Source organism: Massilia sp. GER05, from assembly GCF_052056005.1.
In the GTDB taxonomy this organism is placed as follows: domain Bacteria; phylum Pseudomonadota; class Gammaproteobacteria; order Burkholderiales; family Burkholderiaceae_D; genus Telluria; species Telluria orientalis.
Map to the genome: position 1 here is coordinate 3662512 of NZ_CP178858.1, position 57671 is coordinate 3720182.

Below are 57671 nucleotides of genomic sequence, written 5' to 3' on the forward strand. Positions count from 1 at the left end.
CAACTACGAGCTCAAGATCAAGGTCGAGGAGACGGGGAAGGCGAACGACGACCTGAACAACCTGATCGCGTCGACCGACATCGCCACGATCTTCGTCGACAGTGCCATGCGCATCAAGCGCTCCACGCCGCGCGCGGCGGACATCTTTTCCATCATCCCGTCGGACATGGGACGCTCCCTGCTCGACCTCACGCACCGCCTCGACTACAAGGAACTGGCGGACGACGTGGCGCTCACGTTCAATACGCTGCGCATGGTCGAGCGCGAGGTGCGCAGCCACGACGGCCGCTACTACATCGTGCGGCTGCTGCCGTACCGCACGACGGAAGACCGCATCGAAGGCGCCGTGATGACCTTCTTCGACATCACGGGGCGGCGCGAGGCCGAGGAAAAGCTGCGCGCGGGCGAAGCGCGCATGCGCCTGGTGGCGGAGAGCACGAAGGATTACGCGATCATCACGATGGACCGCGACGGCCGCGTGACGAGCTGGAACCGCGGCGCCGAGCGCATGTTCGGCTACCGCGAGGACGAGGTCGCGGGCCGCAACCTCGATTTCCTGTTCCTCCCCGAGGACCGCGAGCGCGGCGCCCCGGCCGACGAGATGGAACGCGCGCGCCGCAACGGCCGCGCCCTGAACGAACGCTGGCACGTGCGCAAGGACGGCAGCCAGCTGTTCTGCAGCGGCGAGATCACGCAGATCGAGAACGGCGAGTATTCCGGCTACGCGATGATCGCGCGCGACGAGACCGTGCGCGTGCGCCACGAGCGCGAGCGCGAGCAGACGCTGAGCTCCGAACAGCGCGGCCGCAGCGACGCCGAGAACGCGGTCGCCCTGAAGGACGAATTCCTGGCCATCATGGCCCACGAGCTGCGCCACCCGCTGAACCTCATCCACATCAACGTCGAGCTGCTGGCGCGCCTGCCCGAACTGCGCCAGGTGCCGGCCGTGGCCCGCTCGACGGGCGTGATCCGCAATGCCGTCATGAGCCAGGCGAAGCTGATCGACGACCTGCTCGACATGTCGCGCGTACGCACCGGCAAGCTGACCCTGTCGATGGCGCCGCTCGACCTCGAACCGCTCGTGCAGGAAGCGGTCGACGCGGTGCGCGCGGGTCCGGGCAGCGGCGAACTGGCCATCGGCATCGAGACGGACGGCACGCCGCTGCACGTGATGGCGGACAGCGTGCGCGTCGGACAGGCCGTCATGAATTTGCTGAGCAATGCGCTCAAGTTCACGCCGCCGGGCGGCTCGATCGCCGTACGGCTCGTCCGCGACGGCGACGCGGCGCGCATCGACGTGGCGGACACCGGTCAGGGCATCGCGCCTGACCAGTTGCCGCGCGTGTTCGACATGTTCGCGCAGTCGGCGTCCGTGACGACGCGGGTCAAGAGCGGCCTCGGTATCGGCCTGGCGCTCGTGCGCGAGATCGTCGCCCTGCACGGCGGCCGCGTCGAAGCGTTTTCGGAAGGCGTCGGCAAGGGCGCGCGGTTCACCGTCTGGCTGCCGCTGGCGGAAACGGGCGCGATCCGCGCGGACGACGGGGAGGGCGGCCCGCGCCAGGATATCGCCGGCGTGCGCATCCTGCTCGTGGACGACGTCGAGGAGGTCGTGACGACGTGCCGGACGCTGCTCGAGATGCACGGCGCGCTCGTCACCGGCGCGACGAGCGCGCTGCAAGCCCTCGCCATCCTCGCCGACCGCGACGTCGACCTGCTGATCTCGGACATCTCGATGCCGGACATGGACGGCTACGCGCTGCTGAAGGCGGCACGGGCGCTGCCGCGCCATGCGCACTTGCCGGCCATCGCCGTCAGCGGCCTGGCGCGCGAGAAGGACATCGCCCAGGCCCGCGCCACCGGCTTCGATGCCCACCTGGGCAAGCCGCTGTCGGTCGAGCGGCTCACGGAGATCATCCGCGACCTGTTGCCCGGGTAGATACTGTTATCCCGGTCAAGCGGCGTGCAGGTCTGGATTGAACTTTTGTCCGGACTTCAGCACGCCGAAGGCGACATGAAGCAGCTTTCTCATCATGGCGACGATAATGACCATGGGCTTTTTTCCAGCGCTGGACAGACGAGCGAGGAAGCGCTTTCCCCAGTTCGTTCGATACAACGTGACCATAGCCGGCATGTACAAGCCTTTCCGGATCAGATTGTGACCGACCCTGGAGATGCGTGTCTTTCCTTGAACGCTGCTGCCTGACTCATGATGCCGCGGATCGAGCCCGGCATAGGCAGTCACCTGTCGGGCGTTCGCGAACCGGCCTGGAGCGAGCGAAAAAGCCAGCAGCAATGCGATCGTACGTTCACCGACGCCAGGAATGCTGTCCAGCAGCGCTTTCCGGTCCTTCAAATCGGGATCGCTGTCGATGTGATCGCGAATTTTCTTGCTGAGATGCGCGATTTCCTCGTCAAGCCAGACGATATGGGATGTAATGCCGTCCTTGACGGCTTCACGCGCCACTTCGAGACGATTACTTTCCTGAGTCCGGATCTCCTGAAGAGCGTCCAGGCGCAGCACCATGGCCCGTAACTCTTGTTCTTGCAAAGACGGGGCCTTCCACGGTTCCGGCCGACTCTCCTTGCAGAAATCAGCGATCAACTTCGCGTCGACCTTGTCAGTCTTGGTCCTGACAAGACGCGACGCACCAAACGCTTTGATCTGCACCGGATTGACGATACTGACCACGTACTGATGGTTCGCCAGATACTCGGCGACGGCTTCCCAGTACACCCCGGTAGCCTCCATGCAGACGTGAAGCTGGGGCACGTCAAAGCTGCAAATCCATTGTTGTAACTCTTTAAATCCGTTGGGCGTATTGTCGAAAACCTTATGCTTGTGCTTGCCGTCCGGTTGGCGCAGCGCGCAGTCGAGCTTTTTCTTGGCAACGTCAATTCCCAGGTACCACTCTTGCATCGATATCCTCTTCTGATCCACCTTGCGAAATACGGGCTCACGGCTAGCCGGGCCAAAGATACTGTCCGATCTTCGAACGAGGGAGAGCAGCTGGTGCGAAATCTACGAAACTGGCTCGTGCCAAAGGGTGGGCTCGGCATCCAGCTGCTCAGAACCTGAGGTGCCCCTCAGGTAAGCAAATTGCTCAGAAGGATAATACAAGGGTGGGCGCTGGTGCCCGGCGCCGCTTCCAGGTGCGGGCGAGCGGGCCGCAGCGCCGGCGGCAACTGGTTGTGGATGCGCACGGCCGCGCGCGCCGCCTGGCCGGCCGCCACGGCGATCTGGTTCAGGCCCACGACGACGTCGCCGATCGCGTACAGGCCGGGCACGGTCGTTTGCTGGTGGTCGTCGACGACGATCTCGTCGCACTGCGCCGTGCGCGCGCCCAGCTTCGCGGCGAGGCCCGATCTGGCATTCTCGCCCAGCATCGGGTAGAACACGTCGGCCTCGTGGTCCTGTCCATCCTCCGTGTGCAGCACGGGTTTCATCGATGCGTCCAGCGTGACGGACAGCAGCGGCGAATCGACGATGCGCACGCCGGCCGCGTCGAGGCGGCGCCGGTCGTCAGCGCCCAGCATCGACGGCGAGCCCCGTTCGAACAGGGTGACGTCCGCACTGAACGTGCGCATGAACAGCGCGTGGCCGACCGGGTTCACGTCGGACGTCGCGACGGCGATGCGCTTGTCGATCACGTCGAAGCCGTCGCACACGGGGCATAGGCGCACGGACCCGAACGCGACGGCCTCGCGCCAGTTCTCGATCGGGAGGCCCGCGTCCGCGACGCCCGTCGCCAGCAGCACCGTGTGGGCGCGGATCCGCACGATGTCATCGATGCCGTCGGGCTGGTAGTCGCCGACGAACAGGCCGTCCTCGATGCGCAGGTCGACGATCTCGCCCGGCATCACGCTGCCGCCGTAGCGCTGCAGCTGCGATGCGAGGTTGCCCAGCAGGATGTGGCCGGGCACGCCTTCGGGGAAGCCGGGATAGTTGTGCGAGACGGGGATCAGGCGCAGGCGGCTGTTGCCCTTGTCGACGAGGGCGACGTTGCGCGTGAAGCGGCGCAGGTAGATGGCGGCAGTCAGGCCGCCCGGGCCGCCGCCCACGATCAGCGTGTCGTAGACGTGCGCGGTGGCGAGTTCGGTGGAGGTAGGCATGTGCCGATTATCCGCAGGGTGGCTGCGGCTGGGCTATCGGCGCGTGACCCGAGGCCGGGTCGGAACCCGCTTACAGGGTGTCGGAGCAGTCGCGCAGTTCGGGCTGCAGTGTGACGTGGTCGATGCCATGCTTGTCGAGCAGCATGATCTTGACCGCGCGCAGCACGTCGGGCCAGGCGTTCAGGTCGTCGATTTCCAGGTGGCCGATCAGCGCGGGTTCTCCTGGCGACATGTCCCACACGTGCAGGTCGTGCACGGAGCGCACGCCCGGAATGCCCGCCAGGTCGGCGCCGATTTTCAGGTAGTCGATCTGGTGCGGCACGCCTTCCATCAGGAAGTGATAGGACTCGCGCAGCACGCTCACGGTCGACTTGAGGATCAGCAGCGACACGAAGATCGACAGGATCGGGTCGATGCGCACCCAGCCGGTGAAATGGATGACGGCGCCCGCGGCGATGGCGGCGATGGAGCCGAGCAGGTCGCCCAGCACGTTGACGAGGGCCGCGCGCGTGTTGATGCTCTGCTCGTCGCGCGACAGCACCCATGCGACGGCGATGTTGATGCAGGCGCCGATCGCCGCGACGATCAGCACGGTCTTGCCGCCCACGTGCTCCGGATGCGCGAGGCGCTGGACGGCTTCGTAGACGATCCAGCCGACGAGCAGCAGCATCGCGAGGCTGTTCACGAAGGCGGCGAGCGCCTCCGCGCGCACGAAGCCGAACGAATGGCGCGCGGACGGCGGCCGCCGCGCGATCAGCTGGGCCAGCAGGGCGAGGCCAAGGGCGGCGGCGTCGGTGACCATGTGGCCGGCGTCCGAGATTAGTGCGAGCGAATTCGACAGGAAGCCGCTGACGACCTCCACCAGCGCATACAGCAGGGTCAGCCCGAGCGCGATGGCCATCGCCCATTGGCTGCGGCCTTCGATCGTGTGGGCGTGGCGGGCGTCGCCGTCGAGGTGGGCGTGGAGGTGGGCGGAGGAGCCGGCTTGGTCGGACATGAAAGTGAGGGAATCGGAAAACAGGCGGCAGTATACCCGGCGTCCTTGCAGAATTGTGTCCGATCCCCTTATAATAGCGGCATACGGGCGGTTAGTTCAGCTGGTTAGAATACTTGGTCGACATCCAAGGGGTCGCAGATTCGAATTCTGCACCGCCCACCAGAACACCAAAGACAAGCGCGGGGAACTTCGGTTTTCCGCTCTTGTCGTCAGTAAGAGCGAGAAAGGCATAATCGGTTATGACACCGCGAACTACAACGACGTTGTGGGGGAATCGCTAGACGCGGTAGGGTGTCATATTGTCTTTCGCAGCAACTCGACGACACTGAAAGAAACGCGCCTGGTGCGCGTTTTTTTTCGTCCAAAATTTCTTGGTTTCAAACTGCTAATCAACGGGCGCATGGCGCCGATGGAGCTCACAATGTTGAATGTTCGCCTCCCGGACGGCTCGAGCCGTCAATTCGAAGGTCCGGTGACGGTCGCCCAGGTGGCGTCCAGCATCGCCCCGAGCCTGGCCAAGGCCGCGCTGGCCGGCAAGGTCGACGGCAAGGTCGTCGACACGTCGTTCCTGATCGAGAAGGACGCCGACCTGGCCATCGTCACGGACAAGGATCCGGAAGGCCTGGACGTCATCCGCCACTCGACCGCCCACCTGCTGGCCTATGCCGTCAAGGAATTGTTCCCGGAAGCGCAGGTCACCATCGGCCCCGTGATCGACAACGGTTTCTACTACGACTTCGCGTACAAGCGCCCGTTCACCCCGGACGACCTGCAAGCCATCGAGAAGAAGATGGCCGAGCTCGCCAAGAAGGATGAGCCGGTCACCCGCAAGGTGCTGCCGCGCGACGAAGCCGTCGCGTACTTCAAGTCGATCGGCGAAGACTACAAGGCCGAGATCATCGCGTCGATCCCGGCGAACGAGGACGTGTCGCTGTACACCGAGGGCAAGTTCACCGACCTGTGCCGCGGTCCGCACGTGCCGTCGACCGGCAAGCTGAAAGTCTTCAAGCTGATGAAGCTCGCGGGCGCGTACTGGCGCGGCGACTCGAAGAACGAGATGCTGCAGCGTGTCTACGGCACCGCCTGGGCGAAGAAGGAAGACCAGGAGCAATACCTGCACATGCTGGAAGAGGCCGAGAAGCGCGATCACCGCAAGCTGGGCAAGCAGCTGGACTTCTTCCACTTCCAGGACGAGGCGCCGGGCCTGATCTTCTGGCACCCGAAGGGCTGGACCATCTGGCAGCAGATCGAGCAATACATGCGCAAGACCTACCAGGTCACCGGCTACAACGAGGTGAAGGCGCCGCAGATCATCGACGTCACCCTGTGGCAGAAGACCGGTCACTGGGACAATTATCGTGAAAACATGTTCACGACCGAGTCGGAAAACCGCACCTATGCGCTGAAGCCGATGAACTGCCCGGGCCACGTGCAGATCTACAACGCGGGCCTGCGTTCGTACCGCGACCTGCCGCTGCGCTACGGCGAGTTCGGCCAGTGCCACCGCAACGAATCGTCGGGCGCGCTGCACGGTCTGATGCGCGTGCGCGGCTTCACCCAGGACGACGGCCACGTGTTCTGCACGGAAGAGCAGATCGCGCCGGAAGTCGTGGCCTTCCACGCCCAGGCGATGAAGGTGTACGAAGACTTCGGCTTCGCGAACATCGACGTCAAGATCGCGCTGCGTCCGGACAACCGCATCGGTTCCGACGAAGTGTGGGACCAGGCCGAAGAAGCGCTGCGTTCCGCGCTGCGCGGCTGCGGCGTGACCTGGACGGAACTGCCGGGCGAGGGCGCGTTCTACGGTCCGAAGATCGAATACCACCTGAAGGATAGCCTCGGCCGCCCGTGGCAGGTCGGCACGATGCAGGTCGACTTCTCGATGCCGGGCCGTCTCGGCGCGGAATACGTCGCGGAAGATAACTCGCGTAAAGTGCCCGTGATGCTGCACCGCGCGATCGTCGGCTCGATGGAGCGCTTCATCGGCATCCTGATCGAGAACTACGCGGGCGCGCTGCCGCTGTGGCTTGCGCCGGTCCAGGTTGCCATCCTGAACATCTCGGATGCGCAGGCCGATTACGTGAAGCAGGTCGAGGCAAAGCTGAAGGCGGCTGGCCTGCGTGTTCACGCTGATTTGCGGAACGAGAAGATTACCTATAAAATTCGGGAGCATTCCGTCCAAAAACTGCCGTACATCCTAGTTGTCGGCGATAAAGAGCGGGATGCCAACACTGTGGCCGTTCGCGCCCGTGGCAACGTCGACCTTGGCGTCATGTCGGTCGATGCGCTGCTGGAACGCCTCCAAGGCGAGGTAGCATCCAAGGCGAAGTAATCAAGCACGCGCCTTGAGACGGCACTATCCATCTTACTTTCAAAGGAAACAACATAGCTACTGACAAGTCGTCACATCGCATCAATGGCGAAATCAACTACCCGGAAATGCGTCTGAACGGGATAGACAACGAGCCGCTGGGCATTGTGAGCCTGGCCGAGGCGTTTCGTCTGGCTGAAGAAGCGAACGTGGACCTGGTGGAAATCGCGCCGACCGCGGTTCCCCCGGTCTGCCGCCTGATGGACTATGGCAAGTTCAAGTATTCGGAGCAGAAGAAGGCGCACGAAGCGAAGCTGAAGCAGAAGATCATCCAGGTCAAGGAAGTCAAGTTCCGTCCGGGTACCGATGAAGGTGACTACAGCATCAAGCTGCGTAACCTGATCAAGTTCCTGGAAGAGGGCGACAAGACCAAGATCACGCTGCGCTTCCGTGGCCGCGAGATGGCCCACCAGGACATCGGCCAGCGCATGCTGGAGCGTCTGCGCGGCGACCTCGAGCCGTATGGCCAGGTCGAGCAGTTTCCGAAGCTGGAAGGTCGCCAGATGATCATGGTGGTCGCGCCGAAGAAGAAGAAGTAATTCTTCGTGCAGTCAAGCCGGGCCAGGCCCGGGCCCGGGGTCGTCCCGTGGCTCGGGCTTGGCCTATTCCGTTTTCGATAACGCGAATGTTTGATGGGCGGGAGAGTCCACCCCTACGGCAAATCCAGCGTAGGGTGAGCACCCCGTGCCCACGTGGCCAAAACTGTGCTAGAATCTGCGGTTCCCATGTTTGCAAGAACGGGGATGCAAGACTGTAGTGGACCCGCTTCCGCTGCAGAGACAAGTGAAAGCAGGCATCCAAGAGCAGCGTTGCTGCCACCTGCAATCCTGTCACATATGAGGCTGCCTGTAAGAGGGCAGAAGACTATGCCGAAAATGAAAACCAAAAGCTCCGCGAAGAAGCGTTTTCGCGTGCGCCCGGGTGGTACCGTCAAATCGGGTATGGCGTTCAAGCGTCACATCCTGACCAAGAAGACCACCAAGAACAAGCGTCAGCTGCGTGGCACCCGTAACATCAATGCGTCCGACGTCCAAAGCGTCTACCGCATGATGCCGTCGGCCGTTTAATCTCACATCAAACTAAGGAGCTACTATGCCTCGAGTAAAACGTGGGGTTACTGCACGTGCCCGTCACAAGAAGGTTCTTGCGCTTGCCAAAGGTTATCGTGGCCGCCGCAGCAAAGTATTCCGTATTGCCAAGCAAGCAGTCATGCGCGCTGGCCAGTACGCATACCGCGACCGCCGCAACAAGAAGCGCGTTTTCCGCGCACTGTGGATCACCCGTATCAACGCGGCTTCGCGTTCGCACGGCATGACCTACAGCGCATTCATGAACGGCCTGAAGAAAGCCGCGATTGAACTGGACCGTAAAGTCCTGGCCGACATGGCTGTCAACGACAAGCCGGCTTTTGCCGCTATCGTGAACACCGTCAAGGCAAAGCTGGCTGCTTAATCAGCGACAGCAAGAAGTACAGCATCGCGCCGCTCCAGGCGGCCGGTGCGCAAAGGACGGGGCAAAGGTTGAAGGACCGATGCCCTGTTTTTGTTTCTGGCGTCTCCCGCCATCAATAGGAAAAGAACACGCATGAACTCGCTGGAAGAACTCGTCGTCTCGGCCCAGTCTGACTTTGGCGCCGCACAAGACGCTGCCGCGCTGGAAAACGCAAAAGCGAAATACCTGGGCAAGACCGGCCAGGTGACCGAACTGATGAAGGGCCTCGGCAAGCTCGATCCCGAACAGCGCAAGGCGCAGGGCGCCCTGATCAACGCCGCCAAAGAAAAAATCGAACAGGCGTTGACGGCTCGCCGCGAGGATCTCGCCAACGCGCAACTGATGGCGCGCCTGAACGCCGAAGCGATCGACGTCACCCTGCCGGGCCGCGGCCGCGCCAAGGGCGGCATCCACCCTGTCATGCGGACCTGGGAACGGGTCGAACAGATTTTCCGCTCGATCGGTTTCGACGTGGCCGACGGCCCCGAGATCGAGACCGACTGGACCAATTTCACCGCGCTGAACAGCCCGGAAAACCACCCGGCACGCTCGATGCAGGATACGTTCTACATCGAAGGCAACGACAGCACGGGCAAGCCGCTGCTGCTGCGCACCCACACGAGCCCGATGCAGGTGCGCTATGCCCGCACGCACACGCCGCCGATCAAGGTGATCGCGCCGGGCCGCACGTACCGCGTCGACAGCGACGCCACGCACTCGCCGATGTTCCACCAGGTCGAAGGCCTGTGGATCGGCGAAGACATCAGCTTTGCCGACCTGAAGGGCGTCTACCTGAACTTCGTGAAGGCGTTCTTCGAGACGGACGACCTGCAAGTCCGCTTCCGCCCGTCGTACTTCCCGTTCACGGAGCCGTCGGCCGAGATCGACATCGCGTTCGGCTCCGGTCCGCTGAAGGGCCGCTGGCTGGAGGTGTCGGGCGCCGGCCAGGTGCATCCGACGGTCGTCCGCAATTTCGGACTGGATCCGGAAAAATTCATCGGTTTCGCGTTCGGTTCGGGCCTGGAGCGCCTGACCATGCTGCGCTACGGGATCAACGACCTGCGCCTGTTCTACGAAGGCGATTTGCGTTTCCTGAAGCAGTTCAACTAAGAACACGTCCGATAAATACCAAGGCAAACGAATATGCAATTCTCTGAAAACTGGCTCCGTTCCATGGTCGATCCGAAGTTGAATTCGGACGAACTCGCGCACCTGCTCACGATGTCCGGCCTCGAAGTGGAAGAGGTCGAGCCGGTCGCGCCGCCGTTCTCGAATGTCGTCGTGGCGGAAGTCAAGGAAGTGGCCAAGCACCCGAACGCGGACCGCCTGAACGTGTGCCAGGTCGACGTCGGCACCGGCACCCTGCTGAACATCGTCTGCGGCGCGCCGAACGTGCGCGCGGGCATGAAGGCGATCTGCGCCATGGCCGGCGCCGTGCTGCCGCCGGGTCCGGACGGCAAGCCGTTCGAAATCAAGGTCGGCAAGCTGCGCGGGGTGGAATCGCAGGGCATGATGTGCTCGGCAAAAGAACTGAAGATCTCGGAAGAGAGCAGCGGCCTGATGGAGCTGCCGGAAGACGCGCCCATCGGCCAGAACATCCGCGACTACCTCGGCCTGAACGACCTGAAATTCACGATCAAGCTCACGCCGAACAAGGCGGATTGCCTGTCCGTGCTGGGCGTGGCGCGCGAAGTGTCGGCGCTGACCGGCGTGCCGCTGTCGCTGCCGGCCTTCCGCCCGGCGACCGTGAACACGGACGAAGTGCTGCCGGTTAAAATTTCCGCGACCGACCTGTGCGGCCGTTTCGCCGGCCGCGTCATCCGCGGCCTGAACGCGAAGGCGGCGACGCCGGAATGGATGAAGCGCCGCCTCGAGCGCAGCGGCCAGCGTTCCGTGTCGGCCCTCGTCGACATCTCGAACTACGTCATGCTGGAAGTGGGCCGTCCGTCGCACGTGTTTGACCTGGACAAGATCCACGGCGGCATGGACGTGCGCTGGGGCCGCAAGGGCGAAACGCTGAAGCTCCTGAACGGCAACACGGTCGACATCGACGAGTGGGTCGGCGTGATCGCCGACGAGAAAGAGCTCGAATCGCTGGCCGGCATCATGGGCGGCGATGCCACGGCCGTCTCGCTAGCCACCACCGACATCTACCTGGAAGCCGCATTCTGGTGGCCGAACGCCATCCAGGGCCGTGCCCGTCGCTACAATTTCTCGACGGATGCTGCGCACCGCTTCGAGCGCGGCGTCGACTACGCGACCATCCCCGAGCACCTCGAACGCATCACGTCGCTGATCGTCGAGATCTGCGGCACGGCCGACACGAAGGTCGGCCCGATCGACGACCAGGCCCCGAACCTGCCGCAGCGCAAGCCGGTCACCTTGCGTACCGCGCGCGCCGCGAAGGTCATCGGCGTGCCCGTCACGGACGACATGGTTGCCGACATCTTCACGCGCCTGCACCTGCCGTTCGAACGTGAAGCGGGCCTGTTCCACGTGACCGCGCCGTCGTACCGTTTCGACATCGAGATCGAGGAAGACCTGATCGAGGAAGTGGCGCGCGTGTATGGCTTCGAAAACATTCCCACGCTGCCGCCGGTGGCCCCGTCGGCGATGCTGATCGAGCCGGAGAATACCCGCTCGCTGTTTGCGATCCGCCACGAACTGGCCGACCTGGGCTACCAGGAAGTCGTGAACATGAGCTTCGTCGAGCAGCAGTGGGAAACGGATTTCGCGAACAATACTGACCCGATCCGCCTGCAGAACCCGATCGCCAGCCAGCTGAGCGTGATGCGTTCGTCGCTGATCGGCAGCCTCGTCGCCAACGTCCGCTACAACCTGAACCGCAAGGCCGGGCGCGTGCGCGTGTTCGAAGTGGGCGGCGTGTTCCTGCGCAATGCGGAAGCGCAGGACGGGCCGCTGGCCGTCGCCGGCTTCGACCAGCCCAAGCGCGTTGCCGCCATCGCCTACGGCCCGGCCGCGGACGAGCAGTGGGGCCAGCCGACCCGTGCCGTCGATTACTTCGACGTCAAGGGCGACCTGGAAGCGCTGTTCGCACCGCGCGCCGTACGTTTCAGCAAGACCGAACACCCGGCACTGCACCCGGGCCGCTCGGCCACGGTGGAAGTGGACGGCAAGGTCGTCGGCGTGATCGGCGAGCTGCATCCGCGCTGGCTGCAACAGTACGACCTGCCGCAGGCCCCGGTGCTGTTCGAGGTGGATGCCGACGCGCTGCGCGCGCGCGACGTGCCGCGCTACGCCGAGATTTCCAAGTTCCCGGGCGCCACGCGCGACCTCGCACTGGTGGTGAAACAGGACGTGCCGGCCCAGGCGCTGCTCGACGCTTTCCAGTCGGAACTGGAGTCGAACGCGCTTGGCAAACTCGTGCAAGCCGTTGTTTTGTTTGATGAATACCGCGGCAAAGGTTTGGAACAAGATGAAAAAAGTCTTGCTTTCCGCTTTGGCTTGCAAGATACTCAATCGACGCTGCAGGACGATGCGGTCGAGGCCATCATGGCCGCGCTGGCATCCGCGGCGCAACAAAAACACGGCGCAAAACTGCGCGGTTGATAACGAAGGCCACGTGCCTCGAAGGGGTATCGAGCAACCGTCGCGCAGCAGGTTGATCGAGCCCCCACCAAATCCAGAACTTGAAGGTAGGGCTTAAAATTAACAACAACGACGTTGATTCCGCCGTGCTCCAGGAAGCGCTGGCCGCCGACCTGCATCGTGCGATGCTGGTGGCCCGGGTACGGAAGGAAGCGGAAAAGGAGTTGCCGACCCTGACCAAGGCGGAGCTGGCCGAACTGCTGTTCGAGCAGGTCGGTCTGAACAAACGCGAGGCCAAGGACATGGTCGAGACGTTCTTCGACGAGATCCGCAATGCGCTCGAGCGCGGCGAGGCGGTAAAGCTGTCCGGCTTCGGCAACTTCCAGTTGCGCGACAAGCCGCAGCGGCCCGGCCGCAATCCGAAAACCGGGGAAGAAATCCCCATCACGGCGCGCCGCGTCGTGACGTTTCACGCCAGCCAGAAGCTGAAGGCGATGGTCGAAGAGGCCAATCCGGGCAGCCCGCGCAATCCGGACAGCCCCGACGGACCCGATCATCCTTCCCTGGCGCGTGCAGCCTGATAAAGCCGACACGGCTTGTGAGCGATGAACGACCGACCGAACAAGATGGAACCGACCGTGCTGCCGCCGATCCCGGCGAAGCGCTATTTCACGATTGGCGAAGTCAGCGACTTGTGCGGGGTCAAGCCGCATGTGCTCCGCTACTGGGAGCAGGAATTCACCCAGCTTAAACCGGTCAAACGCCGTGGAAATCGCCGTTATTACCAGCACCACGAAGTGCTGTTGATCCGCCGTATCCGCGAACTGCTGTACGAGCAGGGTTTCACCATCAGCGGGGCACGCAACCGCCTCGATGGGCGCGGCCAGCACGAGGCCGACGCGTTGCCGGAAACGCCACCACCACCGGCCACGCCGACCATCGAGCCGGAAGCATTGCGTGCCGAGCTGCACGCGATTCTCGCACTGCTCAAGCACGGTTCGCCGGCAGTCTGAAGCCCCGCCGAGGGCGCAACGGCCGACGCAGCCAGCTCAGGCGTGCGCGCCTGTTGTTCTGCACCCCGGAGGTGCTAAAATGTCACTTGCAGTTTGCTGACTCAAACGCATGACCTGACCGGAGGCGTGAGGGGCCAGCCTCGGCTCTTTCCTGTATCGGGAAAACTTAAGGGAAGACAATGATACGCGTTGCCATTTGTGACGATCACCAGATAGTTCGAGCAGGTTTCAAACAGATTTTTTCGTCGTCGGGCGAGTTCGAAGTCGTGGCCGAAGGCGCGACGGGACGCGAGGCCCTCGACATCGCACGCCGCGAGATCTGCGACGTGCTGTTGCTGGATATCGCCATGCCGGACCAGAGCGGCATCGATATCCTGCGCACCATTCGACAGGGCCAGCCCAATCTGCCGGTCCTGATCCTGTCCGGCTATCCGGCCCAGCAGTATGCGCTGAACCTGTTCAAGATGGGTGCCAACGGCTACCTGAACAAGGAATGCGACGCGGACGAACTCAAGACGGCCGTCCGCACCGTGTACCAGGGGCGCCGCTACGTCAGCTCGCAGGTCGGCGAATTGCTGGCCCAGAGTTTCGATCGCGATCCGAACACCGCGCTGCATACGGAATTGTCGGACCGCGAATTCCAGGTGTTCCTTCGCCTGGCCAAGGGCGCGACCGTGTCCGACATCGGCAATGCCCTGTCGCTGTCGATCAAGACGGTCTCGACTTACCGTACTCGCATCATGGAAAAGATGGGTCTGCAGTCGAACAGCGACCTGACGTACTACGCCATGAAGAACAACCTGCTCGACTGAGCAGGGTAGGCCGAAAGCCGCGGGGATTCCGCGTCTTTCGGCCTGCAACTGTTTTAGCAATTTGTCATTTGCTATGCAGAATTGTTAATTGCGCGTCGTCATCGCGCCACATTTCCTCGTCCGCAAGCCTAATCGAGCTCCATGGCAACTTTTCCCGGTCTATAATGACTCGGACAGGCCAAGCTGCGAAAGGAACGACCGAGGATGTTTTTCACCACCGACCCCAAGTTCAGGCCGGTTCGCAGCCTTCCGTTGTACCAGACCCTGCTGTGTGTCGTGTGCGTCCTGATCCTGGTCCTCAACGGCGTAAGCCTGGTCCGCAACCTGGACGGGCTCAAGACTGCCAACGCGCGCCAGGCGCAGGCCGATCGTGTGACGGCCAAACTGCAATACCTGAACCTGCTCGTGACCGATGCGGAAAGCGGTCTGCGCGGCTATTACCTGTCCGGTTCCGATACCTACCTGGGCCCACTGCGCACGGCGGAGCGTGAACTGGACGGCCAGTTCAACAGCCTCAAGACGCTGCTGGCCGACAATCCCTCCCAGCTGAAGAATCTCGCCCAGCTGCAGAATCTCGTCGTCCGCCGCATCAATCTGATGAACCAGGGCCTGGAAGTCTATCGCCACGGCGGCCTCGCGGACATCGTCTCCATCGCGCAGACACAGGAAGACAAGACCCACATGGACGAGATCCGCCTGCAGGTGGTGATCATGACGGGCGAACAGAACGAGACGCTGGCCGCGCGCAGCGCCGTCTTCTACGACCGCTACCGCCTGGCCGCGCTGCGCGGCCTCGGCATCAACGTGGCGGCACTCGTCACCCTCGTCCTGTTCTACAACCTGATCCGCCGCAGCTTCCGCGCGCGCCTGAATGCCGAGCGGGCCTTGCAGCAAACCAATGACCACCTGGAATCGCTCGTCGCGGAACGCACGGAGCAGTTGTCCGTGCTGTCGCGCCATTTGATCCGCGTGTCGGAAGAAGAAAAGGCGAAGCTGGCGCGCGAACTGCACGACGAGATGGGCGCCAACCTGACGGCCATCGGCATGCACCTCGCGTCGGTCACGGACCGGATCAAGACCACGCACCCGGACCATGCGGAGACGCTGGGCCGCGCCCGTGGCGTGCTCGTCGAGACGGTCGAACTGAAGCGGCGCATCGTGGAAGACCTGCGTCCGAGCCTGCTCGACAACCTCGGCCTGTCCGCTGCCCTGGAGAGTTATTGCGAAGATTTCGCCCGCACGACGGGCGTGGATTGCGAGGCGCTCATCGAGGGCGACATCGACAGTGCCGGTTCCGCGCAGTCGATCGCGCTGTTCCGCATCGCACAGGAGTCGCTGAACAACGTCGCCAAATACGCCCAGGCGCGCCACGTCATCGTGCACCTGGCGCGCGAAGGCGAGGCGTACACGCTCGAGGTCAGCGACGACGGTGTCGGGATTCCGCCCGACGCGATGCGCCGTCCGAAATCGCACGGGCTCCTGGGGATGCGTGAACGGGCGTTGCTGCTGGGAGGGACATTGCGGGTGGATCGCGGCGTGAACGGGATCGGGACCTCGGTTCACGCCATCGTTCCGGTGACGGCGCCAGGGGAGACCGACGCCGGCGGGACCGCGTCAGGCGGTGCCCTGGATATCTCGGCGCTGGCCGTGGCGCCTTCGGCAGATCCGACTGGCGCAGTGCCAGCGGAGGCGGCCGACCTGGCCGAACATCAATTACACAATCATCTACGTGCTGCCCAGGCTCAGTCGCCGCTGGCGACGGCGGGCCGGGACGCGGTGCCGCTCATGCGCGCGACACGTCCATCAGCAGACGGTCATACTCGCTTTTAGCGACCTTGTAGCACTCGCCGGCGTAGTCTTCCAGGCCCTGGCGGTTCAGCACCGTGATGTTGCCGCGACGGTACTGGATCAGGCCTTCGTCCTGCAGCTTGCCGGCGGCAGCGGTGATGCTTTCGCGGCGCACGCCCAACATGATCGAGATGAGTTCCTGGGTGACCTTCAGTTCATTGCTCGGCGAACGGTCGAGGCGGTCCAGCAGCCAGCGGCACAGTTTCTGTTCGATCGAGCTGTGGCGGCCGCCAACGGCGTTCTGGGCCATCTGGGCGAACAGCGCGTTCGTGTAGCGCATCAGCAGCTGGGGCAGGGCGCCGCCCTTGTTGAAGGCGTCGCGCAGGAATTGGGTTTTCAGGCGGTAGCCGTAGCCGGCGCTCTGGACGACGGCGCTGCAGGTGGCGCGCTCGCCCATGAACAGCGACACGCCGACGGCACCTTCATGGCCGACCACGGCGATTTCCGTCGTGGCGCCGTCTTCCATCACGTACAGGAGGGAGACGATGGCGGTGGTGGGGAAGTACACGTATTCCAGCTTGCTGCCGTATTCGAACAGTTCCTTGCCGAAGGGCAGCGGAACCAGTTCCAGGTGCTCGAACAGGGCTTCCAGGTCTTGGCGCGGCAGGGCCGCGAGCAACTCGTTTTGTTGGGTGCCGCTGTAGCTGACAACCGGGCGGGCGGCCAGTTTGATTTCTTCGCTGGTCGAGGGAATCTGATTCACCGATTGCGCCTTTTTCTGGGCGGCATTACCGAGTTGGGCGTTATTCATTTTGTCCTCGTTATCTCTGACATACTTCACTGGGGCGATTGCTTGGATGGGTTTCCTCATCGCGATGTGTGTACATTAATGCCATAGTCTCTTGCCGAACATAAGACTAGCTGTCGCCCCCATGTAGGCTCTATGCATGATGTTATGTAAGCCCAGTCCTACTAGAGAGAAACTTTCAGTAGAGGGCTTTTTTTGTAACTTCGACAATGGTTTGGCGGCATTAAAACGTTTCGACGGCCAGCCTTTTTGCCATTCCGGCCACATCCACACGCCCGTCGGGGCCGCCAAGATTGCTGGCCATCACATGCCGCGCCCGACTGTTCCTACATGGGGCGCGTGCCGCGCGCCGGGAATTGGTTCACACAAGGTACGCTGGACCCGGTAAAATCGAGAGTTTTGCAAGCGCCCCAGGGCGAGACCATGTCCAACGAAATCGACGCAACCACCACCGACATCCAGGAAGCCGCGCTAACCGGCAAGCCCGCCGCCACGATCGCGCGCGAAGTCGCGCGCCGCCGCACCTTCGGCATCATTTCCCACCCCGACGCCGGTAAAACGACGCTCACCGAAAAGCTGCTGCTGTTCTCGGGCGCGATCCAGCTCGCAGGCACCGTCAAGGGCCGCAAGAGCGGCCGCCATGCGACGTCGGACTGGATGGACATCGAAAAGCAGCGCGGCATCTCGGTCGCGTCGTCGGTGATGCAGTTCGAGTTCCGCGACCACGTCATCAACCTCCTCGACACCCCGGGCCACCAGGACTTTTCGGAAGACACGTACCGCGTGCTGACGGCCGTCGACTCGGCGCTGATGGTGATCGACGCCGCGAAGGGCGTGGAAGAACAGACGATCAAGCTGCTGGACGTGTGCCGCATGCGCGACACGCCGATCGTCACCTTCATGAACAAGCTCGACCGCGAAACCCGCGACCCGCTCGAGCTGCTCGACGAAGTGGAATCGGTGCTGAAGATCGAATGCGCACCGGTGACCTGGCCGATCGGCATGGGCAAGAACTTCCGCGGCGTGTACCACCTGCTGAACGACGAAGTCATGCTGTTCAAGGCGGGCGAAGAGAAGGCCGACGGCGCCTACGAGATCATCAAGGGCATCGACAACCCGCGCCTCACCGAGATGTTCCCGCTCGAGATGGAACAGCTCAAGATGGAAGTGGAGCTGGTGCACGGCGCCTCGCATCCGTTCGACCTGGAGCGCTTCCTGTCCGGCGTGCAGACCCCCGTGTTCTTTGGCTCCGCCATCAACAACTTCGGCGTGCGCGAGATCCTGTCGGCCCTCGTCGAATGGGCGCCGGGCCCGCGCGAGCGCGATGCGACCGTGCGCGCCGTGCGCCCGGACGAGCAGCCGTTCTCGGGCTTCGTCTTCAAGATCCAGGCCAACATGGACCCGGCACACCGCGACCGCATCGCGTTCCTGCGTGTGTGTTCCGGCCGTTTCGAGAAGGGCATGAAGGTCAAGCACCTGCGCCTGGGCCGTGAAGTGAAACTGTCGTCCGTCGTGACGTTCATGGCGTCGAGCCGCGAACAGGTCGAAGAGGCTTACGCGGGCGACATCATCGGCCTGCCGAACCACGGCAACATGCAGATCGGCGACAGCTTCTCGGAAGGCGAGCTGCTGACGTTCACCGGCATCCCGTACTTCGCGCCGGAGCTGTTCCGCACGGTGCGTATCCGCAATCCGCTCAAGACCAAGCAGCTCCACAAGGGCCTGCAGCAGCTGGGCGAAGAGGGCGCCGTGCAGGTGTTCAAGCCGGTGATGGGCAGCGACCTGATTCTCGGCGCCGTCGGCGTGCTGCAGTTCGAGGTCGTCGCGAGCCGCCTGCTGAACGAATACGGCGTCGACGCCGTGTTCGAGGGCGCGAGCATCAGCAGCGCGCGCTGGGTGTCGAGCGACGACAAGAAGGCCCTGTCCGACTTCGAGACGCAGCTGGCGCACAACGTCGCCTACGACGCCGCCGGCAACCTCGCCTATCTCGCCACGTCCGGCGTCAACCTGCGCCTCACGCAGGAGCGCTGGCCGAAGCTGCAGTTCCACGCGACGCGCGAGCACGCCGCCAAGCTGGATTAACGTAACGATATGCCTCGTGGGCACGGGGTGCCCACCCTGCGAACGCCTCCATTGCCGATTGGTGGGCTCCCCGAGCCCACCAAACGCCCGCGTTCACGCCTCCGGCCTGGCGATCAACGCTTCCACGATACTCCCCACGTAGCACACGGCGAACACGATCCCGGCCAGCGTCACGCTGAACGGCGTGGGCGCATTCGCCAGCTGCGCCTCGATCGCCGCCGGATCCATCGCCATCTTCCCGCTCAACAGCTGGTCGGCGACCGTGTTCGCCTGGTCCAGCGCAAAACTGAAATACAGGATCGCGGCGATGGCGGCCGGCGCCAGGAACAGCAGGGCACGCGTGCGTCGCCCCAGGTAGTACTGGCCCACGCCGGGAAACACCAGGGCCGACAGCAATGCGCCCACACTCTTACGTCTCATCCTGTTCCTCTCACGTTGGCGGGCTTGAGCCAACACAATGGCCAACCCCGGGGGCGGCGTACATTCATTTAATGCACGCCGGAAATACTGCCAGCCAGGAGGAGACCATGACCCATTCATTCCCCCTCGAACTCGTCAATCGGACGACGTCCTGACATGCTGGCCCGTCTGCGCATCGGTCCCAAGCTGCTGCTGGCGCCCGGCGTCGTGCTGCTGCTGCTCGTGCTGCTGTCCTGCGGCAGCTACTACGCGATGGTACGCCAGAATGCGTCGCTCGACAGCATCGTGCAGCGCCGGGCGGCGAACATGCGCGCGGCGGCGGAGCTGTCCGCGGCGGCGCGCAGCGCGCATGCCCAGGCGTACCAGGTCCTGACCTGGATCAGCGGCAGCTTTCCGCACTTCCGCGTCGACCCGCTCGCACTCGACCTGCGGGCCCGGCACGGCGGGGTCGAGCGCGACCTCGCCCAGCTGGCGCGCCTGACGGCCGACAGCCCGGAAGAACAGCGCTACGTCGAACAGGCCCGTGCCGCCTGGGCGCAATACGTGCCGGCCGTGCGCGACGTGATCGAGATCGCGCGCATCGACCAGTCGATCAGCGCCAATGCGATGGTCAAGGCTGAGCGTGCGTTCGCCGTCGTCGCCCAGCGCCTGGCGGAGCTGTCGCGGCGCGAGCAGGCGCTGTCCGAGCAGGCGTCGCGCGATGCGGCCGACGATTTTCGCCTGATCGCGGTGCTGATGCCGGTGGTGATCGTCCTGTCGATCGCCGCCTCGCTGGCGATCACGATGGCGGTGCGGCGCGCGCTGCTGGCCGATATCGGTGCGATCGGCGCGGCCGCCCACGGCCTCGCCAGCGGCGACCTGACGATCCGCGCGCGGACCTATGCGGACGACGAAATCGGCCAGACGGCAAGGCTGCTCGACGCCGGCATCCGCGGCCTGAACCGCCAGTTGCGCACCGTGCTCGAGTCGGCCCGCGCGATCGGCGAGGCGTCGCGCGAGATCACGCTGGGCCGTGCCGGCATGCCGCCGCGCGCGCACGTGCGCGACGCGCTGGACCGCACGACGGCGTCGATGCAGGCGCTGGCGGCGGCGCTCGACGACAGCGCCGCCGGCGCGCACGCCGCGGGCGACCTGGCGGCGCGTGCAGGTGTCGCGGCGGACGAGGGCGGCGCGCTCGCGCACCGCCTGGTGACGACGATGGAACAGGTGCGGCGCGCGGCCGTGCGCATGGACCGCATCGGCGCGGCCATCGAGACCACGCTGGCACGCACGGGCGACGCCGACGGCGGTGCCCGCGAAGCACGCGCCCTGGCCCGGCGCGCCCAGCGCGCGGCACGCGAGGCGCGCACGCTCGCGCGCGAGACCGTGGCCGCGCTCGACGATGGCGGCACCTGCGCGGTCGAAGCCGGCGCGACGATGGCGAGCCTGGCGGGCGCCGTGGAAGACATGGCCGGCATCGTCGACACGATCGGCAGCACGGGCACGGAACGGGCGCGCGAGCTGGCCGGCGCGGCCCAGGCGATCGTGCGCATGGACGAACTCACGCAACAGGGTTCGCGCATGGTGGAAGAAGCGGCGCTGGCCGCGCGCGCGCTGCAGCAGCAGGCGCTGGCACTGGCGCGCACGGTGGCCGTGTTCCGGCTCGACGAGGCCGTGCAGGGCTCCAATGAAACGGCCCCGCCGGGGACGCATCTGCTGCGTCCCGGCAGGGCCGGGCGTTCTTACCTCCGGCTGGCGAGCAGCCGGGGGAAGAACCGCTGATTACTCGGGCGTCGCACGTGGGCACGGGGTGCCCACTCTACGGCTGTAGTGCGGGCGGCCCGCCGCCCACGCGTACCGTCTCACTCGTAGTCTTCGATGGGGGCGCAGCCGCAGAACAGGTTACGGTCACCATACGCGTTATCCGCGCGGCCGACCGGCGGCCAGTACTTCTTCTTGCGCAGCGACGGCACCGGGAAGGCGGCCACTTCGCGCGAATAGGTGTGCTGCCAGTCGTCCGACGTGACGACTTCCGCGGTGTGCGGCGCGCCCTTCAGCGGGTTGTCCATGCGGTCGTACTCGCCGCGCTCCACTTTCACGATCTCCGCGTGGATGCAGATCATCGCTTCGATGAAGCGGTCCAGCTCCGCCTTCGATTCCGACTCGGTCGGCTCGATCATCAGCGTGCCCGGCACCGGGAAGCTCATGGTCGGCGCGTGGAAGCCGAAGTCCATCAGGCGCTTGGCCACGTCTTCGTTGCTGATGCCGGTGGCATCCTGCAGCGGACGCAGGTCGATGATGCACTCGTGCGCGACGAGGCCGTCGTGGCCCGTGTACAGCACCGGGTAGTGCGGCGCCAGGCGGCGCGCGATGTAGTTGGCGTTCAGGATCGCCGTCTCCGTCGCCGCCGTCAGGCCTTCCGCGCCCATCATCGCGATGTACATCCACGAGATCGGCAGGATCGATGCGGAGCCGTAGGCGGCCGAGCTGACGGCGCCGATGCCGGCTTCGTTCCGCTGGTAACCCGTCGAGGCCTGGTTCGGCAGGAACGGCACGAGGTGTTCGGCCACGGCCACCGGACCGACGCCGGGACCGCCGCCGCCGTGCGGGATGCAGAAGGTCTTGTGCAGGTTCAGGTGGCTGACGTCGCCGCCGAACAGGCCCGGACCGGCGACGCCCACCAGCGCGTTCATGTTGGCGCCGTCGACATACACCTGGCCGCCGTGCGCGTGCACGATCTCGCACAGTTCCTTGATGCCTTCCTCGAACACGCCGTGCGTGGACGGGTAGGTGACCATCACGCACGCCAGGTTGGCGCTGTGTTCCTCGGCCTTCTTCTTCAGGTCGGCGAGGTCCACGTTGCCGTTGGCGTCGCACGCGGTCACGACGACCTTCATGCCCACCATGTTGGCCGACGCCGGGTTGGTGCCGTGCGCCGACGACGGGATCAGGCAGATGTTGCGGTGGCCTTCGCCGCGCGACTGGTGGTACTTCTGGATGATCAGCAGGCCCGCGTACTCGCCCTGCGAGCCGGCGTTCGGCTGCAGCGACACGCCGGCGTAGCCCGTGACGGCGCACAGCATCGCTTCCAGCTGGCCGATCATCTCGCGGTAGCCGACGGTCTGCTCATCCGGCGCGAACGGGTGGATGTTCGAGAATTCCGGCCACGTCACCGGGATCATCTCGGACGTCGCGTTCAGCTTCATCGTGCACGAACCCAGCGGGATCATCGTGCGGTCGAGCGCCAGGTCCTTGTCGGCCAGTGCGCGCAGGTAGCGCAGCATCTCGTGCTCGGCGTGGTAGCGGTTGAACGTCGGGTGCGTCAGGTAGGCGCTCGTGCGGGCCAGCGCGGCCGGGTAGGCGTCCTGCGCGTCCTTGTCCAGCGTGTCGAAATCGACGTCGGCGCCGCCGAAGATTTTTACCAGCAGGGCGATGTCGTCGCGGCCTATCGTCTCGTCCAGCGAGATGCCCACGTGGCGCGCATCGATGCGGCGCAGGTTGACGCCGTGGTCGTTCGCCACGCGGTGGATCTCGTCGGCGTTGTCGGCGATGACGGTGATCGTGTCGAAATACGATTCATTGGCCAGCTGGAAGCCGAGGCCCTTCAGCGCGGTGGCGAGGATGCCCGTGTAGCGGTGCACGCGGCGGGCGATCTGTTCCAGGCCTTGCGGGCCGTGGTAGACGGCGTACATCGAGGCCATCACGGCCAGCAGGACCTGCGCCGTGCAGATGTTCGACGTCGCTTTTTCGCGGCGGATGTGCTGTTCGCGCGTTTGCAGCGCGAGGCGGAACGCGGGGTTGCCCTGGGCGTCGATGGTGACGCCGGCCAAGCGGCCCGCCATGCTGCGCTTGTACTCGTCGCGCGTGGCCAGGTAGCCCGCGTGCGGGCCGCCGAAGCCGAGCGGCACGCCGAAGCGCTGGCTGTTGCCAACGACGACGTCGGCGCCCCATTCGCCCGGTGGCGCGAGGACGGTCAGCGCCAGCAGGTCGGCCGCGACGACGACCATCGCGCCGGCCGCATGCAGCTTCTCGACGGCGGCGCGGTAGTCGCGCACGTCGCCGTTCACGCCCGGGTATTGCAGCAGGACGCCGAAGCAGGATTCGGCGAGGTTCTCGATATCGCCGGCGGCGACGGTGCGCACTTCGACGCCGATCGGCAGCGCGCGGGTCTGCACGACTTCCAGCGTCTGCGGCAGCACGTCGTCGGCGACGTAGAACACTTTCGATGGCGACTTGCCGACGCGCTGGATCAGCGTCATCGCCTCGGCCGCGGCCGTGCCTTCGTCCAGCATCGACGCGTTGGCGATGCCCATGCCGGTCAGGTCGGTGATGACCTGCTGGAAGTTCAGGATGGCTTCCAGGCGGCCCTGCGAGATCTCCGGCTGGTACGGCGTGTACGCGGTGTACCAGGCCGGGTTTTCGAAGATGTTGCGCAGGATGACGGGCGGCGTGTGGGTGCCGTAGTAGCCCTGGCCGATCAGCGACTTCATGACCTTGTTCTGCACCGCGATGCCTTTCAGCTTCGCGAGTGCGGCCTGCTCGGGCAGCGGCTCGAAGAACTGGCCCAGGTCCAGCTTGTCCTTGCGGCGGATGTTGGCGGGAACGACGGCGTCGATCAGCTCGGCACGCGAGGCGTAGCCGAGGACGGACAGCATGGCCGCCTGTTCGGATGCGGACGGGCCGATGTGGCGCGGGATGAAGCCATCGCGTGCTTCGAGTTGGGTCAGGCTGGTGCGGGTCATGATGGGGGACGAAAAAAAGTCGGCGCGTGAGGTACCACTCCGTCGCCCCCGCGCAGGCGGGGGCCCAAGTTCAGCGTGCGCGGCAGCTCGAACTTGGATTCCCGCCTCCGCGGGAATGACGGTCAATCAAATCAGCCTTCGGTGGCCTTGCCGTAAGCAGCCGCATCCAGCAGGCCATTGACGGCGGCCGGATCCGACGGCTGCAGCTTGAACAGCCACGCATCGTAGGCGTTCGCGTTGATCGAGTCCGGCGCGTCGGCCGTGGCCTGGTTCACCGCGGTGACGGTGCCCGAGACCGGGGCGTAGATGTCGCTGGCGGCCTTGACGGACTCGACGACGGCGGCGTCATCGCCGGCGGTGAAGGCCTTGCCGACCTGCGGCAGTTCGACGAACACGATGTCGCCCAGGGCGTCCTGCGCGTATTCGGTGATGCCCACGGTCAGGGTGCCGTCGGCCTCCTGGCGGACCCACTCGTGGGACTCGGTGTACTTCAGGTCGGCTGGGATGTTCATGTGCGTAACTCCGTAGTGATGGATGGTGCGGTAAGTATAGTGTTGTTTGTTCAGGACGCGAGGATCTTGCCGTTACGCACGAACGGCAGTTTGACGACGGATGCCGCCAGTTTTTTGTCGCGGATTTCCACGTGGACTGTGTCGCCGATGGCGACGTCGACCGGCACGCGCGCGAGCGCGATCGCCTGCTGCATCGACGGGCTGAACGTGCCGCTCGTGATTTCGCCGGCATTGCCGGATGCGGCCACGACTTTCTGGTGGGCGCGCAGGATGCCGCCTTTTTCGCGCAGGATCAGGCCGACGAATTGCTGCGTCTGGCCGTTTTTCCGCAGGGCGGATTTGCCGATGAAGTCGCGCTCGGCGTTGAGGTCGACGGTCCAGGCGAGGCCGGCGTCCAGCGGCGAGACGTTGTCGTCCATGTCCTGGCCGTACAGATTCATGCCCGCTTCCAGGCGCAGCGTGTCGCGTGCGCCGAGGCCGGCCGGCTTGACGCCGGCGGCGGCGAGGGCGTTCCACAGCGCCTCGACCTGGCTGGCCGGCACGCCGATCTCGAACCCGTCTTCGCCCGTATAGCCGGTGCGCGCGACCATCAGTTCGCCGAACGGGGTGTCGTGCACGATCACGGCGTTGAACGGCTTCAGGCCTTCCGACGGGGCCTGCGTCTGCGGCACGACCTGCCACGTTTTCGCGCGGGCGTTCGGGCCCTGCACGGCGACGAGGGCGATGCCGTCGGCGCTCAGGTCGGCGCGGCGCGGGGTGATCGTCAGGCCGCTATTGGTGGCGTCGTTCTGCTGGCTGATCCAGGCGATGTCCTTCTCGGCCGTGCCGGCGTTGACGACGAGGCGGAACCAGTCTTCGGCGAAGTAGTAGACGATCAGGTCGTCGATGACGCCGCCCTGCGGGTTCAGCATGCACGAGTACAGGGCCTTGCCCGGTGCCTGCAGCTTGTCGACGTTGTTGGCCAGCAGGCCGCGCAGGAAGGCGCGCACGTTCGCGCCTTTCAGGTCGACCACGCACATGTGCGACACGTCGAACATGCCGGCATCGCCGCGCACGGCATTGTGTTCTTCGATCTGGGAGCCGTAGTTGACGGGCATGTCCCAGCCGCCGAAGTCGACCATCTTGGCGCCGGCGGCACGGTGTACGGAATTGAGCGGGGTCGCTTTGAGCGTCATGGATGGTTCCTCGGCAGAAAATGGGTTCGCGCATGCGGATGCCCGCATGCTCTCGCACCCCTCTGTCCTCGGTACCTGAGAGATAGCGACAAGGTGTTGTCGCCTGCCCCTTCGGTGGGCCGGTGAAGGCCGCTCTCCAGAGTTGGTCCACTGCGCGTTGCGCAGCAGCCCCTGACCGGTCCGGTTGCCTGAGAGTTTTTGGGTAATGCCCCTTCGGCGGCAGCCTGCGCTGCGCTCTCCCGGTCAAGACTGCGAAGTCTATGTCAGTGGTGACGGGAAGTCAATCGGCCGGGGGAGGCCTCACACGATTGCCATGGGGCACCACGGACATGCGGACGTGTTTTGTTACACTTGCTCTACGACCTTTCTGACGGAAGAGACCCACTATGAGCGAAGATCCTGGAAAACAGAAAGTAGGGTGGTTCACCCTGTCCGGCGACGTGAACAGCGACATGGTGCATCGTGTCTTCGAGGCAGTGGCCGGCATGAACGACGACGGCATCGAGACGGCGCACATCCTCCTGCAGTCGAACGGGGGCTATGTCAGCGACGGCCTGTGCCTGTACAACTTCCTGGCCAATGCCCCCGTCAATTGCGTCATGTACAACGGCGGCGCCGTCGCGTCGATCGCGGTGATCCTGTTCCTGGCGGGCCAGCAGCGCTATGCGAGCGAGACGGCGCGCTTCATGATCCACAAGTCGCATGCGACAGCTTCGCCCGGCTCGCGTCCGGATGCGCTGAACATCATCGTCGAGGGCCTGCGCGCCGACGATGCGCGCACGGAATCCATCCTGCGCAAGCACATCGAGCTGACGCCCGAACAGTGGGGCATCCACCAGTACGGCGACCTGCACCTGAACGCGCGCGACGCCAAGGCGGCGGGCATGATCGACGAGGTGCGCGATTTCGCGCCGCCCAAGGGCTCGTACCTGCGCAACATCTGATAAACAAAGAGCCTGTCGCGGTCGTCCCGCGCCAGGCTCTTTCGACCTTCCGGAAAGCGCTGCAATCAGCGCTTGTTGTCGTTCTTGTGGCTTTGACGGCCAGCCTCGGCATGCTGCTCCGGGGTGCCGCCGCGGGTGCCGCCCGAGCCGCCCGAACGCGAGCCCGAACCGGAGCCCGACTGCTTGTTGCCGTCGTTCTTGTGGCTTTGCTGGCCAGCCTTGACGTGTTGTTCGTGGGAGCCGCCCTGGTTACCCGAGCGCGAAGAATTCTTGTTCGAAGCCATGATCATTCCTTTCGAGAGTGGAGATGTCCTGCTTACCGAAGCGATTTCGGTATTGCAATGATGCGAGCGCGACAATTGAACGGGTATCGGATCACCTCTTGACCACTTGTAGGACTACAGGCATTACGCTAGCAATAATTTTCTTCGCTAACACGTATTTTGCATATTCTTATTCGCCGGCAATCGTATCTTGCGACGCGGCATAGCGTTTTTTGTCGATCTATGGTCTCTTCAATAGCATAAGCATTTTCCTGGACGTGGCGCTGGCCGATCGATTTTAATTGCCACTTGGAAATTATGTGCCACAATAGAACAACCATGTCTTCCAGCCCCGTCCAGACCCCGGCCGCCCGCAAGGCCGCGTCGTCGCAGCAGGCGACGCTGGATGCGCTCGCCGGTATCGCAGACACCTGGGTCAAGGAGCAACTGACCGCGATGACGGCCCGCATGGCCGCGGCACTGGGCGACCTGACCCGTCACAACGGCGACCCGCAGGACGTCCAGCGGCGCGTGAAGGCGGCCCGCCTGCTGAAGGACAATGCGTACGCCTTCTTCCACCTGGCATCCGGCGCGACCGCCCTGGCGGTGCGGCGCGAGCTCGACCGCCTGGCGCCGCGGGCCGCGCCGATGCGCATGACGGCGGCGTCGTTGGACCTCGTGCCGCTGGAAGAGGTCGACAGCCGCCTCGCACTGGGCGCGCTGGCCCGACCCTTCGACATCCGGTACGCCGACCCGCTCGCCACGCTGGCCGTCCGCCTCGGCATGCTGCTCGGACGCGGCGTGCTGCGCGCGGACAGCAATCCCTTCCGTCCCGAGATCTTCCTCGGCGCGCTCGACGAGGCGTGGCGTGAATTCGAACCGGAAACGGATGTCCATGGCCTCATCCAGCCCCTGCTGCGGCCGGACATCGTGTTCGACCTCGCCCCGCTGTACGACTCCCTCGTCGCCGCGCTGCGCAAGGAGGGCCAGCCGGGTTCCGTGGGGGCTTACCGCATCCAGAAGACGGATGGCGGCGCCGCCGCGAAGGCGGCCCGCGCCGCCCAGCGCGCCGCCCTTGCGGAGCAGTTGCGCAAGCTGTTCGGCGACGATGGCGGCGAGGATGGCGTCCCGCTGATTCCCGACCTGCCCGCCTTGCCGTCCAGCGGCGGCGGCTGGCGGCCGAGCGGAGCGGGGACGTTCGCGGCGACGCCGGTCAAGGACCGGGCTGCACAACCGGCGGCTGGCTTCATCGCCCCGTCCGGTGCGGCAGCCCAACCCGGCGCCGGCTTCGCAGCGGGAACGGGGCAGGCCGAGTCCGGCTGGTCGGCCGCCCTGCAAGGCATGCTGGCGCAATCCGGCGGCACGGCGCCGCTGATGGACCTGCTGGCGCGCATCGAGCCGGCGCCGGCGCAAGGAACGCAAGCGGCCGCCACGCCGCATAACGTGTTCTACCTGCCGCGCCTGAAGCAGAGCCTGCCCCAGGGCAGCCTGCCGCGCCGCGACGAACGTACGCTGGACCTGCTGTCGCGTGTGTTCGAGACCGTGTTGCTGGACGACAGTATCCCGCCGCGCACGCGCGAACTGCTGCAACTCCTGCAGGTGCCCGTGCTGAAGGCCGCTCTGCTCGACAACAATTTCTTCTTCGAGCAAGACCATCCGGCGCGCCGCCTTGTCGACCTGATGTCGCGCGTCGGCTGGGAGCAGAGAGACGATGCGGACGACCCGCTGTTCCAGGCGATGCGGCGCAGCGTCGCACGCGTGGGCGAGGCGCGGCCGGAGGCGTTCGCGAATGCCGTCGCCGAGCTGGAAGCGGGCATCGCCGCCGACGAGTCGGCCCAGGTAGCCGCGCTCGCCGCACCGGTCGCCAGCGCGCTGAAACGGGAAAAGCACGAGGTCGCGGCGCGCCAGGCCCGCGACGCCATCGCCCTGCGGGTGCAGGCCGGCGACGTCGACGAGGTCGTCAGCGGCTTCCTCGAGCAGCGCTGGACGACCGTGCTGACGTTCGCGTGGACGATCGAGGATGCGCGCCCGGGCGCCGTCGACAACGCCACCCGGGCCATGGACGACCTGATCTGGAGCGTCAAGCCGAAGGCCACGCCGGAGCAGCGCAAGGCCCTGATCGCCCGGCTGCCGCGTCTGCTGCAGACGCTGAACAAGTGGCTCGATGCGATCAAGTGGCAGGACGCCGAGCGCCTGCAATTCTTCGCCCGCCTGGCCGAATACCATGCTGCCATCGTGCGCGCGCCCATCGAGCTGTCGCCGGAGCGCCAGCTGGAACTGGCCACGCAGGCGGCCCAGCAGGATGCGCTGCGCAAAATCGAGATGGAAAACGCGGCCGCGGAACAGGCGGCGGCGCGGGTGGCCAAGGTGTCCGCCGTCGACGGCCTGGAGCGCGGCATGTGGCTGGAATTCCGCACGGGCGAAGGCGCGCGCAAGGTCAAGCTGGCGTGGGTGAGCCCGCTGCGCACGCTGTTCATCTTCTCCGGCGCCGGGCGGCGCGAAGCGTTCTCGCTGCCGGCCGACAAGCTGGCCGCGGTCCTGAACGACGGCAGCGCGCGCGTGCTCGCCATCGACGGCGTCGTCGGGCAGGTGCTCTCCGACGCAATGGCCCAAGGGGCCGTCAACGATTCGAATATCTCGGCCGTTGCCGTGACGTAGGGCGGGCTCCCCGAGCCCGCGCGAACGCCGGGACGCCGCATGCGTCACGCGTGGGCACGGCGTGCCCATCCAACGTGTTGGTATCGGTCGCGTGACCGGGTTATAGTCGAGCGTCGTCATCCATCACCGAATCCAACATGCTCTGGTGGTCCCATCTCTCGGCGCTGGGCGGCCTCAACGTCACGGCGCTGCTCGCCGTCGGCGTGGCGGCCTGGCTCGTCGGCGCGCGCTGCTGGCGGCTGGCGCTCGTCTGGTGCGCCGTGTTCGGTGGTGCCATGTTCGTGGCGGCCGCGAGCCAGGTGGCGTTCATCGGCTGGGGCGTCGGGATCCGGTCGTTGTCGTTCACGGGCTGTTCCGGCCATGCGGCCCGGGCCGCGACCGTGTTTCCCGTCGCCTTGTTCCTGCTGGTGGAGCGCGGTTCGCCGCGCCTGCGCCGGGGCGCCGTGGCCGTGGGCGGCCTGCTCGCCGTCGCGGTGGCGCTGGCCCGGGTGCAGGTCGGCGCCCATTCCGCCAGCGAAGCCCTGTCCGGTTGCGTACTCGGCCTGGCGGCGGCCGCGCTGTTCCTCGCGCACGCGCGCGCCGCGCAGGACTGCTCGCCGCAGCCGCTGCTGGCGGGCCTGCTCGCGGCGACGATCCTGTTGCCGCGCGCCGATCCCGCCTACTCCCACCAATGGCTGACGGCCGTCGCGCTGAAGCTGTCCGGGCGCGACCGGGTCTACCTGCGCAACGACTGGCAGCCGGCGCAGGGGCCGTACGTCCCGCCATGCGCCCCGGACCGGCTCCGTTTTGCCGTCCTCTGCACCTGAACCCGCGCGCACGACGGCTAAAACTTGGCCGAAAAGCAAGGCGCAGATGGTATGATGCAGCCTTTATCGACTTCTCCCCCTACCGTAAGCGAACGTGCGTCTATCCTCCATCAAATTGTCGGGATTTAAGTCTTTCGTCGATCCCACCAATTTCCAGGTGCCGGGGCAACTGGTCGGCGTGGTCGGCCCGAACGGATGCGGCAAATCGAACATCATCGATGCCGTACGGTGGGTGCTGGGCGAATCGAAAGCGTCCGAGCTGCGCGGCGAATCGATGCAGGACGTGATCTTCAACGGTTCCACCAACCGCAAGCCGGCCGGGCGCGCGTCTGTCGAACTCGTGTTCGACAACAGTGCCGGCAAGGCGGCCGGGCAGTGGAGCCAGTACGCCGAGATCGCCGTCAAGCGCACGCTCACGCGCGACGGCACGTCGACCTATTACATCAACGGCCAGCCCGTGCGCCGGCGCGACATCCAGGACATCTTCCTCGGCACGGGCTTGGGGCCCCGCGCCTACGCCATCATCGGCCAGGGCATGATCTCGCGCATCATCGAATCGCGCCCGGAAGAGCTGCGCGTGTTCCTGGAGGAAGCGGCCGGCGTCTCGAAATACAAGGAGCGCCGGCGCGAGACGGAAAACCGGCTGTCCGACACGCGCGAGAACCTGCTGCGCGTCGAGGACATCCTGCGCGAGCTGAACGCGAATCTCGAAAAGCTGGAGGCGCAGGCCGCCGTCGCCAACCGTTTCCACCAGCTGCAGGCCGACCAGGAAGAGAAGCAGAAACTGCTCTGGCTCCTGCGCCGCAACGAGGCCAGGGCCGAGCAGCTGCGCTGGTTCCAGGAGATGGAGCAGGCGCAGACCGGACTCGAATCCCAGAACGCGCAGCTGCGCAACCTGGAGCTCGAGCTGGAACGCATGCGCCAGGCGCACTACGAGACGGGCGACCGCCTGCACGTGGCGCAGGGCGCGCTGTACCAGACCAATTCCGAGATCGGCAGCCTGGAAGCGCAGATCAAGTTCGTCGTCGAGTCGCGCACGCGCCTGCAGAACCAGATCGGGACGCTCACGGCCCAGCGCGAGCAGTGGCTGAACCAGGCGGGCGAGACGCAGGAGCAGATCGAGGAAGCCGAGTTCCGCCTGGAAGAACTGGCGGCGCGCGTGGAAGGCGCGCAGATCGCGGCGGAGGCGCAGAACGAACGCCTGCCCGACCTGGAAGCGGCGTGGCGCGACGCGCAGAACAGGTCGACCGAGTCGCGCGCCCGCATCATGCAGATCCAGCAGCGCATCGAGCTGTCGTCCGCGCACCAGCGCAATGCGTCGAACATCCTCGCGAGCCTGGCCACGCGGCGCGAGCGCCTGCAGCAGGAGCGCGGCGGACTCAATCTGCCGGACGCCGGCCACCTCGACAACCTGCGCATGCAGCTGGAAGAAAAGCAGCTGCAGCTGGAAGAACAGAACCTGATGCTGGAAGAGGCGGCGAGCCGCCAGGAAGCCGTCGAGCAGGAGCGGCGCGACGCGCATGCGCAGGTCCAGCAGGAGGCCGCCTCCAACGCCAGGCTGGAAGCGCGCTTGACCGCGCTGCGCCAGCTGCAGGAACGCGTGCAGACGCAAGGTAAAGTCCAGCCGTGGCTGCAGAAGCACGAACTGGATAAACTGCCGCGCCTGTGGCAGAAGCTCGACATCGAGACGGGCTGGGAGACGGCGCTGGAATCCGTGCTGCGCGAGCGCACGGGCGCGCTGGAAGTGTCGAACCTCGACTGGGCGCGCGGCTTCTTCGGCGATGCGCCGCCGGCCCGCATGGCGCTGTATTCGCCGGCACCGGGCAGCGCGGGCGCGCAGGATCATCACGGCCTGAAACCGTTCGCGAGTCTCCTCAAGCTGAACGACCCGGGCCTGCGCGGCCTGCTGGACGACTGGCTGACAGGCGTCTACGTGGCCGACGATCCGGGCACGGCGCTCGCGCAGCGTGGGAGGCTCCCACAGGGCGGCTGCTTCGTCACGCCGCAAGGCCACATGGTCACCGCGTCGAGCGTGCGCTTCTACGCGGCGGACGCCGAGCAGGACGGCGTGCTCGCGCGCCAGCACGAGATCGACAACATCGGCAAACAGTTGCGCGCGCAGGCGCTGCTGCTGGACGAGGCCCGCACGCGCGCCGCGCGCGCCGACGCGGCGGTGTCCGACCTGCAGCGCCGCCTGCAGGACGGCCGCCAGAAAGTCGCGACCTTGCAGCGCGACGTGCATGCGCTGCAGATCGACGTGGTGAAACAGGCCGAGGTCGAGGCGCGCTTCAACCAGAGGAGCGGCCAGATCGCGGCGGACCTCGACGAGATCGCCGCGCAGGAAGCGGAGCAGAGACAGGCGAAGGCCGAGGCGGAAGCGCAGTTCGAAGAGCTGGACATGGAACTCGCCGAACTGCAGGGCGCGCACGAAGACGGCCAGGTCGAGTTCGAGGAACAGGAGCGGATCCTTGCCGAAGCGCGCAACCGACTGCGCGACCTCGAACGCGCGGCGCAGGAAGCCGTGTTCGCGGAAAAGACGCAGCGCACGCGCATCGAGGAACTCCGCCGCACGATCGCCACCGCCCAGCAGCAGGCGCAGCAAGTCCTGGAAAGCATCGCAGCCGGCAAGCTGGAGCTGGAAGCGCTGGAATCCGGCGCGGCGGCGGAAGGCCTGCAAGGCCTGCTGGCAAGGCGCACGGAGCAGGAACGGCTGCTTTCCGATGCGCGCCACGAACTGGACCAGCTCACGCAGCAGCTGCGTGCGGCGGAAGAAGCCCGCATGGCGGCGGAGCGCGGCCTGCAGCCGCAGCGCGAGCGCATCACCGAGATGCAGCTGAAGGAACAGGCCGCGCGCCTGAACCAGGAACAGTTCGCGGAAGCGTTGTCGGCCACGGGCGCCGACGAGGCCGCGCTGTCCGAAAAGCTCGACCCCGAGCTGAAACCGTCGTACCTGCAGGGCGAGGTCACGCGCCTGACGAATGCCATCGTGTCGCTCGGTGCCGTCAACCTCGCGGCAGTGGAAGAGCTGGCGCAGGCGACGGAGAGAAAGCGCTTCCTCGACGCGCAGAACAACGACCTGCTGGAGGCGATCGGCACGCTGGAAGGCGCGATCTCCCGCATCGACCGCGAATCGCGCGACCTGCTGCAGGACACGTTCGACCGCGTCAACCTGCATTTCTCGGAACTGTTTCCGATCCTGTTCGGCGGCGGCCAGGCCAAGCTCGTGATGACGGGGGACGAAATCCTCGACTCGGGCGTGCAGGTGATGGCCCAGCCGCCCGGCAAGAAGAACGCGACGATCCATCTGCTGTCCGGCGGCGAGAAGGCGCTGACGGCGACGGCGCTCGTGTTCTCGATGTTCCGCCTGAACCCGGCGCCGTTCTGCCTCCTCGACGAGGTCGACGCGCCGCTGGACGACGCCAATACCGAGCGCTTCTGCCGCATGGTGAAGCGCATGTCGGACCATACCCAATTCCTCTTCATCTCGCACAACAAGATCGCGATGGAGATGGCCAACCAACTGATCGGTGTGACGATGCAGGAGCAGGGCGTGTCGCGCATCGTGGCGGTGGACATGGAGTCCGCCGCGAATTTCGCTACTGAGGCACAAGCAGCATGACAGACTTTCAAATGAGCCTGATCGCGGCCGGCGGCGTCTTCGTCGTCGGCGTCATTAGTTACAACAAGTGGCAGGAGTACAAGGCCCGCAAGAGCGTCGAGCGCGCGTTTTCGCACGACCACGACGACGTGCTGATGAAGGGCGGCTCGAGCGAGCGCGCGGAACCGCACGTCCAGCGGCACGAGCCCGTGCTGGACGGCGGCCCCGTGCCGGATCACGACGTGCTGATCGAGCCGGGCATCGTCGCCGAGCCGTTCCAGCACGCCGCGCCGGGCCCCACACCTGCGGCCGCGCCGGTGCCCGCGGCCGCGGCCGCGCTCGACCCGGCCGCCGAGCTGCCGGCCGTGAAGCCGGATACACCGCCCGCGCAACTGGCCGAGAACCTCGTCGACCCGCTGATCGACTGCCTGATCCCGCTGAATTCGGAAGGCCCGCTGCGCGGCGACCGCATCCTGCCCGCGCTGCTGAAACTGCGCCGCGTCGGCAACAAGCCCGTGCACTTCGTCGGCCTCGCGGTGAACGGCGACTGGGAACCGATCGTGCACGGCGGCGTGTACACGAAGCTGCAGGCCGGCGTCCAGTTGGCCACGCGCACGACGGCGCTGAACGAGCTGGAGTACTCGGAGATGGTCACGCGCCTGCGCGCCGTCGCCGACGAGATTGGCGCCGAGCCGGAAGTGCCGGACATGATCGAAGTGATGAGCGAAGCGAAGACGCTGCACCGCTTCGTCGCCGGCCACGATGCGCAACTGGGCGTGAACCTCGCGTCCAAAGGCGCGCCGTGGGCAATGGCCACGTTGATCGGCGCGCTGGAAAACGCAGCCTTCGACGTGCGCCCGGACGGCAAGTTCGTCATGCTGGATAAAGAGGAGGGCGGCGGCACCCTGTTCACGCTGTCCACGAACGTCACGCTGGGCGCCGATACGACGTCGCGCCTGACCCTGCTGCTGGACGTGCCGTGCGTGCCCCCGGCCCGCGACGGTTTCGGCAAGATGGTCGCCTGCGCGAAGGACCTCGAGCAGCGCCTGGATGCTGCCATCGTCGACGACTTCGACCAGCCGCTGACGGATGCGGCGCTGGAAGAGATCGCGGGCCAGGTGCGCGAGTTCTACCAGGAGATGGACACGGCCGACGTCGCCGCCGGTTCCACCCGCGCGCTGCGCCTGTTCAGCTGAGGTGAGCATGGCCGACCTGGAACGGATGGCGTGGCTCGTCAAGGAACTGAACCACCACATCTACAACTACCACGTGCTCGACGCGCCGACGATTCCCGACGCCGAGTACGACAAGCTGTTCCGCGAACTGCAGGCGCTGGAGGCGCAGCATCCCGAAGCCGTGTCGGTGGATTCGCCGACGTCGCGCGTGGGCGCCGCGCCGATCCCGGAATTCAGGCAGGTCACGCATGCGGTGCCCATGCTGTCGCTGAACAACGGCTTTTCCGATGAAGACATCGACAACTTCGACCGCCGCGTGCGCGATGGCCTCGGCCACGCGCAGGTGCAGTATGCGGCCGAGCTGAAATTCGACGGCCTCGCGATGAGCCTGCGCTACGAGAACGGCGTGTTCGTGCAGGCCGCCACGCGCGGCGACGGCTACACGGGCGAGGACGTCACCGCCAATATCCGCACGGTGAAGGTGATCCCGCTGCGCCTGCGCGGCGACGATATTCCGGCCGTGCTGGAAGTGCGCGGCGAAGTCCTGATGTTCAAGGAAGACTTCGAACGCCTGAACCAGCGCCAGCGCGACGCGGGCCAGAAGGAATTCGCGAACCCGCGCAACGCGGCCGCGGGCAGCCTGCGCCAGCTCGACGCGCGCATCACGGCGCAGCGCCGCCTGCGCTTCTTCGCGTACGGCATCGGCCTGCTCGAAGGCGCGCCGCTGCCGGAATCGCATTCGAAGGCACTGGACTGGCTCGACCAGCTTGGTCTCCCCGTGTCGAAGGAACGCGCGGTGGTCACCGGATGCGAAGGCCTGCTGGGCTACTTCCACGACATCGGCGCGCGCCGCAAGTCGCTGCCGTACGAGATCGACGGCGTCGTGTACAAGGTCGACCGCTTGTCGGACCAGCGCGAGCTGGGTTTCGTCTCGCGCGCGCCCCGTTTCGCGCTTGCGCATAAATTCCCCGCCGAGGAGGCGCTGACGACGGTGTCCGCCATCGACGTGCAGGTGGGCCGCACCGGCGCGATCACGCCGGTGGCGCGCCTCGTGCCCGTCTCGGTCGGCGGCGTGACCGTCACGAATGCGACCTTGCACAACGAGGACGAGGTGCGCCGCAAGGACGTGCGCGTGGGCGACACGGTCGTCGTGCGCCGCGCGGGCGACGTCATTCCCGAGGTACTGTCCGTCGTGCTGGAACGCCGCCCGACGCCGGTACCGCCCGTGTACGAACTGCCGAAGACGTGCCCCGTGTGCGGCTCGCACGTCGTGCGCGAAGAGGGCGAGGCCGTTGCGCGCTGCTCCGGCGGGCTGACGTGCGCCGCGCAGCGCAAGGAAGCGATCCGCCATTTCGCGGGCCGCCGCATGATGGACATCGAAGGGCTGGGCGACCGCTATATCGACAGCCTCGTGGAAGCGAATTTGATCCGCGGCGTGGCCGACCTGTATCGCCTCACCCTGGACGACCTGCTGAAGATGAAGCGCCTCGCGGACGAGCGCGACGGCACGACGCCGGAGACGGTCAAGCAGGGCAAGGTCGCGACGAAGTGGGCGGACAACCTGCTGGCCGCCATCGCCGCCAGCAAGCATCCGCCGCTGGAGCGGCTGCTGTTCGCGCTGGGCATCCGCCACGTGGGCGAGTCGACGGCCAAGACGCTGGCCGACTGGCTCGGCAGCCTGGCGCTCGTGCGCCGTGCGTCGGCCGCGCTGCTGCGCGTACTGCCCGACATCGGCGGCACGGTCGCGGAAGCGATCGCCGACTTCTTCGCGGAAGAGAAGAACCAGCAGGCGCTGAACGATTTGCTGGCCGCCGGCGTCGCGCCGCAGGGCGAGCATCCGCCGCGCGCGCAGCTGCGCGAAAAACTCGATGACGTGGGCCTGCTGGCCGCGCTCGGGATCCCGAAACTGACGGAGCCGCGCGCGCGCCAGCTGCTGGCCGACGGCCGCACGCTGGACGACCTCGCGCACCTGAAGATATTCAGCGTGTTCGGCCTGCCGGAAGGCGTCGTCACGGCGCTGGAGCAGTGGATGGCGGTGCCGGGCAACCGCGCGATGCTGGCCGCGCTGGCGGCGCTGCGCACCGAGCTGCTGGCGCTGCTGCCGCAGGATGCCGTCGACGCGGCCGGTCCGCTGGCCGGCAAGACGTTCGTGCTGACCGGGACGTTGCCGACGATGTCGCGCGATGCCGCGGGCGCCCTGATCGAACAGGCGGGCGGCAAGGTGTCCGGGTCGGTGTCGAAGAAGACGTCGTACGTCGTCGCGGGCGCGGAAGCGGGCAGCAAGCTGGAAAAGGCCGAGCAGCTCGGCGTGACCGTGCTGGACGAGGCGGGCCTGCTGGCCCTGCTGGGCGCACAGAATTCAACTCAATCATCAAACGGAGCTTCACAATGACCGCAATCAAGAAAGCCGTATTCCCGGTCGCAGGCCTTGGTAGCCGCTTCCTGCCGGCCACCAAGGCGCAGCCGAAGGAAATGCTGCCCATCGTCGACAAGCCGCTGATCCAGTACGCGGTCGAGGAAGCGGTGGCCGCCGGCATCACGGAACTCGTGTTCATCACGGGCCGCAACAAGCGCGCCATCGAAGATCATTTCGACAAGGCCTACGAGCTGGAATCGGAACTGGAAGCGGCCGGCAAGCAGGAACTGCTGAAGCTCGTGCAGCAGGTCATTCCGAAGAACGTCAACTGCATCTACATCCGCCAGCCGGCCGCGCTGGGCCTGGGCCATGCCGTGCTGTGCGCCCGTCCCGTGATCGGCAACGAGCCGTTCGCGGTGCTGCTCGCGGACGACTTCATGGACACGGCCGACGGCCACAAGCCGGTGCTCGCGCAGATGACGGACCTGTACGCGTACGAGAAGTGCAGCGTGCTCGCCGTACAGGACGTGCCGCGCGCGAACACGCGCCAGTACGGCATCGTCAGCGCGCGCGCCTACCGTCCGGACCTGGAGCTCGTGTCCGGGATCATCGAGAAACCGAAGCCCGAGGATGCGCCGTCGACCCTGGCCGTCGTGGGCCGCTACGTGCTGTCCGGCGCCATCTTCGAACACCTGGAAAACCTGGGGACCGGCGCCGGCGGCGAAATCCAGCTGACCGACGGCATCGCGTCGCTGATGTCGCGCGAACGCGTGCTCGCGTACCGCTATGCCGGCACGCGCTACGACTGCGGTTCCAAGCTGGGCTACCTGAAGGCGACGGCCGCCATCGGCATGAAGCACCCCGAGACGGCCGAAGGCTACCGCGAATTCCTCACGCACCTGTGCGCGGACCTGCCGAAATGACGATCCGCGAGATCCTCAAAATGGGCGACCCGCGCCTGCTGCGCGTGGCGGAGCCCGTGCGCGCGTTCGACACGCCCGAACTGCACGCACTTGTTGCCGACATGTTCGAGACGATGCACGCCGTCGACGGCGCTGGCCTGGCCGCGCCGCAGATCGGCGTCAACCTGCAGCTGGTGATCTTTGGCTTCGGCAAAAACCAGCGCTACCCGGACGCGCCCGCCGTGCCGGAGACAGTGCTGATCAACCCGGTGCTCAAGCCTCTGTCGGAAGAAATGGAAGAGGGCTTCGAAGGCTGTTTGTCGGTGCCGGGCCTGCGCGGCAGCGTGCCGCGCTACACGCGCCTGCATTACGAGGGCGTCGACCAGTACGGCAAGCCGATCAGCCGCGACGTGGACGGTTTTCACGCGCGCGTCGTGCAGCACGAGGTGGACCACCTGCTGGGCATCCTGTACCCGATGCGGATCCGCGACTTTACCCGCTTCGGTTTTACGGAAGTGATGTTCCCCGATCTCGATCCGAAGGCCGACGATTGAAAACGCGTTGTCTTTTCGCCTTGCTGGCGCTGCTCGGCACCGGCGCCCATGCCGACGACCTGTTCACGAAGATCGACGCCGGTCCGAAGAGCGAACTGTGGATCGACAGCGGCTTCGCGACGTACCACTTCGACCGCGACAAGAACCTCAACGGCGGCAACCGCGGCCTCGGGTTCGAATACCGTTTCTGCGGCACGATGGCCGCGGCGGCGGGGCGCTTCGTCAACAGCGACCGCTATTATTCGAATTACGCGGGTGTGCTGTGGCAGCCGTATGCGCTGGGCCCCGTGCGCCTCGGCGCGGCGATCGCGATGTTCGACGGGTACCCGAAGATGCGCGACCGCGGCTGGTTCCCGGCCATTGTGCCCACGTTCACGTACGAGTATCAACGCGTGGGCGTGAATGTCGGCGTGATCCCGTCGTACAAGGATCGCCTGTACGGCGGTATCTCGGTGCAGTTGAAGCTGAAGTTGTTCTGACGTTCGCGTGGGCGCGGGGTGCACACCGTAACGGTATTCCGGCGTTCGCGTGGGCACGGGGTGCACACCGTAACGGTATTCCGGCGTTCGCGTGGGCACGGGGTGCATACGGTAACGGTATTCCGGCGTTCGCGTGGGCACGGGGTGCATACGGTAACGGTATTCCGGCATTCGCGTGGGCACGGGGTGCCCACCCTACGGCTTTCGGCGAATCGTAGAGTGGGCTCCCCGAGCCCACGAAGCGCATCAGTTAGCGGTTATTTTGACGGTGGGTAGCGAATCGTAGTAGGGTGGGCTCCTCGAGCCCACGAAGCGCATCAGTTAGCGGTTATTTTGACGGTGGGTAGGGCGACTTCCCGCCGCCCGCGATGAACGTATCGATCCGCGCCTTCAGCACGGGCAGCGGCACGGCCCCGAGCTGCAGCACCGTGTCGTGGAACGCGCGGATGTCGAACCTGTCGCCCAGCGCCGCCTCGGCCTTCCGGCGCGACTCGACGATCGCCATCTCGCCCAGGTAGTACGACAGCGCCTGCCCCGGCCAGGAAATGTAGCGGTCGACCTCCGTCTGGATCTCGTGGTCCGACAGCGCCGTGTTGTCGTGCAGGTAGGCCTGCGCCTGTTCGCGCGTCCAGCCCAGCGCGTGGATGCCCGTGTCGACGACGAGGCGGCTCGCGCGCCACGCCTGGTAGCTCAGCATGCCGAACGTTTCGTACGGCGTCTCGTACATCCCCATCTCGCTGCCCAGGCGCTCGCAATACAGCGCCCAGCCTTCGCCGTACGCGGAAATGTACGCGCGGCGGAATGGCGGCACGCCCTGCTGTTCCAGCGCCACCGGCATCTGGAACGCGTGGCCTGGTGCCGATTCGTGCAAGGTCAGCGCGGGGAGGCTGTACAGCGCGCGCGCCGGCAGGTTGTACGTGTTGACGAGGTAGATGCCCGGGCCGCCGCGCGCCGACGTGTAGTACGGCGCCTGGTCCGGCGGCACCGGCACGATGGCGAAGCGGCGGCGCGGCAGGTAGCCGAAGTACTGGTCGGCCTTGCCGTCGAATTTCTTGGAAATCCACGCGGCGCTTTTCAAGAGTTCTTCCGGCGTCTTCGCATAGAACTGCGGATCGCTGCGCAGGAAAGCGAGGAAGGCGGGCAGGTCGCCCTTGAAGCCGGCCTTGACCATCGTCTCCTGCATTTCGGCGCGGATCTGCGCCATCTCGGACAGGCCGATCTCGTGGATCTGCTGCGCCGTCATGTCCGTGGTCGTGTACTCGACGATCTTCGACTGGTAGTACGCCTTCCCGTCCGGCAGGCGCTCCGCCGCCAGCGTCGTGCGCGCGTTCGGCACGTACTCGTCGCGGAAGAATTGCAGGGCTTGCGCGTACGCGGGTTTCACGGCACTGTCGATCAGCGCGATGCCCTGCGTGCGCAGGCGCGTCTGCTCGTCCATCGGGATCGTCGCCGGCATCTCCTTGAACGGCGTGTACCACACCGTCTCTTCCGGCGACTTCGCGTTGACGATGTTCAGCAGCGGCGCATCGCGGCCGGCCAGCGTCACCTGCGGCGGCGTGAAGCCGCGCGCGAGACCGGCCCGCATATTGTCCAGTTCTTCGCCGAAGTAGCGGGGCAGGTCGGCCAGCTGGGCGAGATAGGCGCGGTATTCCTCCGCATTTTTCAAGGGACGGCGCGCGATGTAGGCGATGTCGGACCAGAACGCGCTGTCCGCGTTCACGGGCTGCTCGTATTCGCGGAAGCGCTGCGCGGCGACGAATGCGGCGATCTGCGCGCGGTACACGGCATAGTTGATCTGCTCGGCGCGCGAGAGGTCCGCCGCGCGGATGCCGTCCAGCTGGCGCAGCACGCCTTCCCACATCGCCAGGCGCGCCGCCTGCGTGCGCGCGTCGACCTTCGGCAGCGCGTCGCGGACGTCGCGCGGCTCGTCCTCGTCCCATGCGATCCGCTGCTTGATCCGCCAGTGCCACTCGGCCTTGTAGATGGCCTGGAAACGCGCATCGGCTTTCGACGCCGTTTTCGTGGCGGCGGGTGCGGCGATGGCGGCGACCGGCGCGAACTGCGCGGACAGGGCGAGGGAAAGGGCGGCGGCGAGCAAGGTCTGCTTCATGGTGGTCCTGTGGTCGAGGTGTCGTGAGCGGAGGCGGGGTATTGCCTCAACTCGCGATATTACCCGGCCATACCACGGCAGGCCAGTCGCATTTTGGTAACCCTTCAACGCTTTACCTTGCCGTACGCCTCGCCCGCCTTCCAGGTCGGCATCGTCGGCGCATTCGCGACCGCATAGCCGAGGTTCAGGGTGAACTGCGCCTGCTGCACCATGCCGGACAAGTCCCAGGCCGGATCGTACTGGTCGCTGACCTGGTGGTAGTCCTTCGTGAACGCGCGCATCTTCGCGCCTTCCGCGGACTGGTCGTGCTCGAAATCGAAATGGCCGTCGCCCGAGAACACGGCCGAGCCGACGTTGAACGCGGGGACGCCGGCCTTGGCGAAGTTGAAGTGGTCGGCGCGGAAGTAGGCGCCGCCGAGGTCCGGCACCGGTGCGGCCAGGCTCAGGCCCATCGCCTTCGCGACCGTGGCGGACGTCGCGTACAGCGAGCTGCGCTCGGCGCCGGCCACGCCCATATCGCGCGTGCGGCCGACGAAGTTCATGCTGTCCAGGTTCAGGTCCGCCGCGGTCTTCGCCAGCGGCCACACGGGATGGCGCACGTACGCCAGGCTGCCCAGCAGGCCCTGTTCTTCCGCGCACGGCCACAGGAAGATCTGCGTGCGCCTGGCCGGACGCTTGACGGCCGCCTGCGCCATCGCGAGCAGGGCCGCGGTGCCGGAGCCGTTGTCGATGGCGCCGTTCCAGATGTGGTCCGGCTTGCCGTTGTCCGGGTCGATGCCCAGGTGGTCCCAGTGCGCGGAATAGATCACGGCCTGGTCGCGCAGCTTCGGATCGGTGCCGGGCACGATGCCGGCCACGTTGTACTCGACGACAGTGCGCACGGCGCTCTTCACGTCGGCCTCGACGCTGGCCGCGAGCGGCACCGGCCTGAAGCCGCGCACTTCGGCGGCGGCGCGCAGGCGGTCGAGGTCCTGGCCGCTGGCCGCGAGCAGTGTCCGCGCCATGTCTTCGCTGATCCAGCCCTGCAGCGCGTTGCCTTTGCCCGCCAGGTGGAATTGCTCGTGCGAGAAGCTGTTGAGGGGGACGCTCCACGGATACGACGCGGACGGTGTCGTGTGGATCAGCAGGATGCCGGCCGCGCCCTGGCGCACCGCTTCCTCGAATTTATAGGTCCAGCGGCCGTACCACGTGAGCGACTTGCCGCCGAAGCGGTCCGGCTCCGCCCCGGTCGGCTGCGGATCGTTGACCATCGCGACGAGCACCTTGCCCTTCACGTCGGCGCCGAGGAAATCGTTCCAGCGTTCGTCGGGCGCGTCGATGCCGTAGCCGACGAACACGAGGGGCGCCGACACGCGCGTGGCCGCGCTGCCGTTGGCGTTGCCGAACACGACGTCATGGCCGAACGTGACGGGCAGCACCCGGCCGCCGGCCACGAAACGGAGCGTGCTGCCGGGCAGCGTCTTCTGGCCGACCAGTTCGACTTTCTGGCGGTAGCCGCCGTCCGCCAGCGGCTTCAGGCCGAGCACGGCGGCCTGGGTCTCGAGGTAGCGCACGGTGAGTTCGCCGCCGCGCTGGCCCGTGCCGCGGCCTTCCAGCAGGTCGTCGGCGAGGAAGGACAGATGGGCGCGCAGCGGTGCCTCGGCCACGGGCGGGGCGGACTGGGCGTGCGCGGCGCAGGTGGCGGCGAGGAGCAGGGAAGCGGCACAGGTACGGAAAAACATGGTGAACGGCTCATGACTGATACAAAAACGCGATGGTAGCACCGCGTGTCGCACATTGTCCGTATTGACACTCTATTAAAAAAATTGACCTTACATTCACGCTATAATCGGTAGAACGGACGTGCCAAGCCGAGGCCACGCCGCATGGCATGACAACCCCGACACCACCCCTGCATGGATAAAGACGAAAACCGAGCGCAACCGGCTCCCGCCGATCATGCCGCGCCGCTGATCCGGCCCTGGTCGCGCCTGGGCCGGCAACTGGTGCCACTGATCGGCGAAGGCGGTTTCGTCGCGTTGTTCACGCGCTCGGCGCGCCTGCTGGCGCCGCCGCGGGCGTGGCTCAGCGTCGACGCCACGCGCCGCACGAGCACGCTGCTGCTGACCGCTCTCGAGCGAGACCTGGCGGCGGCGGACCCCCAGGAAGCGGCCGCGACACACGATGAATTGATGGGTCTGTTCGTACGGCAGCTGGGGACCCTCATCGGCCCCGCGTTGACGGCACGGCTGCTGTCCGAAACCGGTGCGGACGGCACGCCGCAAAAGAATCAAGAGGAGCACAAGCAATGAGCGGAAAAGTAACCCTGGAAAAACTGAGCACCGGTGTGCCAGGGCTCGATGTGCTTCTGGGCGGCGGCCTGACCGAGTTTTCGTTCACGCTGATCGCGGGCGCGCCCGGCAGCGGCAAGACGACGCTCGCGCACCAGATCATGTTCGCGCTCGCGAGCGAACGGCGGCGCGCGCTGTTCTTCACGGTGCTGGGCGAACCGCCGCTGAAGATGCTGCGCTACCAGCAGCAGTTCTCGTTCTTCGACATGGACAAGGTCGGGCCCGCCGTCCGCTACGTTAACCTGGCCGACGACCTGCGCGCCGGCGATTTCAGCGGCGTGCTGGAACGGATCATGCGCGAAGTGGAGGACTTCGGCCCGAGCCTCGTGTTCGTCGATTCGTTCCGCTCCGTCGTGCAGACGGCGCGCAGCGGCAACGAGGGCCTGTGGGACCTGCAGCACTTCGTCCAGGAGCTGGGTTCGCGCATGGCCACGTGGCAGGCGACCACGTTCCTGATCGGCGAGTACAGCCAGGCCGACGTCGAGGCCAATCCGATCATCACGGTGGCCGACGGCATGATCGCGCTGTCGCACAACCTGGACGAGGACGCGGTGGTACGCAAGATCCGCATCGTCAAGATGCGCGGCCAGGCCCACATGGCGGGCGCGCACACCTTGCGCATCACGGACGACGGCATCCGCGTCTACCCGCGCCTGCTCACGCCGCAGCCCGAGGCCTACCTGACCATCGCCGCCGATCCGGCCCGCATTCCGACCGGCGTCGCGGGCCTGGACGACATGCTGCACGGCGGCCTGCCGCAGGGCCACACGATGCTCGTTTCCGGCCCCACGGGGATCGGCAAGACGATCCTCGGCACGCGCTTCCTGCAGGCCGGGGCGGCGCGGGGCGAGAAGGGCGTCGCCGTGTTCTTCGAAAAACACACGGCGCGCCTGCACAACGCGGAACTGATCAAGCTCGTGCAGGGCGGCCAGGTGACGGTGCTGCAATCGCTGTCGCTGTCGCTCACGGTCGAGGAATTGCTGGACCAGCTGACGGAGGCGATCGAGCGCACGGGCGCGACGCGCGTCGTGATCGATTCGCTGTCGGAGATCGGCCTGTACCTCGCGCCGGAATTCCGCTACGACCTGCGTCTGTCCGTGCTCCGCACGCTGTCGCTGCTGGCGCGGCGCGGCGTCACCGCCATCGTCACCGTCGGCTACGAGGACAATACGCCGAACTGGCGCTTCTCGATCGACAACCTGTGCTTCCTGGCCGACGCCGTGCTGTCGATGCGCTTCGCCGAAATCGAGGGACACGTCTGCAAGTTCATGACGGTGGTGAAAGTGCGCGGCACGGACCACAGCAACGAGCTGCGCGAATACCGCATCACCGACAAGGGCATCGAGGTCGATCCGCATGCGACGGAATTCGATGCCCTGATGTCTGGTTTCCCCACCCGGCGCCGGCCGCGCGACTGAGGACGACGATGGGAACGTACGAGCAACAGCCGCCTGTTTCGGAACAACGTTCCTTCGATGAGTCCGCGCTGCTGGACCGGATCCGCGCGCTCGAAGCGGACGTGGCCAGTCTGCGCGAAGCGAACGAGCACCTCGTGCTGGCCACCGTCGACGCCCAGTACCAGCGCGAGGATGCCGAGGCGGTCAATCGCCGCCAGAACGAATTCCTCGCCATGCTGGCGCACGAGCTGCGCAACCCGCTGTCGCCGCTGGCGATGGCCGCGTCGCTGCTGGAACGCGACGCGGACGCCGCGCCGCAGCAGCTCAGGCTCGCGCGCGTGATCGCGCGCCAGGTCGACCACATGGCGCGCCTGCTCGACGACCTGCTCGACGCGGCCCGGCTCAGCAGCGGCAAGATCAAGCTGACGGTCGAGACGCTGGCGCTGGCCGACGTGCTGCGCCACGCCGTCGAAACGGTGCAGCCGCGCATCCTGGAGCGCGGCCAGGTGCTGGACGTCGAACTGCCGGCGGCGACCGTCGCGGTGGAAGGCGACAAGGTGCGCCTCGCGCAGGTGTTCACGAACCTGCTCGGCAATGCGTCGAAGTACACGGGCGACGGCGGCCGGCTGCGGCTCGCCGCCCAGGCAGGATCCGACGAAATCGTGGTGACCATCGCCGACAACGGCACCGGCATCGCGCCCGAGGTGCTGCCCTACATCTTCGACCTGTTCACGCAGGGCCCGCGCTCGCTGGCCCGGTCCGAGGGCGGGCTTGGCGTGGGCCTGAACGTCGTGCGCAACCTCGTGGGCATGCACCGCGGGACGGTGGAGGCCCACAGCGACGGCCCCGGCCGCGGCAGCCGCTTCACGGTGCGCCTGCCGCGCGCCGCCGGCCTGCCCGCCGCGCCGGTCCGGCCCGAGCCGGCACAGGCCACGCCGCGCCGCCGCATCCTGCTCGTGGAAGACAATGCGGATGCCAGCGCCACGCTGGCCGACATCCTCGCGGCGGAAGGACATGACGTCGTCTGTGCCGGCGACGGCCGGGCAGGCCTGGCGCGCGCGCTCGCGGAGCGGTGGGACGTGATCGTGTGCGACATCGGCCTGCCGGAACTCGACGGCCTCGAGCTGATGCAGGCCCTGCGCGCGCAGCAGGAAGGCGCCCGTCCTTACGCGATCGCGCTGACGGGCTACGGCCAGCCGGACGACGAGGCACGGGGCTTCGAGGCCGGATTCGACCGCTATCTCGTCAAGCCGGTCGGCGCCGCGGCGCTGCTGGCCGTCGTCGCCGACGCGCCGGCCGACGTCAGCGCCTGATCAGTGCCGCCAGGCGGTCGACCGCCTGTTCGATCCGCTCGTACTTCGTCGCGTAGGAAAAGCGTACGTGCTGCTTCGGCGCGGCGAACCCGAAGTCGTCGCCCGGCACGAGCGCGACCAGCGCGTCGCGCAGCACGGCCATGCCGAACGCGCTGCTGTCGTGCGCCAGCGCGTGGTTCACCTGCGTGATGTCGGCGTACACGTAGAACGCGCCGTCCGGCAGCACGGGCACCTGGAACCCGAGGTCGCGCAGCGCGGGCACGAGGAAGTCGCGGCGGCGGCGGAATTCCCGGCGGCGCTCCTCGAAGATGGCGATCGCGTCGTCGTGGAAGGCGGCCAGCGCCGCGTGCTGGGCGATGGCGGGCGCGCAGATGAACAGGTTCTGCGCCAGTTTTTCGACGGCCGGCACGAGCGATTCCGGCAGCACCAGCCAGCCCAGGCGCCAGCCTGTCATGCTGAAGTATTTCGAGAAGCTGTTGACGGTGATGACGTCGTCGCCGAAGGACAGGGCGCTCGTCGCGCGGTCGTCTTCCTTGTCACCGTAATAGAGACCCTGGTAGATCTCGTCGACGATGGAGAATCCGCCGCGCGCGCGGACGGCCGCGACGACGTCGCGCGTCTGCTCCGGCGTCATCGACGTGCCGGTCGGGTTCGACGGCGACGCGACGATCACGCCGCGCGTGCGCGCCGTCCAGCGCTCGGCCACCTGGGCCGCCGTCAGCTGGTAGCGTTCGGCGGGGCCGGACGGCACGAGGACGGCCCGGCCGCCGAACGCGCTGACGAAATGGCGGTTGCACGGATAGCTCGGGTCGGGCATCAGGACTTCGTCGCCGTCCGCCACGAGCGCCGCGCAGGCCAGCAGCAGGCCGGCCGACGCGCCCGCCGTCACGACGATGCGCTGCGGGGAGATGTCGAGGCCACAGGCGCGGGCATAGTGCGCGGAGATGGCCTCGCGCAGGGCGGGAAGGCCCAGCGATTCGGTGTACTGCGTGGCGCCGCGCTGGATCGCGTCCATGGCGGCGCGGGCGACCAGGTCGGGGGCCGTGAAGTCGGGTTCGCCGACGCTCATGCTGATGACGTCCTGGCCGGCGCGCACCATGCTGGCTGCGGCCTTGACCATTTCCATCACGCGGAAGGGTTCGATGGCGTCGACGCGGCGCGCCACCTGGAGGGGATTGTGAGACATCGTGGGATAGTCGAAACGGTGGAATCCCTCCAGTTTAGCCGATCCTAGGCAATCGCGGTCCCGGCCAGCAGCGCTTCGCACGCCTGGGCCGGCACGGGTCGGCTGACGTAATAGCCCTGGATCTGGTCGCATCCGTACTGTTCCAGTTCGCGCAGCTGGTCCACGTTCTCGACGCCCTCGGCCACGACCTTCAGGCTGAGGCTGTGCGCGAGCCGGATCACGGCCTTCGTGATCGCGGCGTCGTCCGGATCGTCCGGCAGGTCGCGCACGAAGGTGCGGTCGATCTTGAGCGCGTCCAGCGGGAAGCGCTTCAGGTAGGCGAGGCTCGAATAGCCGGTGCCGAAATCGTCGACGGACAGGCGTATGCCGAGGGCCTTGATGCGCGCGAGGATCTCGACGGCGGCCTCCGGGTTCGCTATCAGCATCGATTCCGTCAATTCGAATTCCAGCAGCGCCGGGTCGACGCCGGCGCGCGCGACGATGCGCTCGACGGCGCCGGCGAGATCCGCCTGCTGCAGCTGGCGCGCGGACAGGTTGATCGCTACCGGCTGCACGGCCATGCCCTGCGCCTGCCATGCCTTCAGCTGGCGGCACACTTCGCCGATCACCCATTCGCCGACGGGCAAAATCAAGCCCGTGTCCTCGAGGATGGCGATGAATTCCAGCGGCGGCACGAGGCCGCGCTGCGGATGGTTCCAGCGCAACAGCGCCTCGAAGCCGCAGATGGTGCCGGTCGCCAGGTCGAGCTTCGGCTGGTAGTGCAGCAGGAATTCGGCGCGCTCCAGCGCCTGGCGCAACTGCGTTTCCGTCTGCAGGCGCTGCGTGGCGTTCTCGTGCATCTCCGCGACGTAGAACTGGTAGTTGTTGCGGCCGCCGTTCTTGGCCCCGTACATCGCGGTGTCGGCGTTCTTCAGCAGGGTCTCGGCGTCGCGGCCGTTCTCGGGATACGTGGCGATGCCCACGCTGGCCGACACGAACAGCTGCTGGCCTGCGAGATAGAACGGCTGCGCCAGCGCCTCGATGACGCGGGCGCCGATGCTGGCGGCGATGCCGTCGTCGTCCAGCGCGGGCAGCACGAGCGCGAATTCGTCGCCGCCCAGGCGCGCCACGACGTCGTCGGCGCGCGCGCAGGCCGACAGCCGTTTCGCCGCCTGCACGAGCAGCTGGTCGCCGACGCCGTGGCCCAGCATGTCGTTGACGTTCTTGAAGCGGTCGAGGTCGATGAACATGACGGCCGCGCGGCCCTGTGCACGCGCGGCGGCGGCGATCGCGTCTTCGAGGCTGTGCGCGAGACGGCGCCGGTTCGGCAGGCTCGTGAGCGGGTCGTACTGCGCCAGGTAAGTCAGGCGGTTGCGCGCTTCCTGGCGCTCGACGGCGGTGGCGACGATGTTGGCCACGCCGTGCAGGAAGCTGGCGTCGTCGGCCCCGAAACGGCGCGGGTGCGCGGCGTACACGCCCAGCAGGCCGAAGGTGCGCTCGCCGCACACGATGGCCGTGTCGATGCCCGTGTCGATGCCGTGCAGCGCCGCCAGCGGCGCGAACCAGGGCCGCAGCGCAGCGTCGATGCCAGGCGCGTCGCCGTGCTGGCAGGCCAGCTGGAGACCCGTCGACTGCGCCAGCCGGCCCGCGCCCGCGCGCACTCGCATGCCGTCCGGCCCCGTTTCGAACAGCGCGGCGCAGGCCGCGCCGAGGCCGCGCGCGGCGGCGTCGGCGGCGTCCGCGAACAGGTCGTCGAGGCCGTTCGCGGCCAACGCCTTGCGCCCGAGCTCCGCGATCAGGGTCTGGCGCTGCGCGTTCTCGACGATCGTGCGCTCGAATTCCTTGCGTTCCGTGATGTCGATGTCGATGCAGATGTAGCGCTCGACCGTGCCGTGCGCCGCGAACATCGGCACGATGGTGCGGTACCAGTGGCGCCGGCCGTGGCGTCCCGCGATCACGACCTCGCCGTTCCACACGCGGTCCGACGGCTGCCACGGCAGGCGCGCGCCGGCCGGGCGGCCCACGTCGCCCAGGCGCTGCCCCACGACCTCGGAGCGGGTGAAGCCGCTGCTCGTCACGAACAGGTCGTTGACGCCGGTGATCACGCCGGCCGCGTCGGCCTCGCACACGATCGCGGCCTGGTCCATCGCGCTCTTGTGCTGCATGAGGGAGTTCATCAGCGAGTCGATGCGCTGGCCGAACTGGTCGCGCAGGCTCGCCGCGCTGCGGTTCACGGCGCGGATCGCTTCCTGGATCTCGGTCGGCGCGTCGGCCAGCAGCGCCGCCTCGGCCGTGACGCGGCCCGCGGCCACGTCGTGCTCGAACGAGCGCAGCCGGCCCAGGTTGTCGAGCCAGCGGCGCACGAGGGTGCGCATGAGGACGAGGCTCGCGACGAACACGACGAACGCCACGCCGGCGGTCTCCAGCACGAGGCTCCACACCTGGGCCGCCAGCTTTTCCTCGTCGAACTGCAGGCGCACGACGCCGTAGTCCTTGCCGCCCACGTTGGCGATGCGATTGACGTCGTACAGCTTGGCGGCGATGCAGGCCGCCAGCCAGCGCGGCGCCAGCGCGCGCGTCACGCGCGGCGCGTCCACGCGGATCGTGCCGCCGCCCACGTCGATGAATTCGGCGCGCTTGAACGGCGACTGGAACAGCATCTTGCCCAGGGTGCGCTTGACCGTGTCGTAGTCGCCGATCACGACGCTGTCCTCGATCGTCTGCGTCGCCACCTCGACGAGCGTCAGCGCGGTGTCCTGCGTTTCCTCGATGTGCTGCAGGAACTGGTAGCGGTAGAACAGGCCCAGGCCCGTCCCCATCGACAGCAGCAGCGTGAGGCTGAACACGGTGAACACGCGGCCGACGAGGGAGCGGGGCAGCGCGGGAATGATGCGCATGACGCGCAGGAATGGGGAGAATGTCATCGCGTCAGCGCACGTTCGACGGCGCTTCCGCGTAGAACGCGCGGTAGCCGGCATAGTCGGCGTCGCTGGCCGCGACGAAGGCGAGCGGCACCGCGGCATGCACGAGTTCCGTGGCAGCCGCGAGGATGCGGCGGCCTTCCGGGTCCTGGTCCATGCCGATGAAGGCCTGGGCGACGGCGCGGACCTGGTCGGCCGGCACCCGCGGCGACGCCATCAGCGCGAGATCGTTGAACGGTTCCGAACTCCACAGCACGCGGAACGATTTATGTTCGCGCCGCTCGTAGTTCTGCACGAGTTGCGAATTGGCGCCGGCCGCCATCGCCTTGCCCGCGAACATCTGTGCAAAGGCGGCATCCATATTGCCCGCAAAGACGACGTCGACGGGGATGTTCCGGTGCTGCAACTGGGCATACGCCACCTTGTACGCGAGTATCGCTTCCGGCCCCGGGAAGGCGACGGACTCGCCGGCCAGTTGCGCCAGGGTCATCACGTGCGAATCGGCCGGCACGACGATCTGCGCCCGCACGGGCGGCGCGTCGCGGCGGCCGAACACCGTCCAGCCCATCCTGGCGCGGTCGGGGCTGAACAGGTGATTCGTGAACGCGAAGTCGACTTCGCGCGCGAGCACGTAGCTCGTCGTATCGGCCGACGTGCGGCCCAGCTTGAGATTCAGCCGGACGCCGCTTTTCTGCGACACGTAGCGGATGATCGGGTTCCAGAAACCGGCCGACACCTGCAGGTTGTACTGGTTGACCGGCGAAAAATTGTAGGCCGGCGGCGGCGCGGCACGCACGGCGCCGGCGGCGGACACGCAGGCCACGACGGCCAGGAGAGGGCGGACGAAGTAAGGACGATACATGGCTCGTTGACGTGGCGCCGGCGGAGTGTCGGCCGGCATGTCGCAAATATAACATATTTCCGGTTTGCAACAAGCCGAAACGTTTTGCCAAGGTTGTCGTCACGTTGTATTGATGCGTTCCTCATGAACAATGCGGTGCTTGAGATCCATGCGGTCAGTTGTGGGCGTGGTGGGTGGCCGACAGCTTGCGCATCAGGGGCAGCACGGCCAGCGCGATCGCCGTGCAGACGAGCGCGCCCATGCCCAGCTTGTTGAACAGGCTCGTGTAGATGGGCAGGGTCTGCACGGGGTCCGTCACGTCGCCCGGCACGCTGGCCAGGTTGGCGACGACGCCGCCCAGGTATTGCGAGATCCCGGTGGCGACGTAGTACGCGCCCATCATGAAGCCGCTCATGCGCACCGGCACGTAGCGCGCGACCATCGCGAGGCCGAGGCCGGAGACGAGCAGTTCGCCCAGCGAATACAGGCCGTAGCCCGCGACCATCACCCACGACGACGTCTTGCCGCCGACGGCGAACGTGCCCGCCACGCCGTACGCGAAGAAGCCGAGCGCCACGGCGAAGAAGCCCAGCGCGAACTTGCCGGCGATCGACAAGTCCCTGCCGCTGCGGCCGGCGGTACTGTAGGCCCACGCGAGCACGGGCGACAGCACCATGATCCAGATGGCGTTCAGCGCCTGGAACTGGGCCGGCGACCAGTCGAACAGGTGCGCGCCGAGCAGGTTGAATTCCAGGTCGACGTTGCGCAGCGCGAACAGCGACAGCGACGTCGACATCTGCTGGTAGAAGATGAAGAAGAACACGGACTGCAAGGTGAGCACGAGCGCCGCCGTCAGGCCGGCGCGCTCGTTCGGCGCGCTCCTGCGGATCAGGTGGATGAAGATGCCCAGCACGACGAGGCCGGCCAGGTAGACGAAGATGCGGGCCAGCGTCTGGTATTCGAGGATCACGGCCGACATGCCGACCATCACGACGCCGCCCGCCAGCACGGCGGCGAGCTTGCCCACGGCGAGCGGGCGCTCGTCCGGCAGCGAGCCCACGTGGGCGATCGTCGCGCGCATGAGGAGCACGTTGAACAGGCCGACGACGAGGCCGACGCTGCACGCGCCGAACGCGATGTGCCAGCCCACCTCGCCGCCGTACGTCGCGTTGACGTAGTCCTTGATCCACGGCGTGGCCAGCATCGAGATCGTCGAGCCGACGTTCACGGCCATGTAGTACAGCGTGAACGCGCTGTCGATCTTCGAATCGTCGCCTTCGTAGATCTTGCGCACGAGGTTTGCCGTGTTCGGCTTGAACAGGCCGTTGCCGACGACGACGACGCCCAGGGCGCAGAACAGGAACCACGTGTTCTCGGTGGGGACGGCCATCAGCGCATAGCCGACCGTGAGGACGAGGGCGCCCAGCACCATCGAGCGCTTGGTGCCGAGCACCTTGTCGCCGATCCAGCCGCCGATCGCGGGCGAGACGTAGATCAGCGCCGCGGCGGCGCTCCAGACCAGGTTGGCGCGGCTGTCGTCGAAGCCGAGGCGCTGGACCATGAAGTACACGATCAGCGCCTGCATGCCGTAGTAGCCGAAGCGTTCCCACATCTCGATCAGGGCGATGGTGAGGAACGAACGGGATTGCGTGGGGAGGGGAAGGATTTCGGTTTTCATGGAAAGGGTCGGGCAAAGCGTGGATGCTACGCCAGAGACAGGCAGCATGCAACACGCGTATCGCCTGTACTGACAGGCGTTATGCCTTTTTTTGCGCGTGCGCGAGGCGTTTCAAACTTGCAGAAGTTGCAATCAGAAGATTCGGATTTTCGTGATCGGAAACCTGCGCGAGATGACCTGCGCGCTGCTGCAATCGCGCGGCTGCACGGTCATGACGGCGGCGGACGGCAAGTCCGCGCTGGCGCTGGCCGCGCGCCGGCGGTCCGACGTCGCCTTCGTCGACATCGACCTGCCCGACATCTCCGGCTACGTGGTCGCGCGGACGCTGGCGCGCCAGGGTGGCATCCCGCTCGTGGCCGTCACCGGCTACGGCCAGCCGGACGACGTGCGCCGGGCGCTGGCCGCGGGGTTCGACCTGCACCTGAAAAAGCCCGTGCGGCTGGACGAACTGGAGCGCGCGCTGGGCGAACCCGACCCGGTGCGCTGATCGTGCGCAATCATCGCGAACACAATGAAAATTTTCAGGCCGCCTGTTATCGCTATCTTCTTTATATCGTGAAGCGGGAAGGTGGCCGTTCAAATACCTTGATTTGGCGGGCGGATCACCATTTCGTTCGTCGTTGCCCCGGAATTCGTTAAATATTGTTAAACATGGCGGGCACGATTGAAATTCGATTGGCACTGATCGGATTGTCAAGTAATCTGGGGTTGCAGGGTGTGGGCAACCAAGACTCGACGACTATGGCCGACTCGACATTTGATGCAGCGACCGGAGCCCGCGACGACGAGGTCGTCGAAGCGGTATTGCGCGAACGCGCGGCGCACCTGCCCGCGCGCGACGGCGCGGCGGAGAGCGTCGTGCTGGCGCGGCTGGCTCAGGCGCTGGCCGACACGCCGGAGCACGTGCTGCAGCACCTGGCCGATGCCGTGCGTGCGCTGTGCGGGGCCGATGCGGTCGTCGTGGCGGTGCGCGATGGAGCGGACGGGAGCGACGGCGGCACCGTGCGCTGGTGCGTGGTCTCCGGCGCGCTTGCCGGGCACGAGGGCGAACGCTGGGGCCTGGACGAGTGCGCGTGCGGCACCGTCATCCGCGCCGACGGCGCGGTGCTGCTGGAACAGCCGGCCGACACGTACCCTTCGCTGCGCGCCTGCGGGGTGCCGGTCGCCGAGTTTCTCGGCGTGCCGTGGCACCTCCACGGCGGCGCCGCCGGCGCGCTGGCGGCCGTGCTGGCCGATGACGGCGCGCATTTCGACGCCGAGGACCTGCGCCGCCTGCGCACCTGCGCGGCGTTCGCCGCGGCCGCGCACCAGGCCGGCGGCGGCGAGATCGAGCGCAAGGTCGAGGAACGCCTGCGGCCCGTCCTTGAAACCAAGGAGCACCTGGAGCGCGAGGTCGAGGAAAGCCGCGCGGCCGAGCGCCTGCTGCGCGAACACAAGGCCCTCATCGACGCCACCCTCAGCATCAGCACCGTCGGCGTGCTGTATTTCGACATCGACGGCACCGTGCGCGACGTCAACGCCGCGTTCGAGCGCATGACGGGCTACACGCGCGCCGAACTGCGCACGATGCCGAACTGGCGCGACATGACGCCGGCCGAGTTCTGGGACGTGTCGGCGCGCGCGCTGCGCGACCTCATCGACAAGGGGGTGACGCTGCCGTACACGAAGCAGATGAAGCGCAAGGACGGCAGCCGCTGGTGGGGCCTGTTCGCGCCCGCGCGCATCTCGGGCGACGGCGCGAACGCGCGCTGCGTGCTGTTCGTCATCGACGTCACCGAGAACAAGGAGACGGAGGCGCGCCTGGCCGAGAGCGAGGAACGGTTCCGCGCGATGGTCGAGGGCTTCGCGCAGACCGTGTGGGAGTCGGATGCGCACGGCCGCGTCGTCACCGGTTCGCCCAGCTGGACGGCCTACACGGGCCAGGCGGAATCGGCGTCGCTGGGCGTGGGCTGGATCGAGGCCGTGCATCCGGACGACCGCGCCTACGCGCTGCGCGAATGGCGCGCGGCCGTCGGTACGCGCCGCGTCCTGAACGCCGAGTTCCGCGTGCAGATGGCGTCCGGCGGCTGGCGCTGGACCAATGCCCGCGCGGCGCCGCTGTTCAACCGCGACGGCAGCGTCCGCAAATGGGTCGGCATGCACATCGACGTCGACGAGCGCCGCCGCACCCAGGCCGCGCTGGCGGAGAGCGAGCGGCGCTACCGCATGCTGTTCGAGGCGATGGACGAAGGTTTTCTCCTCGCGACCGTCCGCTTCGACGACACGGGCCGGCCGGCGGGCCTCGATTACGCGGAAGCGAATCCGGCCGCCGTGCGCATGGCCAACATCGCCTACGTGGGGCCGGGCCAACTCCGCATGCGCCCGGAGCACGAGCCGTGCTGGCTGGACGCCTGCGCCCAGGTCGTGCGCACCGGCGTGTCCAGCCGCTCGCAATGCTTCTCGCAGCCGCTGGGCAACTGGTACGACTTCTTCGTGTACCCGGTCGGCGGGCGCCAGGTGCCGCGCGTGGCGATCCTGTTCCACGACATCACCGTGCGCAGGCGCGCCGAGGATGCGCTGCGCGAGAGCGAAGGCCGGTTCCGCGCGCTGGCCGATGCGTCGCCCGCGCTCGTGTACCAGTTCGACGTGGACGGCAACGTCATCTACCTGAACCAGCGCTGCGTGACGAACGACGTGTCTGCGGAGGACGGCAGGACCGGCTGGAAGAGCATCGCGCGGCCGGACGACATGGACGGGTACCTGCGCGACGTATACGACGGGATCCGCACGCGCGGCGCCTACACCCAGCGTGTCCAGACGGTCGTGAAGGACGGCAGCCGGCACTGGTTCGAATCCCATGCGTCGCCCTGGCATTCGGGCGACGGCGAACACCGTGGCTATGTCGGCATCTCGCTCGACATCACGGGGGCCGTGCAGGCCGAGGAGGCCCTAAAGGAGGCCGATCGTCGCAAGGACGAGTTCCTTGCGACGCTGGCCCACGAACTGCGCAATCCCCTGGCCCCGATCAGCAACGCGGTGCAGCTGATGCGTCGTCCCGACGGCCGGCGCCAGTCCGACCGCGTGGTCGAGATGGTGGGGCGGCAGGTGAAGCAGATGGCGCGCCTCGTCGACGACCTGCTGGAAGTGTCGCGCATCACGCGCGGCAAGATCGACCTGAAGCTGGAGCGGGTGCCGTTCGCCGAGATCGTCCACGGCGCCGTCGAGACGAGCCAGCCGATGATCGACCGCGCCGGTCACCAGCTCGCCGTCGCGCTGCCGGAGCCGCCGCTCGTCCTCGAGGCCGACCGCGTGCGCCTGACGCAGGTGTTTGCGAACCTGCTCAACAACGCCGCCAAGTACACGGACACGGGCGGGCGCATCTGGTTCGACGCGCGGCGCGAGGACGGCCAGGTCGTGGCCATCGTGCGCGACACGGGCATCGGCATTCCGGCTGACGCGCTGCCTTGCGTGTTCGACATGTTCGCCCAGGTTCACCGGTCCGCTGGACGGGGGCAGGGCGGCCTCGGCATCGGCCTGACGATGGTGCGCAGCCTCGTCGAGATGCACCACGGCACCGTCGAGGCGCGCAGCGCCGGACCGGGCCAGGGCAGCGAATTCATCGTGCGGCTGCCGCTCGCGCCCGAGCGCGACGTCGACGACGACGCGCCTCCCCTGGGCCAGGCGCGTCCCGCCGCACCATTCCACGGCCAGCGCATCCTCGTCGTGGACGACAACCGCGATGCCGCCGACACGCTCGGGCTATTGCTCGAAGCGGATGGCGCCGAGGTCCGCGTCGTGTACGACGGCCGCGCCGCGCTGGCGATGGCCGAATCGTTCCAGCCGACCAGTGTCCTGCTCGACCTGGGCATGCCCGGCATGGACGGTTACGAAGTCGCGCGCCGGCTGCGCCAGGACGAACGCTTCACCGGCGTGCGGATCGCGGCGCTGACCGGCTGGGGACAGGACGCCGACCGGCGCCAGACCCGCAACCGCGGTTTTTCCCACCATCTGACGAAACCCGTCAGTCTCGAGGAGTTGCACCAGATTCTTGTCTGAAACTGATCATACGACGTTGTTGAAACAATAAGTTACAAAATTGTGACATATGTGAACTGCATTTGGTTCCGCTATGTGCGTTAGCGAACGTCAATGTGCCTGCCGCCTAAGTAGACTGAAATCAACGTCAACCGATGTTGGGAGGCAGCGATGGCGTGGATTTCACAATTCGTCAGATACCTGGGCGTCTTCAACGACCCCCAGTTACACCCCGAAACGATTTCGGACCTCCCACCGTTTGCACTGCGCCAGACGCTCGAAGCGCTGCTGCGGACCGGCTGGATGAAGACGTTCGAA

At 66.5% G+C, this 57671-nt stretch carries 43 protein-coding genes, 1 tRNA gene and 2 riboswitches (2 of these 46 only partly in view); of the genes, 29 read left to right on the forward strand and 15 right to left on the reverse strand.

All coding sequences use genetic code 11. The annotated features are described in order from the left end of the window. Positions 1-1936, forward strand: partial view of a CheR family methyltransferase gene (locus tag ACL58G_RS16495; protein ID WP_440962484.1) — the 3' end only. 2198 nt of this gene lie to the left of the window's left edge; the window shows 1936 of its 4134 coding nt (coding positions 2199-4134); its start codon lies off the left edge, out of view; the stop codon is at positions 1934-1936. Positions 1937-1951: 15 nt separating this feature from the next. Here the strand turns inward: ACL58G_RS16495 and ACL58G_RS16500 are convergent, their stop codons facing one another. The 3 genes from ACL58G_RS16500 to ACL58G_RS16510 form a co-directional block, all read right to left on the reverse strand. Continuing rightward, entirely contained in the window at positions 1952-2917 is a 966-nt protein-coding gene (locus ACL58G_RS16500; protein ID WP_413381204.1) for an IS110 family transposase, read from the reverse strand. A gap of 167 nt (positions 2918-3084) precedes the next feature. After that, positions 3085-4110: an NAD(P)/FAD-dependent oxidoreductase gene (locus ACL58G_RS16505; RefSeq protein WP_440962485.1), complete on the reverse strand. Its 1026-nt coding sequence runs from the start codon at positions 4108-4110 to the stop codon at positions 3085-3087. Positions 4111-4180: 70 nt separating this feature from the next. Beyond that, on the reverse strand, positions 4181-5107 hold the full coding sequence (locus ACL58G_RS16510; protein WP_413338898.1) for a cation diffusion facilitator family transporter: 927 nt from the start codon (positions 5105-5107) through the stop codon (positions 4181-4183). 85 nt (positions 5108-5192) lie between these two features. Between ACL58G_RS16510 and ACL58G_RS16515 the strand changes: the two genes are divergently transcribed. From ACL58G_RS16515 to ACL58G_RS16565, 11 genes are all read left to right on the forward strand, one after another. Then, positions 5193-5269: transfer RNA gene (locus tag ACL58G_RS16515), tRNA-Val, on the forward strand. 259 nt (positions 5270-5528) lie between these two features. Beyond that, positions 5529-7439 carry a threonine--tRNA ligase gene (thrS, locus tag ACL58G_RS16520; RefSeq protein ID WP_440962486.1) on the forward strand — a complete coding sequence of 637 codons (1911 nt, stop codon included), beginning with the start codon at positions 5529-5531 and terminating at the stop codon, positions 7437-7439. Positions 7440-7465: 26 nt separating this feature from the next. Continuing rightward, entirely contained in the window at positions 7466-8017 is a 552-nt protein-coding gene (gene infC / locus ACL58G_RS16525; RefSeq protein WP_413338916.1) for a translation initiation factor IF-3, read from the forward strand. A 327-nt stretch (positions 8018-8344) separates the two neighbouring features. After that, a complete protein-coding gene (gene rpmI, locus ACL58G_RS16530; RefSeq protein ID WP_036228503.1) occupies positions 8345-8545 on the forward strand; it encodes a 50S ribosomal protein L35 in 201 nt (66 codons plus the stop codon). Positions 8546-8570: 25 nt separating this feature from the next. Beyond that, the gene (gene rplT / locus ACL58G_RS16535) at positions 8571-8930 is read left to right on the forward strand and encodes a 50S ribosomal protein L20 (RefSeq protein WP_056135339.1); all 360 of its coding nucleotides are present in this window, start codon (positions 8571-8573) and stop codon (positions 8928-8930) included. Positions 8931-9062: 132 nt separating this feature from the next. After that, the gene (pheS, locus tag ACL58G_RS16540; protein ID WP_036228506.1) at positions 9063-10079 is read left to right on the forward strand and encodes a phenylalanine--tRNA ligase subunit alpha; all 1017 of its coding nucleotides are present in this window, start codon (positions 9063-9065) and stop codon (positions 10077-10079) included. A 33-nt stretch (positions 10080-10112) separates the two neighbouring features. Further along, the gene (gene pheT, locus ACL58G_RS16545) at positions 10113-12539 is read left to right on the forward strand and encodes a phenylalanine--tRNA ligase subunit beta (RefSeq protein ID WP_440962487.1); all 2427 of its coding nucleotides are present in this window, start codon (positions 10113-10115) and stop codon (positions 12537-12539) included. Positions 12540-12703: 164 nt separating this feature from the next. After that, positions 12704-13099 (forward strand): integration host factor subunit alpha, encoded by a 396-nt coding sequence (locus ACL58G_RS16550; RefSeq protein WP_056135976.1) that lies wholly within the window; start codon positions 12704-12706, stop codon positions 13097-13099. A 24-nt stretch (positions 13100-13123) separates the two neighbouring features. Beyond that, complete coding sequence (locus tag ACL58G_RS16555) at positions 13124-13531, forward strand: MerR family transcriptional regulator (RefSeq protein ID WP_413385270.1); 408 nt, start codon at positions 13124-13126, stop codon at positions 13529-13531. 179 nt (positions 13532-13710) lie between these two features. Next, a complete protein-coding gene (locus ACL58G_RS16560; protein ID WP_036228513.1) occupies positions 13711-14343 on the forward strand; it encodes a response regulator in 633 nt (210 codons plus the stop codon). 204 nt (positions 14344-14547) lie between these two features. Then, complete coding sequence (locus ACL58G_RS16565) at positions 14548-16173, forward strand: CHASE3 domain-containing protein (RefSeq protein ID WP_440962488.1); 1626 nt, start codon at positions 14548-14550, stop codon at positions 16171-16173. On the opposite strand, the gene ACL58G_RS16570 is transcribed toward ACL58G_RS16565, so the two are convergent. Further along, on the reverse strand, positions 16127-16942 hold the full coding sequence (locus tag ACL58G_RS16570) for a Crp/Fnr family transcriptional regulator (protein WP_258815292.1): 816 nt from the start codon (positions 16940-16942) through the stop codon (positions 16127-16129). The two genes, ACL58G_RS16565 and ACL58G_RS16570, sit on opposite strands and share 47 nt — an antisense overlap. A 420-nt stretch (positions 16943-17362) precedes the next feature. Here ACL58G_RS16570 and ACL58G_RS16575 point away from each other — a divergent pair, with 420 nt between their 5' ends. Continuing rightward, positions 17363-19021 carry a peptide chain release factor 3 gene (locus tag ACL58G_RS16575; RefSeq protein WP_413385275.1) on the forward strand — a complete coding sequence of 553 codons (1659 nt, stop codon included), beginning with the start codon at positions 17363-17365 and terminating at the stop codon, positions 19019-19021. 93 nt (positions 19022-19114) lie between these two features. Here ACL58G_RS16575 and ACL58G_RS16580 read toward each other — a convergent pair whose 3' ends face one another. Then, a complete protein-coding gene (locus ACL58G_RS16580; RefSeq protein WP_413385277.1) occupies positions 19115-19441 on the reverse strand; it encodes a hypothetical protein in 327 nt (108 codons plus the stop codon). A 156-nt stretch (positions 19442-19597) separates the two neighbouring features. Between ACL58G_RS16580 and ACL58G_RS16585 the strand changes: the two genes are divergently transcribed. Next, positions 19598-21202: an MCP four helix bundle domain-containing protein gene (locus ACL58G_RS16585; protein ID WP_440962489.1), complete on the forward strand. Its 1605-nt coding sequence runs from the start codon at positions 19598-19600 to the stop codon at positions 21200-21202. Between the two features lie 80 nt (positions 21203-21282). Here the strand turns inward: ACL58G_RS16585 and gcvP are convergent, their stop codons facing one another. The 3 genes from gcvP to gcvT all read right to left on the reverse strand — a co-directional run bounded on the left by gcvP (position 21283) and on the right by gcvT (position 25849). Then, positions 21283-24162: an aminomethyl-transferring glycine dehydrogenase gene (gene gcvP, locus ACL58G_RS16590; RefSeq protein ID WP_440962490.1), complete on the reverse strand. Its 2880-nt coding sequence runs from the start codon at positions 24160-24162 to the stop codon at positions 21283-21285. A 131-nt stretch (positions 24163-24293) separates the two neighbouring features. Further along, positions 24294-24674: a glycine cleavage system protein GcvH gene (gene gcvH / locus ACL58G_RS16595; RefSeq protein WP_036228522.1), complete on the reverse strand. Its 381-nt coding sequence runs from the start codon at positions 24672-24674 to the stop codon at positions 24294-24296. 50 nt (positions 24675-24724) lie between these two features. Then, positions 24725-25849 carry a glycine cleavage system aminomethyltransferase GcvT gene (gcvT, locus tag ACL58G_RS16600; RefSeq protein WP_440962491.1) on the reverse strand — a complete coding sequence of 375 codons (1125 nt, stop codon included), beginning with the start codon at positions 25847-25849 and terminating at the stop codon, positions 24725-24727. A gap of 52 nt (positions 25850-25901) precedes the next feature. Beyond that, positions 25902-25999, reverse strand: a riboswitch (glycine riboswitch). A 16-nt stretch (positions 26000-26015) separates the two neighbouring features. Next, positions 26016-26101, reverse strand: a riboswitch (glycine riboswitch). Between the two features lie 134 nt (positions 26102-26235). On the opposite strand from gcvT, the gene ACL58G_RS16605 reads away from it, so the two are divergent. Next, positions 26236-26793 (forward strand): ATP-dependent Clp protease proteolytic subunit, encoded by a 558-nt coding sequence (locus ACL58G_RS16605; protein WP_413385285.1) that lies wholly within the window; start codon positions 26236-26238, stop codon positions 26791-26793. A gap of 65 nt (positions 26794-26858) precedes the next feature. On the opposite strand, the gene ACL58G_RS16610 is transcribed toward ACL58G_RS16605, so the two are convergent. Then, positions 26859-27077 (reverse strand): hypothetical protein, encoded by a 219-nt coding sequence (locus ACL58G_RS16610; protein WP_056135972.1) that lies wholly within the window; start codon positions 27075-27077, stop codon positions 26859-26861. Positions 27078-27395: 318 nt separating this feature from the next. Here ACL58G_RS16610 and ACL58G_RS16615 point away from each other — a divergent pair, with 318 nt between their 5' ends. The 8 genes from ACL58G_RS16615 to ACL58G_RS16650 all read left to right on the forward strand — a co-directional run bounded on the left by ACL58G_RS16615 (position 27396) and on the right by ACL58G_RS16650 (position 39584). Beyond that, positions 27396-29714, forward strand: coding sequence for a DUF1631 family protein (locus ACL58G_RS16615; protein WP_440962492.1), 2319 nt, complete (start codon positions 27396-27398; stop codon positions 29712-29714). Positions 29715-29851: 137 nt separating this feature from the next. Next, positions 29852-30520 carry a phosphatase PAP2 family protein gene (locus tag ACL58G_RS16620; RefSeq protein WP_440962493.1) on the forward strand — a complete coding sequence of 223 codons (669 nt, stop codon included), beginning with the start codon at positions 29852-29854 and terminating at the stop codon, positions 30518-30520. Positions 30521-30614: 94 nt separating this feature from the next. Beyond that, positions 30615-34139 carry a chromosome segregation protein SMC gene (gene smc, locus ACL58G_RS16625; RefSeq protein ID WP_440962494.1) on the forward strand — a complete coding sequence of 1175 codons (3525 nt, stop codon included), beginning with the start codon at positions 30615-30617 and terminating at the stop codon, positions 34137-34139. Continuing rightward, positions 34136-35314 carry a cell division protein ZipA C-terminal FtsZ-binding domain-containing protein gene (locus ACL58G_RS16630; RefSeq protein ID WP_440962495.1) on the forward strand — a complete coding sequence of 393 codons (1179 nt, stop codon included), beginning with the start codon at positions 34136-34138 and terminating at the stop codon, positions 35312-35314. Before smc ends, ACL58G_RS16630 begins: the two co-directional genes overlap by 4 nt. 7 nt (positions 35315-35321) lie before the next feature. Beyond that, a complete protein-coding gene (ligA, locus tag ACL58G_RS16635; RefSeq protein ID WP_440962496.1) occupies positions 35322-37685 on the forward strand; it encodes an NAD-dependent DNA ligase LigA in 2364 nt (787 codons plus the stop codon). Beyond that, on the forward strand, positions 37682-38572 hold the full coding sequence (gene galU / locus ACL58G_RS16640) for a UTP--glucose-1-phosphate uridylyltransferase GalU (RefSeq protein WP_413342295.1): 891 nt from the start codon (positions 37682-37684) through the stop codon (positions 38570-38572). Before ligA ends, galU begins: the two co-directional genes overlap by 4 nt. Then, positions 38569-39105 (forward strand): peptide deformylase, encoded by a 537-nt coding sequence (gene def, locus ACL58G_RS16645; protein WP_413385298.1) that lies wholly within the window; start codon positions 38569-38571, stop codon positions 39103-39105. The genes galU and def overlap by 4 nt, the downstream gene beginning before the upstream one ends. Then, complete coding sequence (locus ACL58G_RS16650; RefSeq protein WP_440962497.1) at positions 39102-39584, forward strand: hypothetical protein; 483 nt, start codon at positions 39102-39104, stop codon at positions 39582-39584. Before def ends, ACL58G_RS16650 begins: the two co-directional genes overlap by 4 nt. Before the next feature lie 328 nt (positions 39585-39912). Here the strand turns inward: ACL58G_RS16650 and ACL58G_RS16655 are convergent, their stop codons facing one another. Then, a complete protein-coding gene (locus ACL58G_RS16655) occupies positions 39913-41694 on the reverse strand; it encodes a DUF885 domain-containing protein (RefSeq protein ID WP_440962498.1) in 1782 nt (593 codons plus the stop codon). Positions 41695-41798: 104 nt separating this feature from the next. After that, positions 41799-43415: a M28 family peptidase gene (locus ACL58G_RS16660; RefSeq protein WP_440962499.1), complete on the reverse strand. Its 1617-nt coding sequence runs from the start codon at positions 43413-43415 to the stop codon at positions 41799-41801. A gap of 174 nt (positions 43416-43589) precedes the next feature. On the opposite strand from ACL58G_RS16660, the gene ACL58G_RS16665 reads away from it, so the two are divergent. Genes ACL58G_RS16665 through ACL58G_RS16675 form a run of 3 tightly spaced genes read left to right on the forward strand, consistent with a single transcriptional unit; the run spans position 43590 to position 46734 of the window. Further along, positions 43590-43985, forward strand: a complete 396-nt coding sequence (locus tag ACL58G_RS16665; RefSeq protein ID WP_413385307.1) for a hypothetical protein — start codon at positions 43590-43592, stop codon at positions 43983-43985. Then, positions 43982-45442 (forward strand): RAD55 family ATPase, encoded by a 1461-nt coding sequence (locus tag ACL58G_RS16670; RefSeq protein ID WP_440962500.1) that lies wholly within the window; start codon positions 43982-43984, stop codon positions 45440-45442. The genes ACL58G_RS16665 and ACL58G_RS16670 overlap by 4 nt, the downstream gene beginning before the upstream one ends. Before the next feature lie 8 nt (positions 45443-45450). Next, on the forward strand, positions 45451-46734 hold the full coding sequence (locus ACL58G_RS16675) for a hybrid sensor histidine kinase/response regulator (RefSeq protein ID WP_440962501.1): 1284 nt from the start codon (positions 45451-45453) through the stop codon (positions 46732-46734). Here the strand turns inward: ACL58G_RS16675 and ACL58G_RS16680 are convergent. From ACL58G_RS16680 to ACL58G_RS16695, 4 genes are all read right to left on the reverse strand, one after another. Next, complete coding sequence (locus tag ACL58G_RS16680) at positions 46724-47920, reverse strand: pyridoxal phosphate-dependent aminotransferase (protein WP_440962502.1); 1197 nt, start codon at positions 47918-47920, stop codon at positions 46724-46726. The two genes, ACL58G_RS16675 and ACL58G_RS16680, sit on opposite strands and share 11 nt — an antisense overlap. Before the next feature lie 44 nt (positions 47921-47964). Beyond that, on the reverse strand, positions 47965-50823 hold the full coding sequence (locus ACL58G_RS16685) for an EAL domain-containing protein (protein WP_440962503.1): 2859 nt from the start codon (positions 50821-50823) through the stop codon (positions 47965-47967). A 4-nt stretch (positions 50824-50827) separates the two neighbouring features. Continuing rightward, on the reverse strand, positions 50828-51682 hold the full coding sequence (locus ACL58G_RS16690) for a phosphate/phosphite/phosphonate ABC transporter substrate-binding protein (RefSeq protein ID WP_413385317.1): 855 nt from the start codon (positions 51680-51682) through the stop codon (positions 50828-50830). Positions 51683-51836: 154 nt separating this feature from the next. After that, positions 51837-53339, reverse strand: a complete 1503-nt coding sequence (locus ACL58G_RS16695) for a peptide MFS transporter (protein ID WP_440962504.1) — start codon at positions 53337-53339, stop codon at positions 51837-51839. Positions 53340-53490: 151 nt separating this feature from the next. Here ACL58G_RS16695 and ACL58G_RS16700 point away from each other — a divergent pair, with 151 nt between their 5' ends. From ACL58G_RS16700 to ACL58G_RS16710, 3 genes are all read left to right on the forward strand, one after another. After that, positions 53491-53826, forward strand: a complete 336-nt coding sequence (locus ACL58G_RS16700) for a response regulator (protein ID WP_440962505.1) — start codon at positions 53491-53493, stop codon at positions 53824-53826. Positions 53827-54080: 254 nt separating this feature from the next. Next, on the forward strand, positions 54081-57374 hold the full coding sequence (locus ACL58G_RS16705) for a hybrid sensor histidine kinase/response regulator (protein WP_440962506.1): 3294 nt from the start codon (positions 54081-54083) through the stop codon (positions 57372-57374). 150 nt (positions 57375-57524) lie between these two features. Next, positions 57525-57671 carry the 5' portion of a hypothetical protein gene (locus tag ACL58G_RS16710; protein WP_413339911.1) on the forward strand. The gene runs 174 nt beyond the window's last position, so the window shows 147 of its 321 coding nt (coding positions 1-147); it begins with the start codon at positions 57525-57527; the stop codon falls past the right edge of the window.

Bases quoted from the DNA above. Each gene is read 5' to 3' on its own strand.
- ACL58G_RS16675 (WP_440962501.1), top strand. From the start codon at position 45,451: ATGGGAACGTACGAGCAACAGCCGCCTGTTTCGGAACAACGTTCCTTC.
- gcvP (WP_440962490.1), bottom strand. From the start codon at position 24,162: ATGACCCGCACCAGCCTGACCCAACTCGAAGCACGCGATGGCTTCATC.
- ACL58G_RS16580 (WP_413385277.1), bottom strand. From the start codon at position 19,441: ATGAGACGTAAGAGTGTGGGCGCATTGCTGTCGGCCCTGGTGTTTCCC.
- ACL58G_RS16685 (WP_440962503.1), bottom strand. From the start codon at position 50,823: ATGACATTCTCCCCATTCCTGCGCGTCATGCGCATCATTCCCGCGCTG.
- ACL58G_RS16660 (WP_440962499.1), bottom strand. From the start codon at position 43,415: ATGTTTTTCCGTACCTGTGCCGCTTCCCTGCTCCTCGCCGCCACCTGC.
- pheT (WP_440962487.1), top strand. From the start codon at position 10,113: ATGCAATTCTCTGAAAACTGGCTCCGTTCCATGGTCGATCCGAAGTTG.
- ACL58G_RS16705 (WP_440962506.1), top strand. From the start codon at position 54,081: ATGGCCGACTCGACATTTGATGCAGCGACCGGAGCCCGCGACGACGAG.
- ACL58G_RS16500 (WP_413381204.1), bottom strand. From the start codon at position 2,917: ATGCAAGAGTGGTACCTGGGAATTGACGTTGCCAAGAAAAAGCTCGAC.
- ACL58G_RS16620 (WP_440962493.1), top strand. From the start codon at position 29,852: ATGCTCTGGTGGTCCCATCTCTCGGCGCTGGGCGGCCTCAACGTCACG.
- ACL58G_RS16555 (WP_413385270.1), top strand. From the start codon at position 13,124: ATGAACGACCGACCGAACAAGATGGAACCGACCGTGCTGCCGCCGATC.
- pheS (WP_036228506.1), top strand. From the start codon at position 9,063: ATGAACTCGCTGGAAGAACTCGTCGTCTCGGCCCAGTCTGACTTTGGC.
- ACL58G_RS16565 (WP_440962488.1), top strand. From the start codon at position 14,548: ATGTTTTTCACCACCGACCCCAAGTTCAGGCCGGTTCGCAGCCTTCCG.
- ACL58G_RS16605 (WP_413385285.1), top strand. From the start codon at position 26,236: ATGAGCGAAGATCCTGGAAAACAGAAAGTAGGGTGGTTCACCCTGTCC.
- galU (WP_413342295.1), top strand. From the start codon at position 37,682: ATGACCGCAATCAAGAAAGCCGTATTCCCGGTCGCAGGCCTTGGTAGC.
- ligA (WP_440962496.1), top strand. From the start codon at position 35,322: ATGGCCGACCTGGAACGGATGGCGTGGCTCGTCAAGGAACTGAACCAC.
- ACL58G_RS16560 (WP_036228513.1), top strand. From the start codon at position 13,711: ATGATACGCGTTGCCATTTGTGACGATCACCAGATAGTTCGAGCAGGT.
- rpmI (WP_036228503.1), top strand. From the start codon at position 8,345: ATGCCGAAAATGAAAACCAAAAGCTCCGCGAAGAAGCGTTTTCGCGTG.
- ACL58G_RS16510 (WP_413338898.1), bottom strand. From the start codon at position 5,107: ATGTCCGACCAAGCCGGCTCCTCCGCCCACCTCCACGCCCACCTCGAC.
- gcvH (WP_036228522.1), bottom strand. From the start codon at position 24,674: ATGAACATCCCAGCCGACCTGAAGTACACCGAGTCCCACGAGTGGGTC.
- ACL58G_RS16610 (WP_056135972.1), bottom strand. From the start codon at position 27,077: ATGGCTTCGAACAAGAATTCTTCGCGCTCGGGTAACCAGGGCGGCTCC.
- ACL58G_RS16695 (WP_440962504.1), bottom strand. From the start codon at position 53,339: ATGAAAACCGAAATCCTTCCCCTCCCCACGCAATCCCGTTCGTTCCTC.
- ACL58G_RS16550 (WP_056135976.1), top strand. From the start codon at position 12,704: ATGCTGGTGGCCCGGGTACGGAAGGAAGCGGAAAAGGAGTTGCCGACC.
- ACL58G_RS16680 (WP_440962502.1), bottom strand. From the start codon at position 47,920: ATGTCTCACAATCCCCTCCAGGTGGCGCGCCGCGTCGACGCCATCGAA.
- rplT (WP_056135339.1), top strand. From the start codon at position 8,571: ATGCCTCGAGTAAAACGTGGGGTTACTGCACGTGCCCGTCACAAGAAG.
- ACL58G_RS16670 (WP_440962500.1), top strand. From the start codon at position 43,982: ATGAGCGGAAAAGTAACCCTGGAAAAACTGAGCACCGGTGTGCCAGGG.
- def (WP_413385298.1), top strand. From the start codon at position 38,569: ATGACGATCCGCGAGATCCTCAAAATGGGCGACCCGCGCCTGCTGCGC.
- ACL58G_RS16665 (WP_413385307.1), top strand. From the start codon at position 43,590: ATGGATAAAGACGAAAACCGAGCGCAACCGGCTCCCGCCGATCATGCC.
- ACL58G_RS16655 (WP_440962498.1), bottom strand. From the start codon at position 41,694: ATGAAGCAGACCTTGCTCGCCGCCGCCCTTTCCCTCGCCCTGTCCGCG.
- ACL58G_RS16575 (WP_413385275.1), top strand. From the start codon at position 17,363: ATGTCCAACGAAATCGACGCAACCACCACCGACATCCAGGAAGCCGCG.
- ACL58G_RS16690 (WP_413385317.1), bottom strand. From the start codon at position 51,682: ATGTATCGTCCTTACTTCGTCCGCCCTCTCCTGGCCGTCGTGGCCTGC.
- ACL58G_RS16570 (WP_258815292.1), bottom strand. From the start codon at position 16,942: ATGAATAACGCCCAACTCGGTAATGCCGCCCAGAAAAAGGCGCAATCG.
- ACL58G_RS16505 (WP_440962485.1), bottom strand. From the start codon at position 4,110: ATGCCTACCTCCACCGAACTCGCCACCGCGCACGTCTACGACACGCTG.
- ACL58G_RS16615 (WP_440962492.1), top strand. From the start codon at position 27,396: ATGTCTTCCAGCCCCGTCCAGACCCCGGCCGCCCGCAAGGCCGCGTCG.
- thrS (WP_440962486.1), top strand. From the start codon at position 5,529: ATGTTGAATGTTCGCCTCCCGGACGGCTCGAGCCGTCAATTCGAAGGT.
- ACL58G_RS16585 (WP_440962489.1), top strand. From the start codon at position 19,598: ATGCTGGCCCGTCTGCGCATCGGTCCCAAGCTGCTGCTGGCGCCCGGC.
- gcvT (WP_440962491.1), bottom strand. From the start codon at position 25,849: ATGACGCTCAAAGCGACCCCGCTCAATTCCGTACACCGTGCCGCCGGC.
- ACL58G_RS16630 (WP_440962495.1), top strand. From the start codon at position 34,136: ATGACAGACTTTCAAATGAGCCTGATCGCGGCCGGCGGCGTCTTCGTC.